The following is a 57,671-nucleotide window of genomic DNA, read 5'->3' as shown; positions in this document are numbered from 1 at the left end:
ATCGAGGGAATGATGCAGAAGCTGCAACGGTGGTTGCAGCCTTCGGAAATCTTCAGGTACGCGTAATGGCGCGGGGTCAGCTTGATGCCGTAGTCGGGCACCAGATCCACGAACGGGTCGTGGCGCGGCGGCAACGCGGCGTGCACCGCCTCCATCACGCTCTGGTAGTCCTGCGGGCCGGACACCGCCAGCACCTGCGGATACGCTTCGCGGATCTGCTCCGGGCGCTTGCCCAGGCAGCCTGTGACGATCACCTTGCCGTTGGCGTTCATCGCCTCGCCGATCGCGTCCAGCGACTCGGTCACCGCCGAATCGATGAAGCCGCAGGTATTGACCACCACCACATCGGCCGCGTCGTAGCTGGGCACGATGTCGTAGCCCTCCACGCGTAGCTGGGTGAGGATGCGTTCGGAATCGACGAGCGCCTTCGGGCAGCCAAGGCTGACGAAGCCGACTTTGGGGTTCAGCTGGGACATGGAAGCAGGAGCCTGGGGAACGGAGCGGCCTGGGGCCTGAGTGCGCCGATTATAGCGGCGCCCGGGCGATGCCCTGAACCGCACCGCCGGCCAGGCCGTTCGGCAGCGGCCGACCCCATCTTGCCGATAGCGGGCAGAGACCGCGAAGGCACGTTGTCGCGGTCGCGCGTGCACCGCCCGCGCCTGCCTGGCAGCGAACGCAGCCTCCGCGAGCGCGGCGCTTAGCGAGATCCTCACTACCGCGTCGCCGATCCAGTCGATAATGCGCGCCTCCCCCGCACAGCATCTGGAGTTCCCATGGGTCACTGGACCACGCTCGACACCCCCGACGGCCAGGTCGCCGCCTGGCACGCCACACCCGCCACCAGCCCGCGCGGCGGCCTGGTGGTGATCCAGGAGATCTTTGGCGCCAACGAACATATCCGCGCAGTCGCCGACGACTACGCCGCACGCGGCTACGAAGTGCTGGCACCGGCCTTCTTCGACCTGGAAGAAAAGGATGTGCAACTGCCTTACGACCAGCAAAGCCTGCAGCGCGGCCTGGCGCTGGCCAATGCGGTCGGCCTGGATCGCGCGGTGGAGGTGGTGAAAGCCGCCGCCACCCTGCTCTCGCGCGCCGGCAAGGTCGGCACCGTGGGCTATTGCTGGGGCGGCTCGGTGGCGCTGCTGTCAGCCATCCGCCTGGGCCTGCCCTCGGTGAGCTATTACGGCGGCCGCAACACCCAGCTGCTGGACGAAACGCCCAAGGCGCCGGTGATGTTCCACTTCGGCGAGCAGGACGCCAGCATTCCGCCCGAGGCCATCCAGGCCCACCGCGAGAAACTGCCGCAGATGGAGACCTTCGTGTATCCGACCGGCCACGCCTTCAACCGCAGCATCGACCCCACCCATTACGACGCCGACAGCGCCGAGCGTGCGCTGGAGCGCACCCTGGGCTTCTTCGACGCGCATCTGGGATGAGCGGGACTGCAGCGCACATGTCCGGCACGAGCGACTTCCAGCTCGATCCGCGCCTGGCCGCAGACAGCGTGTTCGTCGCCGACGGCCCGCTGTCGCAGGTGCGGCTGGTGGACGACAGCCGCTTCCCGTGGCTGGTGCTGGTGCCGCGGGTGGCCGAGGTCAGCGAGTGGATCGATCTGGATGGCGGCCAGCAACGCCTGTTGCTGGCCGAGATCAATCAGCTCTCGCAGCTGCTGCGGGTGGAGCCGGGGGTCGCCAAGCTCAACATCGGCGCGCTGGGCAATATCGTGCGCCAGCTGCATGTGCATCTGGTCGGCCGTCATCCCGGCGATGCGGCCTGGCCAGGGCCGGTCTGGGGCAGCGGCAGCGCGCAGCGCTTCGACGCCGATGCGCTGCAACAGCATGTCACTGCGTGGGCGCAGCGGCTACGATAGGCACCCGTCTTTCAACCACTCTTTCGCATGAAATCCAATGTCGTCGCCGCGCTGATCCTGATCCTGGTCGGGCTATTGTTTCTGGCCAACAACCTGGGCTGGACCAATCTCAGTCTTGGCCGGCTGATCGCTACGTGGTGGCCGGCGGCGTTGGTCGCCTGTGGTGTGGGGATGTTGTTTGGGCGGGGCAAATAGCCGGGAATGGGGAATCGGGATTGGGGAATCGTAAGAGCGGACTTTGGGCGCTGTTGATTCCCCCGCTTGCCTGGTTGTCTTCCGAGAGACGTTGCCCTGCTTGCGCGCTAGCCCGTCCAGCCCACTGATTCGCCAGCCCGTGCCCCGGCTGCCTGTCGGCTTTGCCGACATGACGTCTGTCATCCTCAATCGTTGACGTCCGGCACCTGATCGACAGGCGCATCGCGCGCAGCATGGCCTCACACCTACCGAGCACACCGCCATGCGCTATCGCCTGATCCCCGCCCTGTTCCTGATCACGCTGGGCACGCTCTTCCTGCTGGACAACCTGGGGCTGGCCAGTATCGATCTGGGCCACCTGGTTTCGACCTGGTGGCCGGCGTTCCTGATCGCCGCCGGCGTACGCCACCTGCTGCGCTACCGCGAGCGGGCGACCGCGACCTGCTGAAGGTCATGGCCGCACCACGGCATCAGGTACGCGGCAAGGTCACGCCGGTCTGGCCCTGGTACTTGCCGCCGCGGTCCTTGTACGAGGTCTCGCAGACTTCGTCGGACTGGAAAAACAGCATCTGCGCCACGCCTTCGTTGGCGTAGATGCGCGCCGGCAGCGGCGTGGTGTTGCTGAATTCCAGCGTGACGTGGCCTTCCCACTCAGGCTCCAGCGGGGTCACGTTGACGATGATCCCGCAGCGCGCATAGGTGCTCTTGCCCAGGCACACCACCAGGGTGTCGCGCGGAATACGGAAATACTCGACGGTGCGGGCCAACGCAAAGCTGTTCGGCGGGATGATGCAGACATCCGATTCGACATCGACAAAGCTGCCAGGATCAAAGTGCTTCGGATCGACGATCGTCGAGTTGATGTTGGTGAAGATCTTGAACTCGCGTGAGCAGCGCACGTCGTAGCCGTAGCTGGAGGTGCCGAAGCTGACGATGCGCTGGCCAGCGGCGTCGTGCTTGATCTGGCCGGGCTCGAACGGCTCGATCATCGCGTGCTGCTCGGCCATGCGCTTGATCCAGCGGTCGCTCTTGATGCTCATGCGGTGTTCCTTGAAGACGGAAGGCGACGGGCCGAGCGGCCCGCGCGAAGACGGCGAATTCTAGCAAGCGACCGGCACCGACGGCCGGCCGGTGCGCTACAGCAACGAAGCCGAGATCGGAATGCTGGCGCGCGGACGCTTGCCCAGCTCCTCGGACAGGCGCGCGGCGGCGGCCAGATAAGCCTGCGCTGCCGCCGACTCCGGTGCCGCCACCACGATCGGCTGGCCGGCATCGCCCTGTTCGCGGATCGCGATCGCCAGCGGCAACGAGCCCAGCAAGGGCACCCCGTACTGCGCGGCCATGCGCTCGCCGCCACCTTCGCCGAACAGATGCTCGCGGTGACCGCACTTGGAACAGGTATGCACCGCCATGTTCTCGACGATGCCCAATACCGGCACCTCGACCTTTTCGAACATCTTCAAGGCCTTGCGCGCATCCAGCGTGGCGATGTCCTGCGGCGTGGTGACGATCACCGCGCCAGCCACCGGGATCTTCTGCGACAGCGTCAACTGGATATCGCCGGTACCTGGCGGCAGGTCGATCAGCAGGTAATCCAGGTCGTCCCACAGCGTGTCGTTGAACAGCTGGGTCAACGCCGAGGTCGCCATTGGCCCGCGCCAGATCATCGGCGTGTCCTGATCGACCAGCAAGCCGATCGACATCGCCTCGATGCCGAACGCACGCAGCGGCTCGATCGACTTGTTGTCCGGGCTGTCCGGCCGCCCGCTCAGGCCGAGCATCGCCGGCACGCTCGGCCCGTAGATATCCGCGTCCAATACACCCACGCGCGCGCCCTGCTGGTGCAAGGCCAACGCCAGATTCACCGCCGTGGTGGACTTCCCCACTCCCCCCTTGCCGGAGCCGACCGCGATCACATTGCGGATCCGCGCATGCGGCGCCAGTGCGCCCTGCACCGCATGCGCGGGGATCCTGCGCTCGCCGGTCATGCGCGTGCGCCCTGAAAGGGCTTGATCGCCTTGCTTGAAGCGCGTTGCACCATCGTCGTCATTGCCTATCTGATTCGTCGTGTGCTGCCACGGCTGCGATGGGTACATCGCCGACCGCAGCGCTGGAAAGATCGTCAGTTTACCGACTCGGCCACGGGCAGATGCGTTTCCAGCCGTCACCAGATAGGTGTGCTGCTCGCTCATGCATGTGCCAGCCGACACACTATTTCATAAATGTATTAAATTATTAAGCAATTGTTGCGCTCGGAACCTAGCTCAGCCAGGGCTCGGCAGCAGCACTGTTTCGCCAAATCCTAGAAGAGGAATCCGCAAGTTCCTCTGGAGGCGTCTTCCACAACACACACAGCGTCATCGCTTGAGCACCGCGTTATTGGCCGTGCTGGCCGCTTCTGCCGGCCACGCTGCCGCGCAGTCAGAAAAAACGGGGCGCACCCGGCACCACCGATCTGGACAAGGTCACCGTCACCGGCTCGCGCATTGCGCGTACCGGCTTTGTCACACCCTCGCCGGTCACCGCGATCAGCGCCGAGGAAATCCGCGCCACCGGCGCGACCACCATCAGCGATCTGATGGCGCGCATGCCTGCGCTGACGCCAGCCCGATCAGGAACGGCTCGTACACTTGCCAAAAGTTCCAGTTTGGCTATCAGTTCCCCGGCTTAAAGAGCGACGTCGACAACGCCACCCGCCATGCGACTACTTCCGCTCGGACTGCAACTCTGCGCTGTACGACAACCGCGGGCGGTTCTCTATCTGGGCGCCACTGTCCGATTCTGAGTCAGCTCGATGGCTGCGGTATCAAAAGGGCCCGATGAGCGAGGTCTTTTTGCACAGAAATATTTTCAAATGAAACCTATAGCCATGGACGTGACGATTTCCGCCGCTTCCATGCCGGCAGTGTTCGGTGGCAGATCGACGTCCTGCATCACCCGTACTAACAAAAATGAATACTTGCAGCAATTTGGTGCACACACATGCCGAGCGCCGGCAATTTGTGCGCAAATCCACGCATTAGATGCGGATTTCAACATTTTCATTAACGAAGCATTCAAACTGCTTGCGACCGGACGCACAGATTCATTACGTTCGCATTAAGGCCATCTGACTCCCCGATGACCGCCCTTAATCGAACTCAAGCTGAAGGTCAGGAATGAGCAACCAATTTCGTCGCCAAGTCCTTAAACGCACCGCCCTCGCCGTCGTGCTCGGCGCCTGTCTCGCCAATGGCGCGGTCTACGCGCAAAGCACCACCGGCAGCATTTACGGCAGCGCCCCCTCCGAAGCCGGCAGCACCATCGTCGTGCAGAGCGACACCGGCCTGAGCCGCACGATCACCATCGACGCGAACGGCCGCTACAACCTGGGCTCGCTGCCGGTCGGCGCCTACACGGTCACTCTGAAACGCGGCGATCAGGTGATCGATACCCGCAAGAATGTGCAGTTGCGCGTGGGCTCGGGTACCGAAGTGTCGTTTGCAGGCGCCAGCGCCGCAGGCAGCAATGCGGATGCGACCACGCTTGGTGCAATCACGGTCACTGCGGCCAACGCACCGAAGATCGATGTCAGCTCCACCAGCTCTCGCTCGGTGATCACCTCCGAGCAGTTGGCCACACTGCCGCTGGGACGTAGCGCCGAAGCGATTGCGTTGCTTGCGCCGGGTGCGGTATCCGGCGCCGGTGCATTCAACAACGGCTCGCGCTCTGTGGTGTCCTTCGGCGGTTCTGGCGTCACTGAAAATGCGTACTACATCAACGGCTTCAACGTCAGTAATCCGCTCAGCAACTTGGGCGGCGTAAGCCTTCCGTATGGCGCCATCGACCAGCAGGAAACCTATACGGGTGGCTACAGCGCCAAGTACGGTCGCTCGACCGGCGGCGTGATCAATCAACTGGGCAAGCGCGGCACGAATGAATGGCACTTCGGCGTGCAAACGGTTTGGGAGCCGGATTCGCTGGCGAGTTCGCGTGGCGATGTGTGGTATCCAAACAGAACACTCCCTGATGGATACGAATACGACACCCCTGACCAACCCGGCACCCTGTATCGCGCAGGCAAAGACAATAAGCAGACTCGCACTGTCTATAGCGCATATGCAGGCGGCCCCCTGATCGAAGATCGGCTATTCATCTTCGTGGCCGGTGAGACGGAAAAGGTCGATGGTGTAGGAACAAATGCGAGCAATGCGAGCATTCAAGCTCGTAATAATTACGAATATAGCACTCCAAAGTTTTACGGAAAGCTGGACTGGAACATCAACGACAGCAACATTCTGGAATACACGCGCGTTCAAAACACTGATCGCCGCAGCGGCTACTACACTTCATTCGATTATGACGGCGAAGTGAGTGGTGAGCGCACTGGAACTTTTCCGGATACATTCAAGATTAAAGATAGCTATGACATCTTCAAGTACACGAGCTACTTGACGGATGATCTGACCTTAAATGCTACCTGGGGACGCAGCACTCAGCATAATCAGCAATTCAACCCCGCTGTTTCTGACCTACCATTCCTGGGCAGCGTCACTAGCCAGAACCCTGCGTTTAACGGCGGTACGCCGATCCGCAACGATCAAACGACCAACCGCGCGAAGGCCGACGATCCGATCAACAAGACGCGCAGCCTGCGTCTGGAGCTCAATTATCGATTGGGCGACCACGACATCACCGCTGGCGTGGACAACATGTACTTCAATGCCTATGACGAAGGCGTACGTACCACTGGCCCCGGTTACCAATGGATCTATGGACGTGCTCTCACAGAGCAGACACCAGTACGTCCCGGGCTAGGAGTCGGTCCGGCCGGACCGGGCTCGAACGGCTTCTACGCCCAACAGCGCATCTTCACCACCACCACAAGCATGGCCGTGGAGCAAAAAGCGTATTACCTGGAAGATCGCTGGCAAGTCAACGATAACTGGCTTGTGACGCTCGGTATCCGCAATGATCAGTTCACCAACTTCAACAGCGATCACGTCGCTTACGTGGATAGCGGTGACCAGTGGGCTCCGCGTCTGGGAGCAAGCTGGGATGTCTTTGGTGACTCATCTTTGAAGGTATTTGCAAATCTTGGTCGCTACTACCTAGCGCTTCCCAACAGCGTTGCTATCCGTGGAGCATCGGCGTCCACCTATACGGATCAATATTTCACCTACACAGGTATCGATGCCAACGGAGAACCGACTGGCTTGACCCCATTCGGCCCGGGCGCGGTCTCGGCCAATGGCGAATTTGGCCAAGCACCCAACCCAGGTGCATTTGCACCGAGCGATTTGAAATCCCAGTATCAAGACGAATTGATTCTTGGCTTTGAAAAGACAATCGGTGAAAGTTGGAATTCGGGCGCCAAGGCAACGTATCGAAAGCTGGAAGCGGCAATCGACGACGTCTGCGACATGCACAACGATGACTACAATGCACGTGGCGACCTGAAGCTTGCATCGCAAGGAATCGATCCCAGGACCATCGATATCCCGTATTGCGTGATCTTCAATCCGGGCAAGACCAATACCTACAACCTCGCAAATCTCGACGGATCGGGTTTTACCCAGCTGCAGATGTCCCAATCGGACTGGGGTTTCACTGACAAGGCCAAGCGTAGTTACGTTGCCGTTGACCTTTTCTTGGAACACCCGTTTGATGAAAAGTGGTATGGCCGCATCGATTACACCTGGTCGCGTAGCTATGGCAATACCGAAGGTCAAGTCAAGTCCGACATCGGCCAATCTGACGTTTCCAAAACGCAGGACTGGGATGCTGCGGCGCTGATGTATTACGCGGGGGGTAGCTTGGCAAACGATCGTCGCCATCAACTGAAAGCGTTCGGGGCCTACCAGATCACGCCCGAATGGATGGCGTCAGCCACCCTGCGCGTAATGTCAGGCACCCCGGCTTCCTGCCTTGGCTACTTCAATGACCCAGAGAATCCGGATCCGATCAACTACGGATCGGCCTATCACTATTGCGGAGGTCAGCCATCGCGACCTGGCGATGCCGGCCGGACCCCCTGGATCAAGAACATGGACTTGGGTGTGACATATCGTCCCTCGTTCGCCGATCATAAACTGGCCGTTGGCTTGCAAGTGTTCAACGTCTTCAATGATCGTTCGGTCACGCGCATCGATGGTGTTTATGAGACCGATCCCGGACTGGTTTCAAACACATATGGAATCGGCCTAGAAAACTATAGCTACAACACTCCGCGCTACGTGCGCCTGTCTGCATCCTACGACTTCTGATCACAAGCACCGGAAGCGTCGTCCTGACGCTTCCGGTGAATTAGTGCATCCGAATTAGCCATGACCCTTAGCTGCAGCAACCCTGCATTTTTTCTTTTCTAAATCAACCTAATTCTAGGCGGCGATGACTCTGACTGAAGAATGTCGGGCCAGCAATTTCGAGGAAAAATGGCCCACTCTGTAGCCTGTAACGATAACTCGGCTGCAGACTTAGGACCAATAAGGAAAGAGTACGACCCACGCCTCAAGGGAGTTGGGGCACAACAAGGAGCCAGTTGAATGAAAAAAGTACTTTTGGCCTCAATCTTTGTGGCGATGAGCGGCCTTACTGTCACCCCGGAAGTAAAAGCAGCGACCCAGTACGGCCGTACCTGGATGTGGTTCGATGCCAACGAAAACTTAGTTGGTCAGAGCATCCTGTATTGCAGCAACCAGACGGAGCATCAGGGGGCGACATCGACCGCCAAGCGCGTCATCATCAGCTATGTATGCGATACGCGTGAAGTCAACTCGATCAGCTACACAGGGTTGTCACAGCAGTTGCGCTCTGACTTTTGCAATACATGGGGGCAAGGCATGTGCGAAGACGGCCCATGGCCAAACGGCTACTTGACCAGCCCGTGGCAGCGCGGGTTGTACAACTGATAACCGATGAGTTAGCTGCGGCCAGTCCACTTGCATCTGATTAGTCCTGACCGTCAGCTATAGCACTTCCGCGCTTTTCCCTAAACAGCCTAACTTAATACGGCGATAAGTTCTTGGCTGGAAAAAGTCGGGCCAGCACCCGCATAAGCATCGCAGACAGCAGGCACCGTGGAAAACCTCAGGACAAATAGCGCCGTCTGCAGGCCGATAGCGATAAGCCGCCTGATAGACATGGCTAATCAGGTAATGCATTGCTCAAAGGCCTTGGTTCTCGGGGCCTTTTTTTCTTAGGGAACCTCTGAACAACGCACCACAGATACGCGACACTACCCGCCTCATGTTGAGGAGTGATCCATGCAACTGACGTTCGGTGACGCTGAGGGCCTGGGCAAGCGCAAGCAGACCCGGCGCGAGATCTTTCTGGCCGAGATGGAGCAGGTGGTTCCGTGGCAGCAACTGCTCGGGCTGATCGCGCCGCACTATCCGGTGTCGGGCCGGCCAGGGCGGCAGCCGTACGCACTGGCGACGATGTTGCGGATTCATCTGCTGCAGCAGTGGTATGCGCTGAGCGATCCGGCGATGGAAGAAGCGCTGCACGAGATTCCGACCTTGCGGCGCTTTGCCCAGCTCGGTGGCTTGGACGACATTCCCGACGAGACCACGATTCTCAACTTTCGCCGCCTGCTGGAGACCCATGGCCTTGCCGCACGGATGCTGGAAGCCGTCAACGCGCATCTGGTGCGCAAGGGCCAGAGCCTGCGGTCGGGCACGATCGTCGATGCGACGCTGATCGCGGCGCCCAGTTCGACCAAGAATGCCGACCACGCGCGCGACCCTGAGATGCATCAGACCAAGAAGGGCAATCAGTGGTATTTCGGGATGAAGGCGCACATCGGCGTGGATGAATTTTCCGGGCTGGTGCACCACGTCCATTGCACAGCCGCCAATGTCGCCGATGTCACGGTGATGCACACGTTGCTGCATGGCAAAGAAGACAGCGTGTTCGGCGATAGCGGCTACACCGGTGCGGACAAACGCGAAGAACTGCAGGCCTGCAAGGCTGCATTCTTCATCGCCGCCAGGCCCTCGACGGTGCAAGCCCTCGGCAACAAACGCCAGCGTGCTCGGGAACAGCGTTGGGAACACTTCAAGGCCAGCGTGCGCGCGAAGGTGGAGCATCCATTCCGGGTGATCAAGCGCCAGTTCGGCTACACCAAGGTCCGCTATCGCGGCCTGGCCAAGAACACCGCGCAGGTGCTGACCTTGTTTGCGCTATCGAACCTGTGGATGAAGCGAAAGCAGTTACTGCCGACGATGGGGAGCGTGCGCCTGTAACCCGGGGAATTCCCAAGGAAAGCTTCAGAAATTGCGAAAAATCCGAAGATCCAAACGCGACTCTCCGGAACGATGCGACATCCCGCACTCTCAGGCCTCATTGTTCAGACCTTCCTTAGCTCGCGGGGGGCGCGTGTTTTAAGCAATAGGCATCACCCACCCAAAATCACCCGAGCCGCATTATGCCCAGGCGCTCCGGTCACACCGCCGCCGGGATGCGTCCCGGACCCGCACAGATACAACCCCGGCACCGCACCGCGATACGCGCCCTGCCCGAGCATCGGGCGTGCGCTGAAGAGTTGATTGAGGCTGAGCGCGCCGTGGAAAATGTCGCCGCCGATCAGGCCGAAGATGCGCTCCAGATCGAGGGGGCTGAGGATCTGCCGGCCCACTACCGATGCGGCGAATCCTGGCGCGTAGCGCTCGACCGTTGCAATCATCAGATCGGCGACTTCCTCGCGATGATCGTCCCAGTGCCGGCCTTCGGGAAGTTGCGGTGCAACGTGCTGACAGAACAGGCTGGCCACATGCTGGCCGGTCGGTGCCAGCGAGTCGTCCAGCGTGCTGGGTATCAGCAATTCGACCACCGGTTCGCGCGACCATCCCGATGCGCGTGCGTCCTGCCAGGCGCGATCCATGTAATCCAGACTCGGAGCCAGGATGATGCCGGCAGTGAGATGATCGCCAGCGCCTGGCAGCGCCGTGAAATCGGGAAGACGCGACAGCGCGACGTTCATGCGAAAGGTGCCCGAACCGCAGCGGTAATGGGCGATGCGTTCGCGCGTGGCCTCCGGGACGTCCTCGGCTCGCATCAAGCGCTGATAGAGCAACTTCGGGTTGACGTTCGCAACCACGGCACGCGCGCGGAGCGTTTCGCCATCGGCCGTCACCACGCCCACCGCATGTCCCTGTTCCACCAGCACCCGCCCCACCGCACAGCCGGTCCGAATCTGCGCGCCAGAGTCGCGCGCACTGGCCGCCATCGCCTGGGTGATGGCGCCCATGCCGCCGATGGCGTGACCCCATGCGCCCTTGACGCCATTGCTCTGCCCGAACACGTGATGCAGTAGTACATAGGCGGTGCCCGGCGTGTACGGACTGGCGTAGTTGCCGACGATGCCGTCGAAGCCGAATAGCGCCTTGATCGGCGCGCTTTCGAACCAGCGATCCAGATACTCGGCGGCCGAAATGGTGAATAGGTCCAGCAGGTCTTGCCGCAACGCGAGCGGTAATTCCTGCAGTTGCAGTCCCACCTTGCCCGCACGCCACAGCTGCGGCAACGCACGCAGCCATCCGGCATCGGTGACATCCGGTGGCGGCTGCAAAGCCAGCGCACGTAAGACATCGGCCAGTTGTTCCAGGCGCGCCTCATAGGCTGGCAGTGCAGCGGCATCGCGCGCGGAGAATTTGGCCACTTCCACAGCGGTGCGCGCTGCGCCCGCGAGCAGGTACTCGCCAGTGGGCAGCGGCAAGAAGTTGTTGATGCGGCGCGCCACCACGCGTAACCCGTGCCGCTCCAGCGCAAGATCGTCGATGACCTTGGGCTGCAGCAACGACACCGTGTAGGACGCCACCGAGTTACGAAATCCGGGATGAAATTCTTCGGTGACCGCTGCGCCGCCAACCACGTTGCGCGCCTCCAGTACCAGCACGCGTTTACCGGCCCGGGCCAGATACGCAGCGCATACCAAGCCATTATGGCCGGCGCCGATGATCAAAGCGTCCAACGGTTGGGAAGCGGTAGACATGCAACCGTATATAGCACCGCTTGCACAGCTGGACCATTCGGGCCTTAGCGGCCACCTCGATCGCTATCGGCAGATAAGCATCGATGGCCGGGCCAAGTAGTGACCACTAATATGGCACGAAGCCGCAGCGCCCGGGGCCAGAAGACACCGGAGTGCCCCTGCGTATCGCCGCCCGCGCAAGGCTGCCGTAACCACGAGCACCACCAAGCCAGCGCTTCTACACACCCCGCACCCATGACCTTCGACACCATGCCTGTCGGCTGGCGAGGCGTAGAGTGCCGGCCACGGCCCCGTGACGGGGCTCCCCAATCGACTGTTGCTCCTGGAGCCTTTGTGATTCGAACACCTCATCTATTGACGCTGACCCTGGCCGTGGCGGCCGCGCTGAGCGGTTGCAAGAAGTCCGATGACGCCGCACCTGCGGCCCCGGCTGGCGATACCGCGGCGGCCGCGCCCGCCGCACCCAAGACCCTGACCCTGGACCAGAGCAAGCTGCCGGCGGTGAACCAGTTCACTGCGGCCGACCTGGATGCCAACGGTAATGCCTGCACCGACCTGAACGCCTACGCCAACGCCAAGTTCCTGGCCGCCAATCCGGTGCCGAGCGATCGCACCAGCTGGGGTGCGTTCGAGATGCTCGACGAGCGTTCCAATGCAATCCAGCAGCAGTTGGTCGAACAGGCCGCAGCCGACACCAGTGCCACCGGCGTGGAAAAGATCGTCGGCGACCTGTGGTCGACCGGCATGGACGAGGCCAAGATCAACGCACAGGGCATCGAGCCGCTGAAGCCGGAGCTTGCAGCGATCGACGCCATCAGCGACCAGGCCAAGCTGGTCGACTATCTGCGTAGCAGCGCCGCCAAGGGCAACAACGCGCTCTTCAGCTTCGGCGCGGAGGCGGATTTCAAAAAGTCCAGCCAGAACATCGCTTTCGCCATGCAGGGTGGTCTGGGCTTGCCGGATCCGGAGTACTACACCAGCGCCGCCAACAAGGTCAAGCTGGAGGCCTATCAGGCACACGTGGCCAAGGTGCTGGAACTGTCGGGTGTGGCTGCAGCCGATGCCGTCGCGCAGGCCAAGCAGATCGTCGCCTTCGAAACCCGCCTGGCCAAGGTCTCCAAGACCAGCACCCAGCTGTCGCGCGATGCCTTGCTGGCCTACAACCCGATCTCCCCGGCCGACGCCGACAAGCTGACCCCGAACTGGTCGTGGACCGAGTTCTTCAAGTCGCAGGGCGTGGCCACGCCGGAGATGTTCTCGCTGGCGATTCCGGCCTTCCACCAGGAAGTGAGCAAGATGATCGCCGATACCGATCCGGCGATCTGGCGCGCGTACCTGCGCTTCCACACTGTCGATGGCGCCTCGCCGTACCTGAGCCAGCCGTTCGTCGATGAGAGCTTTGCGTTCTACAACAAGACCATGCGCGGCCAGAAGGAAATCAAGCCGCGCTGGAAGCGCGTGCTGGCCACCATCAACGCTCAGGCCGGCGAGGCGCTGGGCCAGCTGTATGTCAAGGTCGCCTTCCCCGCCGATTCCAAGGCCAAGATGGAAACGCTGGTGACCAACCTGCGTACCGCGCTGAAGGCCCGCATCGAAAAGCTCGACTGGATGAGCCCGGAGACCAAGACCAAGGCGATCGCCAAGTGGGAAAGCTTCACCCCCAAGATCGGCTACCCGGAAAAGTGGCGCGAGTGGAACGGCCTGACCACCGGCCGCGATAGCTACCTGGGCAACGTGATGGCGGCGACCGAGTACAACTACAAGTGGAACCTGTCCAAGATCGGCAAGCCGGTGGACAAGACCGAATGGGGCATGAGCCCGCAGACGGTCAACGCCTACTACAACCCGCTGCAGAACGAGATCGTGTTCCCGGCGGCGATCCTGCAGCCGCCGTTCTTCGACCCGAATGCACCGGAGGAAATGAACTACGGCGGCATTGGCGCGGTGATCGGCCATGAGATGACCCACGGCTACGACGACCAGGGCAGCCGCTTCGGCCCCGATGGCAACTTCATCGCCGATCCAGGTTGGTGGACGCAGAAGGATCTGCAAGCGTTCAAGGCACGCACCGGCAAGCTGGTCGCGCAGTTCGACGGCTATCGCACCCCGGCCGGCGACAAGGTCAAGGGCGACCTGACCCTGGGCGAGAACATCGCCGACCTGGGCGGCCTCAACACCGCCTACGACGCGATGAAAACCGCCACCGCCGGCAAGGACGATCCCAAGACCGACGGCATCACCCGCGACCAGCGCTTCTTCCTGAACTGGGCCACGGTGTGGCGCCGCAACTTCACCCCGGAAGAACTGGTGGTGCGCCTGAAGACCGATCCGCACGCACCAGCCAACTTCCGCGCCATCGGTGCACCGTCGAACATGCCGGCATTCGCCGCCGCGTTCTCGTGCAAGGCGGGCGATGCCATGGTGCGCCAGGGCGATCAGCAGGTTGTGATCTGGTAATGGCGCGATAGCGCACTGGTTTCAAAGACGCGGGCGTCGATCAGTGGATCGTCGCCCGTTTTTTTTGCGGCAGCCTGCAGTTTTTTCAGTGTGCGATGCCTGCCAATCCAGCTGCGTGGCGCAGCTTGCCTGCCGCATCGCGGCACCGTCCTCAGGCATGCAAGAACACGTAGTCGCTTCGGTCATGTCACGATGCCGCAGGTACTTCGCCAACGACGCCGTCTGCGCGCCCGGATCGCCGGTTTTTGTCCTTCGTGACGTCCACCAGATATCCGGCGCCACGCAGGACTCCTACCAGCCACACCCAGCTTGAATTCAAGCCTCAACAAAGCTCAACACGTACGTCCGCAAGGCAGCGTCCGCTTATGCTCGACGTTCTTCTCTGCGGCCGACGTCCATGTCATCCCTCAAGACTTCTACGCTCGCCCTGGCATTGATCGTCTCGCTGGCAAGCTGCAAACGCGCGCCCGACGACAGCAGCGCACAGACAGATGCTGCCAAGCCTGCACCGACAGCTGCGCTGCCATCTGCAACACCGGAAACGCCGGCGTTCGACATCAGCGAGCTGGATCAGACCACGAACGCGTGCAAGAACCTGGACGACTTCGTCAACGGTCCGTGGAAGAAAGCCAACCCCATTCCCGCAGACCGCACCAGCTGGGGCGTGTTCGATGTGTTGGCCGAGAAGAGCCTGCTTACTCAGCGACAGATTGTCGAAGATGCAGCAAAACAGGCGCAAACACAGGCCGATCCGCTCGCGCGCAAGCTGGGGCTGCTATACGCCTCCGGCATGGATGAAGCCGCCATCGAGGCGGCGGGCGATCACCCCATCCGTGCGCAACTGGATGCGATTGCCGCGTTGAGATCCGGCAAGGATGTGGCCGACTACATCACACAGCGGTATGCACAAGGCGATGGCAACGTCTTCGAGTTCGGTGCAGGTGCCGACTTCCACAATGCGCAGCAGCAGATCGCCTTTGCCAACGAAGGCGGGCTGGGCCTGCCGACCAAGGACTACTACACCGCCCCCGAGCATGCCTCCATCCGCGAGGCGTATCTGGCCTACATCATCAAATCGTTCGAGCTCACCGGCAGCAGTGCCGATGCGGCCAAGGTGCAGGCAAAGGACGTGATGGCACTGGAATCGCGACTGGCCGCCGCATCGCTTGCTCCCACCGACGCACGCCAACCCGACAACCAGTATCACTTCGTCAGCCTTGCACAGGCCGACAAGCTCACGCCGCACTTTTCCTGGCAGACATTCTTCGCTGCCCAAGGCGTGGACATCGGCACCGGGTTCTCGCTGTCGCAGCCGCGCTTCTTTGCAGCGTTCGACCGGCAGTTGGCCAGTGCACCGATTGCCCAGTGGCAGGCCTATCTGCGCTTCCACGCCATCGATGCGGCGTCCAGGCACCTCAGCAAGGCCTTCGTCGACAACAACTTCGCGTTCTACGGCAAGGCGCTGTCCGGGCAGCCGGAACAACGGCCGCGCTGGAAGCGCGTCCTGGGCGCAGTCGACAGTGTCATGGGAGAAGGCCTGGGTCAGCTCTACGTGGCCAAGGTGTTCACGCCCGAAGCAAAACAGCGCGCCACCGAACTGGTCGACAACGTGCGCAACGCGCTCAAGCAACGCATCGAGAATGTCGACTGGATGAGCGCCGAAACCAAGGCCAAGGCGATCGCCAAGTGGAATACGTTCCTGCCCAACATCGGCTACCCCGACACCTGGCGCGACTGGTCGGGGCTGGAGATCGTTCCGGGCGCCTACTACCAGAATCTGCAAGCCGCAGCCAAGTTCAACTACCACTACGACATCGCGCAGATCGGCAAGCCAACCGACCGCAAGCGCTGGGCGATGTCGCCGCAGACCGTCAATGCGTATTACAGCCCCAGCACCAATACCATCAATTTTCCGGCCGCGATCTTGCAACCCCCGTTCTTCGATGCCGATGCCGACGACGCAGTGAACTATGGCGCCATCGGCGCGGTGATCGGGCACGAGGCCACCCATGGGTTCGACGACCAGGGCAGGCAATTCGACGGCGGCGGCAACAACGTCAACTGGTGGACGCCCGCTGATCGCAAGGCGTTCGAGCAACGCGCCGACACCTTGGTCAAACAGTTCGATGCCTACGTGCCACTGCCCAGCCACCCCGAGCTGCACGTCAACGGCAGGTTGACCCTGGGCGAAAATATCGCCGACCTTGGCGGAATCAATGTCGCCTACGATGCGCTGCAAACGGCGTTGCATCAGCATCCCGAGCGTGCGCTCACGATCGATGGATACCGTCCGGAGCAACGGTTCTTCCTGGGTTTTGCGCGCAACTGGCGTGAGCAGGTGCGCGAGCAGCAACAGCGGGTCTATCTGGCATCTGACCCGCATTCGCCCAGCAATCTGCGCGCCATTGCCGCGCCATCGAACATGCCGGCCTTTGCACACGCGTTTTCGTGTAAATCCGGCGATGCGATGGTGCGCGCAGACAAGGACCGCGTGGTGATCTGGTAGCCGGGCACAAGCGCTTTCGGTTCCCTTGCGCTCCTGACAGGCCCGCACCCGCGGGCCTGTCGCGTTCATGCAAGCGGTGCCCACCGAGGGCAACCGGCGGTCAACGCCCGCCTGCACGACGCGCAGCCTTGCTAAACTCCGCCGACTTAACTCTGGCCACCCTTCTTCTCGATGCCCACCATTCGTCCGCTTGCCCTCGCTCTTGGCTTCAGCCTGATCACGCTGCTGTCCGCCCCCGACGCCGACGCCGCTCGCAAGAAGAAGGCCGCCCCCAAGGCACCGGCCGTGCCTGCCGCCTGCTCCGATTTCTACGACTACGCCAACGCCGGCTGGCTCAAGAGCAACCCGGTGCCGCAGGCCGGTGCGGTCACCGCGCTGGGCCAGTTGTCCGAACGCGCGCTGGCGCAGCAGCGCGAGCTGCTGGACGCGGCGATGAAGACCCCGCAAGGCAACGTGCAGAAGCTGCTCGGCGACTTCTGGGCCAGCGGCCTGGACGAGGCGGCAGTGGAAAAAGACGGCTCCAACCCCATCGCGCCGTTGCTGTCGCGCATCGACGCAATCAAGAAGGCCAAGGATGTGCCCGCTTCCATCGCCGCGCTGCATCAGGTCGGCATCCCGGTCGGCTTCAACTTCGGCCCGGACGTGGATCTGAAGGCGCTCGACCGTCACATCGGTTACTTCATGCAGGGCGGCATGGGCCTGCCAGATCCGGCGTTCTACACCCGCACCGATGCCGACACCCAGGCGCTGATGGGCCGCTACCGCGCCTACGTCAAGCAGGTGCTGGCGTTGACCGGCACCCCGGCCGACAAGCTCGATGCCGATGCCGCCTCCGTGCTGCAGATCGAAACCGCGCTGGCACGTAGCGCGCAGTCGGTGCAGGGCATCAACAACCCGTTCAACAACTACGCCCCGATCGCCACCAAGGAGCTGACCAAGCAGTACAAGAACCTGCGCCTGGCCGACTTCCTGGAAGCGCAAGGCGTCAAGGACGACCTGGTGTCGATGGCCGACCCGGCCATGTTCAAGCAGCTCGACAGCATGATCGTCAGCATCAAGCCGGACCAGTGGAAGGCCTACCTGCGCTGGCGCGTGGGCGATGCGATGGCGCCGTACCTGTCCAAGAGCTTCAGCGATGCCGAGTACCAGTTCCGCGGCCGCCTGCTGCGTGGTGACGCGTTGCCGCCGCAGCGTTGGCAGCAGGTGCTGGACGCGATCAACATCGCTGCCGGGCCGATGCTGGGTCGCGAATACGTGGCGCGCTATCTGAGCAGCGACAACCGCCGCCAGGCCGAAGCCATCGCCGATCAGGTGCGCGACGCGCAGCTGGCCGCGCTGGAGCGTACCGGTTGGGGCAACGGCGAGGTGATCGCCGAAGCCAAGGCCAAGCTGGCTGCGATGAAGATCGAAGTCGGCGCACCGCGCCGCGATCTGGACTACACCGTGCAGCCGATGGGCCGTGGCAGCTTCGGCGGCAATATGCTGATCGCCTCGACCTGGCGTCACCGCGAGGAAATGAAGCGCATCGGCAAGGGCAACGCGGACCGTCGCTGGGACGTGCTGCCGCAGCAGCCGGCGGTGGCCTACGACATCGCCCAGAACCGCCTGATCGTCACCGCTGCGGTGCTGCAGCCGCCGGTGCTGACCAGCGGCGGCACGCCGGCCGCGCAGTACGGCGCATACGGCGCGCTGGTCGCGCACGAAATCACCCGTGCCATCGACGCCAAGGGTTCGCTGGTGGATGCCAAGGGCGAGTTGCGCAGCTGGTGGACGCCGGCCGAGAAGAACAGCTGGACGCTGCTGACCGGCAAGGTGGCCAGTCAGTTCGCGGCGTATCCGTATCCGGGCGTGCCCAACGTCAAGGTCAACGGCGCACAGACCGCCGAGGAAAACCTGGCCGACCTGGCGGGTGTCGAACTGGCCTGGCAGGCCTTCAGCAAGGCCCAGCCGGCGGCAACCGAAGCCGACAAGCAGGCGTTTTTCACTGCCTGGGCCGGCTTGTGGGCACAGCAGTTGTCGCCGAACGAAGCGGTGCAGCGTGCAAGCGCCGACATCCGTGCGCCGGGCCAGTGGCGTACCAACGGCCCGCTGTCCAACCTGCCGGAGTTCGGTGCCGCTTTCAGCTGCAAGCCGGGCCAGCCGATGCAGCGTGTGGATGCCGAGCAGATCAAGGTCTGGCGCTGATTTCTGACACCGGATCAGTATCGGCAATAAAAAAAGAGCGCGGCGTCCGCGCTCTCTTTTTGTCTGTCTCTCGCGTTGGCTCTACCTCGCAGCGCCGCGGCTGATCCGCACACGGCCCAGTGCGCGATGAGGCGTTACCCGACGCCACGGATCCGCTTCACCGCGCAAGCGCAGGCCAGCCCTCGTGCCGCTAGCGCTTAACGCACCACGCGCAAGGGCGGCTTGCGTCCACCCTTGCCACCACCGGACCGCGACTGCCCCCGCCAATGACGGATCAGCAGCCAGCCGAACAACATGCCGCCCAGATGCGCGAAGTGCGCCACACCCGGCTGCCAACCGGTCGCCCCCAGCACCAGCTCGATCGCGCCGAACACAAGCACGAAGGTACGCGCCTTCATCGGGATGGGTGGAAACAGCAGCATCACGCGCTGATTGGGGAACAGCATGCCGTAGGCCAGCAACAGCCCGAAAACGCCACCGGACGCACCCACCACCGGCATGCCGTTTTGCAGGAACCAGGCCACCAGCAGCTGACACACGCCGGCACCGGCCACACAGACCAGGTAATACGTCAAAAAGCGCTTCTGGCCCCAGGTCTGCTCCAGCGGCGCACCGAACATGAAAAGCGCCAGCATATTGAAGAACAGATGATTGAAACTGCCGTGCAAGAACGCGTACGTCAGCAGCTGCCACGGCATGAAACTGGCGCCAGGCGAGAACGCATCGAACCCGTTGGAGATCGGCCACAGCATCAGTGACGACAGCGCCGCATCGGAGGGCAGCAGGCCGGCACCCAGGTCGCCCAACGCCCACTGCAACAGGAACACGCCGATATTGGCGATCAACAGCGCTTTGGTGACGGGCGGCAGTTTGGGCAGCATGGCAGCATCCTTTGGAATGCCAACCATCATAACGGCAAGCTTATGAAGGCCCCCACACGGCCGCGTCCAGCCGCTGCGCGGCGCTGGCACGACGAACACGCCCACGCTCCACCTGCACCCCTTCTGCGCGCAGGCGCCGGCATTGCTCGCGATAGCCCGACGAGCCTTCCGGCAACGCGATCCGGCCATCGCTCCGCAGTACACGGTGCCACGGCAGCTGCGGGTCGTCGTTACCGCTGAGTACGCGTGCCACCAGCCGCGCGCGGCCCGGAAGGCCCGCGCGCGTCGCGACGTCGCCGTAGCCAGCCACCTCGCCGGAAGGAATCGCACGAATCACCGCGAGGATGCGCAGCCGGGCCTGCTCGCCGGAAGGCACCGCAGCGTTGGACACACCACGCGCCGTTGGCTTGGCTGCCGTATCGGTCGTCGGTTGGCGAGGCTTCGACATCAGGCAAGGCGCCAGTCAAGGGATCAAAAACCCCTCTCCTGCCGGGAGAGGGCTCAACGCGCTGCTCGGCTCCAGCAGCACATCACTCAATGCATCAACACGATCTCTTCGGACGAGGTGGGATGAATCGCCACGGTCTCGTCGAAGTCGCGCTTGGTCGCGCCCATCTTCACCGCCACCGCAAACCCCTGCAGCATTTCGTCGGCGCTTTCACCCAGCAGGTGCACGCCGACCACACGCTCTTGGTCACCCACGCAGACCAGCTTGAACAGGCTGCGTTGCGGCGCATCGGCCAGCGCGTGCAGCATCGGACGGAAGTTACTGCGATAAATGCGCACCTGGCTGCCGTGCCGCGCGCGCGCCTGCTCTTCGGTCAACCCGACCTGCCCGAGCGGCGGATGCGAGAACACCACGCTGGGCACGCCGTCGTAGTCCATGCGCGCATCCGGCTGATTGCCAAACAGGCGATCCATCAGCTTGCGTCCGGCTGCGATCGCCACCGGCGTCAGCCCTACCTTGCCGGCGACATCGCCAATGGCATGGATGTTGGGCACCGTCGTGGTCTGGCCCTCGTCCACCACCACCTCGCCCTTGTCGCCCAGCGTCACACCGACGGTGTCCAGGCCAAGCCCGGCCGTGTTGGCGCGCCGCCCCACGGCGAAGAACACCTTGTCGAACACCTCGTTGCCCTGCTCGCTGGTGTGCGCCGGATGCCCTTGCACACGCAACCGCCCTTCCTGATCGCGCTGCAGACCGGTGGTGGTAAAGCCGAAATGCAAACGCACCCCCAGATGGCGCAGGTTGTCGGCCAGTTGCAACGTCAGTTCGGCATCGAAGCGCTCCAGCAAGCGATCGCCCTGGACGAACAGGTGCACGCGGCTACCGAGCGCCTGCAACAACCCGGCGATTTCCACCGCGATATAACCGCCACCGACAATGGCCACCTGCGCAGGCGCATGACAGAGATTGAAGAAGTCATCGGAGACCTCTCCGTATTCGGCACCGGGTACGCCGGGGCGCGCTGGATGCGCACCGGTGGCAATCACGATGTGCTCGGCTGTCACCGTCACGCCATCGCCGCCCATGAGGGTGTGGCGGTCGTGCAGGACGCCGCGCTGTGGGATCAGCACCACCCCGTCCTCGTCGAGACGGCGGCGGTAACTTGCATGAATGTTGGCGATGTAGCCCTGCCGGTGCGTCACCAACTCCTGCCACGCCAAGGTCGGGCGTGGCACATCGAAGCCGAGTGCGCTCGCCAGTTCGATCTTGCCGGCCAGATCGGCCGCCAGCCACATCGCCTTCTTCGGCACACAGCCGAGATTGACGCAGGTGCCACCCAGCTCGTTCGGCTCCATGATCGCAACACGCGCGCCGTATTTCGCTGCACGAAACGCGGCGGCCAGTCCGCCGGAACCGCCACCGAGAATCACCACATCGTAGTCGTAACGCGTGCTCATGCAGGACGCCCCGCGCGGTAAGGGTGCAGGCTCCGCGCAGGCGCGCGGCGCGTCATCGGATCGGCCATTCTTTGTCTGCTTGCAGTGCTGATACTGCCGCCGAGCATGCCACGCCCGGCTGCGAGCCAGACGTGAGGACGTCCCGGCACCAACACATCGACGCGCGCGCTGCCTTGCGCGCTAGCGCACGCCGCGCCGCATCGGCGGCGCATGCAGATAGGTCACGCTGCGCCACAGCCATTCCATCGGCCCGAAGCGGAACCAGCGCAGCCACAGGCGACTCAACACGACCTGCACTACAACCACCGCCAGCGCAAACGGCAGTTGCCACACGCGCGGCAACTGTTCGAAATACCCCAGCCCGTAACCGTAGAAGATCCACGTACAAACCACCGATTGCATCAGGTAGTTGGTCAGCGCCATGCGTCCGGCAGGCGCAAGCCATGCCAGGCGCGGCGCCAGGCGCACCACCCACGCCGCATACCCCAGGCTCATCAGCGGGCCGGCAATCAGCGACAAGGCGGCGGCGCCCGACAGGCGCAGGTCCAGACGCGCAGGATCCATCCACGGCTCCAGCATGTAACTCGCCAGCATCACCCCCAGCCCCAAGGGCAACACGCCATAACGCAAGGTCTGGAACAGACGCGGGAAGCGCTCCGGTGCGGCGATGGCGCCGCTGCGCACAAACCAGCTACCGAACAGAAACATCCCCAGCATCGCCGGGCCATTGATGCTCAGCCCGGTCATCGCCTGCTGCGTGTCATGCCAGCGTTGCAGCGTGGCCTGCAGATAGGTGCCGCTGCCGAAGGCCGCACGTTGCGCCTGCACGTTTGCCAGCGCCTGTCGCGCTGCATCGACCGTGGCGGCATTCCAATCCGCTGCAGCTGCCGGATCGAGCTGCGTCAACATGCCCACCAGCCCGTACAACAGCATCAATCCAGGGGCACACAGATAGACCAGCCCGGCAAGCCACGGCAGCGTCGCCGTCGGCACCGAGCGTGCCGTCAGTAACAGCAGCGCCAGCAATGCGTAGGTCACCAGAATGTCGCCGGACCACAGCAGCACTGCATGGGCCAGCCCGATCGCCAGCAACCCGAGCGTGCGCCGCAAATACATGCCCATGAACGGGCGCCCGGCCTGCTCGGCGCGTTGCGCCATCACCGCAAAGCCCATGCCGAACAACAGCGAGAACAGCGTGTAGAACTTGCCCTGCACGAAGATGTAGACCAACGCATCGGCCACCCGGTCGGCGCCGTGCCAGTGCGGCTCCACGCCGGTGACCGCCAGATCGAGCGGGCCGACAAAGGCTTCGATGTTCATCAGCAGGATGCCCAACAGCGCAAAGCCGCGCAGCACGTCCAGCACGACGATGCGCTCGGTCGCAGCAATGGGCAGCAGAAGATCGCGTGTGGTCATGTTGGCTCGGATAGCGGGGCGCGGCGCTCGCAAGGGACAGAATGCAAACAGCCCGCCGAGGGGCGGGCCGTCTACACGACACAGCAACGATGCAACGCCGCCGACGAAACATCCAGCGAGCGGGCCGTCAGACGAACACGAAAGGCGCTTGGGAATCGGCACACACACCGCACATGCCGATGCCCCGCACTGCTCGCACCCGTCTGCCGGCGACAAGGACATGTTCACGCCTGCGCAGATGGGTGACTAAAAACAGAGCGAGTGGTCGTCACCCTGTTGCGGACGGCGCGCTTACAACCGGAGTGTCCGCATGATGCATGCCGATTCCGGGCATCGGCGCGCCCGTCTGACGGCTGCGTCGTGGTCTTGTCGGCCGCGCTTAGTGGTGATGGCCGCCTTCGCCATGCACATGCCCGTGGTCGCGCTCTTCCTGGGTGGCTTCACGCACCTCGATGATCTCCACGTCGAAGTGCAGATCCTTGCCGGCCATCGGATGGTTGAGATCGACGTCGACCACACTCATGCCGACCTTCTGCACCGTCACTGCGCGCGGGCCGAAATTGGTCTGCAACACCACCTGCGTGCCCGGGACCAGCTTGGTGGCGCCGAAGTGCTTCTTGGGCACGCGCTGGCTCAGGCCTTCGCGGTATTCGCCATAGGCTTCGTCGGCCTTGACGTCCACGCCGAAGCTCTCGCCGGCCTCCTTGTCCATCATGGCCGCTTCCAGACCGGGAATGATGTTGCCGTGGCCAACCATGATCGCCAACGGGTCACGCTCCTTGGAGCTCTCGATCGGCTCCTGGCCAATCTCCGAAACGGTGTAGTGGAAGCGGACGACGCTGTCTTTTTCGATCTTCATGCCTGACTCTGAATAGGCTGCCCGGTGGCAGACGGTGGAGGACGGCTTGTCGGCCGCCGGGTGCGCCGCCATCATGGCGACCTTTCGAACCGCCCATTATCCCGGCTCCATGCATATCACGCCAGTTTCCGCCGCTCCCGCCCGTCGTGCAGCGACCAGCCTGTTGCTGGGGCTGCTCCTGCTGCTGGGCGGTTGCGCGCAAGCGCCGGTCCGTCGCCCCGCCGCCCCGCCGCCAGCGGCGCGGGTATGGCCGCAGGTGCCTGCGTCGAACCCGGCCGCCGCCAACAACATCCTGATGCGTGCGTTGGGTCTGGTCGGCACTCCGTACCGCTTCGGTGGCAACACGCCCGAAACCGGCTTCGACTGCAGTGGGTTGGTCACGTATGTCTATAAAGACGTGCTGGCATTGTCGCTGCCACGTACCTCGCGCGAATTGGCTGCGGTGCAGGGCCCGAAAATTCCTCCGGAAAAATTGGCGACCGGCGATCTGGTGTTCTTCGGTTCAAGCGGCAACGTGACCCATGTCGGCATTTATGTCGGTGAAGGCCGCTTCGTACATGCCCCCAACACCGGCGGTACCGTCCGCCTGGATTTCCTGGATGGCGCCTACTGGCGTGACCATTATTCAGGTTCAAAACGCGTATTACTTTAAAATGTGACGTACATCACAAGTAATAAAACGGAAATTTAACCTTTTTTGAACTTCATGATTCTTTCACCAAGGCATCATCCCGCATCGACAGCAGAATTGTGATTCCCGCGTGACGAACGACGAACAGATCAAAACTGGCGCCGCACCGCTTCCGCATCGGAAACCGCTCCGCCTGCTATGCGCCACCGCTCTCTGGTTAGCCGCCCTTCCCGCCCTGGCGCAGACCGCTAACGGCGTGCCACCCGCTCCGCAGACGACCACGCCAGACAGCGCCGTCGCCGCCGAGAAAGCCGCAACCCGCAGCCGCGCCGACGCCGCTGCCACCGCAACACTGGCCGCCCTGCTTCCGCATCTGGCCGCCAACGACGCCATTCCGCTGATGGACCGCTCGGCGATGTTCGCCGGTGACCTCAGCCGCCTGCTGGCCAATTACGACGTTTCGCAGAGCGCAGTCAATGCCGCTCAGAACGCCGTCGCCGACAGCCGTGTGCAAGTGATCCTGCAACGCGCCATGGCTTTGCTCGGCACCCCGTACGTGTGGGGCGGCGAATCCACCGAAGGGTTCGATTGCAGCGGCTTGGTTGGCTACGTGTTCAAGACCGCTCTCGGCATCGACCTGCCGCGCGTCTCGCGCGACATCGCCCGCGACGAGTCTGCCGAACTGATCAAGGACCCGAGCGCGCTCAAGGCCGGCGACCTGGTGTTCTTCGGCAAGCGCGGTCGCATCGACCACGTGGGCCTGGTAGTCGGCGACGGCAAGTTCCTGCATGCGCCCAGCCGCGGCAAGGACGTGCGTGTGGATTCGCTGGCCAGCGGTTACTGGAGCGAAAAGTTCATCCAGGCGCGCCGGGTGCTCTGATCTGGTGACCGATTCAACTGCATGACAGACGAAGGCCGCGGCGATCCCGCGGCCTTTTTCGTGGTCCATGGGCTTGCGCGATCAACGCGCAACATCGGCCTTGTAATGCGCCATGGTGTCCTCGATGCCCTTGCTCAGTTCCATCACCTTGAGCGCGTACTCGGCCAGGCGCTGATCTTCCGGGGTGTCGGGCTGCCATGAAGGAACCTCCACCGCTGAGACACCATCGGGGTCCATCGCCACGAACACGATGATGCAATGCGTGCACAGGCGCGAGTCGCCGCCCATCGGGCTGCGCGCCCGCACATCGATGGCGAAATGCATGCTGGTGCGCCCGGTGTAGACCAGCTTGGCCGACACCGCGACCAGATCGCCGATCCGCACCGGCGCCACGAAGCGAATGCCGCCCACGGCCACGGTGACGCAGTAATGCCCGCTCCAGCCACTGGCTGCGGCAAATCCCACCTGGTCGATCCACTTCATCACCACCCCGCCATGCACCTTGCCGCCGAAGTTGACGTCGCTGGGCTCGGCCAGAAAACGAAATGTCAGATCACGTTGTTGGCCAATCACTGCACGCTCTCGCAAGGAAATGAGCTGAAAGTGTGCCATGCGCGTGCGTTGAAGGGATCTGCTTCGCGCACTCGGATGCGCTCACGGAAAGCACGTCCCTGCGCTGGCCTTGCAGGTCTCTCATGCCCGCCGCACCTTATTACCAGACTTACACGCACCGGAGGCGTGCGTCTCGGGCCTTGGTGCGCAATCGCTTGCTTCAGGCTGGCCAGATCGTCATCGATCACCGGTGCCCGGACAGGTGGCACATCTGCAGCAACGCGCGTACACGCGCTAGCGAAAGTCACTTACTCTCGGCATCCGGGCAAGGCCACCCGCAGCAGGAAGCAGCGCGTCATGTCGGACCGAAGACGATTCACCATCGAGCATGCGCGGCGGCATCTGGAACGCGACGGTTGGCCGCGCTTGCAGATGAGCGCCATCGTGTTGATCACGGCGACAGGCGGGCTGCTGGCCTCGTTCCTGCTGCGCAATGCCGGCGTCGATGCGATGGCGGTGCGCTACACGATGGCGACGCTGGTCGCCTATGGCCTGTTCCTGCTGCTGATGTGGGCATGGGTACGCTGGCGCAACGACGTAGACGGCGAACTGGCGGGCGACTGCGTCGACCTCGGCAGCAGCGCGGCGCAAGACACCTCGGGATGGGCCGGCCACGGCGGCAACTCCAGCGGCGCAGGTAGTTCCGGCACGTGGAGCGCGCCATCCGGATCCACCCCGGATGTTTCCGGCGACGGCGCACTCGCCGACTTCGTCGATGGCGAAGCCGGACTGCCGGTCTTGGCGATCTTGGCAGTGCTGGCCGCCGCCGCAGTCGCAATCGTTGCTGCCGCTTGGGTGGTGTGGTCGGCGCCCGTCTTGATGGCCGAGCTTCTGGTGGACGCGGCGCTGGCAGGTGGGCTGTATCGACGCATGCGCGGCGTGCAGGCGCAAGGCTGGTGGTGGTTGTGCGTTCGCCACACGCTATGGCCGCTGATCGGCGTGCTGACGTTCGTTATCGTGGTCGGCGCGGTCGCGCAGCACAAGGCGCCGCAAGCAACGACGTTGATGGAGGCCATCCAAGGGCGATGACCCCGCCGGGTTACCGTCCCTGGTTGTCCTGCTTGCGAAGACACAACCATGGAAAATGCGGCTGGCGCAGCTTGAGCATGCGGCGCACACGCGCACGCAGACGACGCGGATCGAACAGCCATTGCACTGCAAACGCATCGAAGGCGGCGTAGGTGTGCTGGTGATATTGCCCGGCCAATGCCGGCACGCCCAGACCGGTGAAGTAGCGCAGGCTGCGTGCAGCGCTTTGGTCGGCACGTTGCCGGTCTGGATACAGCGGGCTGTCGAGGATGTGCAACTCGCCGCCGTCGCGCAGTTGCGCAAGCAGGCAGCGCATCAGCGCGGCAGGATCCGCGAAATACTGGATGCACGCCGGCACCACGATGACGTCGAAGACAGCCTGCGGCAGCGCAAAGGTCTGGATATCGGCAGCGACAAAACTCAGCCGTTGGTCGTGACCGAAGACGCGCGCGGCCTGCGTGAGCTCGGTATGATTGACGTCGATGCCGCACACGTCGCGCTGCAGCGATTGCGCCAGCAGCTGCGATAACCAGCCGTTGCCGCACCCCAGTTCCAGAATGGCGCCCTCGCCGGCGCGTGCCTGCAGGTGCTGTACCAGCAACCTGCTGGACAGCGCGCGCACCTGCCATTCCAGGCTGGTACCGAGCTTGCCGCTGGGGCGCGGCAGGCTGCGGACCTGCGCATCGGTATACAACCGGCCTTCCTTGCGCCGCACGTCCAGATAGCGATCCTCGAACGGATCTTCGGCAAGCGTGCGTTGAACGAACACGCCATCGACGCTGTCCAGCGCAGGTAGTTGCGCCAGGCACTCACGCAACACGGGCAATCCAGCCGTCATGCGTTGCGCTCAGCGCAGCGGCTTGGCGTTGTCGGCGGGCGGATCTTCCAGCCCCACGTTGGTGGATGCCGATTCGTAGACCTCCTTGTCGAGCAGGCCGGTTTCCTTTGCCACCAGCACCGGCACCAGCATCTGCCCGGTCACGTTGGTCATGGTGCGCATCATGTCGAGGATGCGGTCGATGGCGTACAGGTACCCGATCACTTCCAGCGGCAGGTTGGCTGCGCTCAACACCACCGTGGCCATGATCACCGCAGTGCCTGGCACGCCGGCGGTGCCGAAGCTGCCGAGCACCGAGGCGATCAACACCACGAAGTATTGATTGGCGGTCAATGGCACGCCGGTGTATTGGGCAATGAACACCGCACACAAGGCCGGGAAGATCGCGCCGCAGCCATCCATCTTGATGCTGGCGCCCAGCGGCACCGCGAACGCGGCGTAGTCCTTGCTGACGCCCAGGTTATGCGTGATCGAGCGCATCGCCACCGGCATCGCCGCAAAGCTCGACGAACTGACGAACGCCACCTGCATGCCGGGCGCGGCGCCGCGGAAGAACTTCCACGGATTCAATCCGTGCAACAGCAACAGGCTGCTGTAGACCACCATGATATGGATCGCGCAAGCCACATACAGCGCCAGCACGAAATTGCCGAATGGCAGCAGCTTCTCGAAACCATAGCTGCCGACCAGGCCGGCAATCAGCCCGAAGGTGCCCAGCGGGGTCATCTCCAGCACGAAGCGCGTCACCTGGATCATGATGTCGCTCAGCTGCCCGGTGAGCTTGCGCGCCTCGGCCACCCGCTCGCCGAGCTTGACCATCGCAAAGCCCAGCAGCGCGGCGAAAAAGATCACCGGCAGGATCGACCCGCGCCCGGCCGCCAGCACCGTTTCGCCGGCCGCGTTGGTCTTGGTGCCGATACCGGTCAGTGCGTAGAACGGGTTGGAGGGCACCACGTCCAGCAGCACCTGGATCGGGCTGGGCACATCGCGTGGTTTCCAGGCCGAGTCCACGCTCAAGCTGAAATGACCGGCGCCCGGTTGCATCAAGGTGCCAACGGCCAGGCCCACGCCCACCGCCAATGCCGCGGTGATGACGAACCATAGAAACGTGCGCCCACCGAGCGCGGCGACCGATTTTTGCCCGTGCAGCGAGGAGATCGCATTGATCACCGCGAAGAACACCAACGGGATCGCGATCATCTTGATCAGGGTGACGTACAGATCGCCGAGTGGGCCGAACCACACATCGGCCGCCGGGCCCATGGCCCAGCCGGCCAGCGCGCCGAGCACGAAGCCGGCCACCACGCGTTGCCAGAACGGAATGCGCAACCAGGCCGAGACCAATGTCATGCGTCGAATCATCCGGGGGGGGGGGAAGTGCATGCACCATAGCCCAGGCCCGCGCTGCCCGCGAGGCCACGGCTGGAACAGCGGTGTGTCATCTGTGTGACGCCAGGCATCCCGGCATAATGCGCGTTGATTCAGTCACGAGTTAGATGCCGATGCGTTATCGCCTGCCTGCCCTCGCCGCCCTGACCACGCTGTGCGTGGCCGCCTGCGCCGCCACCACCGGCACCTCCGCATCGGCACCCGCCGGCGTGCGCGTGGAGGTGCCGCAAGTGACGCACCCTGCGGGCGAGACGCCGCAGTGGTGGTATCGCTCGGGCGCGGCGCGTGCAGCCGGCAATGGCGCCATGGCCGGCCGGGCGCGCAACGTGATCCTGTTCCTGGGCGACGGCATGAGCCTGACCACGGTGGCGGCAGCGCGCATTCTCGATGGTCAGCGCAAGGGCGGGCCGGGCGAAGAGAACCTGCTGTCGTGGGAGCAGTTCCCCGCGACTGCCTTCAGCAAGACCTACAACACCGATTCGCAGACACCGGATTCGGCCGGCACCATGACCGCGATCACCACCGGCGTGAAGTCGCACATGGGCGCGATCGGCGTCAGCAGCGGCAGCCGCAGCGACTGCGCCGAAAGCCTGGGCAAGGGGCTGCTGAGCTGGCTGCAACTGGCCGACAGCGCCGGCATGGCCACCGGTCTGGTCACCACCACCCGCCTCACCCACGCCACCCCGGCGGCGACGTATGCGCATTCGCCGGAGCGCAACTGGGAAAACGATACCGACCTGCCCGAGGCCGCACGCACTGCCGGCTGCCAGGACATCGCCCAGCAACTGCTGTCGACCGCGCGCTACGGCCGCGGCCCGCAGGTGGTACTGGGCGGTGGGCGCAGCCAGTTCCAGACCGTGCAGGAGCGCGACCCGGAATACGACGACAAGGTCGGCCTGCGCCTGGACGGTCGCGATCTGGTCGCCGAGTGGAAACAGGCGCACCCGCAGGGCGCCTATGTCTGGAACGCGCAGCAGTTGCACGCGGCCGCCGGCGCACCCGCGCTGCTGGGCCTGTTCGAGCCTGACCACATGCAGTTCGATCACGACCGCAACCGCACGCCCGAGGGCGAGCCGAGCCTGACCGAGATGACCCGCACCGCGATCCAGTCGCTGTCGCGCGACCCCAATGGCTTCGTGCTGATGGTCGAAGGCGGCCGCATCGATCACGCCAACCACGCCGGCAATGCCTACCGCGCGCTGGACGAAACCGTCTCGCTGTCCGATGCGGTGCGCACCGCCGTGCAGACCGCGCCGCCGGACACGCTGATCATCGTCACCGCCGACCATTCGCACACGCTCAACTTCGTCGGCTACCCGGTGCGCGGCAACCCGATCCTGGGCAAGGTGCGCGGCACCGGCGGCGAAGAGGGCGACCGCACCCAACTGGCCACCGACATCACCGGCCAGCCCTACACCACGCTGAGCTACGCCAATGGCCCCGGCTACACCGGCGCCAGCAATGCGCAACCGGCCGGCCCCAAGAAATACCCACACGAACCCAGCAGCAACGAGCCGGCCCACGGCCGCCCCGACCTGACCCATGTCGACACCGAAGCGCCCAGCTACATGCAGGAATCGCTGGTGCCGACCAAGTCCGAGAGCCACGGCGGCGAAGACGTCGGCATCTGGGCGACCGGTCCGGGCAGCGCGGCGTTTCGCGGCACGCTGGAAGAGAACGTGATCTACCACGTCATCGTCCAGGCCACCCCGCGCCTGCGTCAGCGCCTGTGCAAGGCCGGTACCTGCGACAGCGCCGGCGTGCCGGTCCAACTGCCGGCAGCGGACGCGTTCGTGGCCGAGACGACGGCCGCCGCTGCCAAATGATCCGATCGCCGAAGCGGCCCCGGATGCCGCGATGGGCAGGCTTGGCGTTGCTCACGTTGGCGGCGGTGGTCATTGCGCCCTCAGGATGGGCGCAGGACGAGGCAGTTTGCCGACTGGGCGATCCGAATGCCGATCATGCCATCGTGCCCGGCTGCAGCGTCGGCAGCGACGGGCGTCTGCGGCTGTCGTCGCACGTAGCGCAACAGCTGCGCTTCGATGCCGACGGCCTGTCCGTCCTTCTGGTCAAGGACCAGTATTACTACGTGCGCGCCGACGGCAGCAGCCTGCCGGTGATCCTGTCGGACAACGGCCCGGACGCTTTCACCGAAGGTCTCACCCGCGGCGTCTTCCACGGCCGTATCGGCTTCTACGATCTGCGGCTGCGCGAAGTGGTCCCGCCGGTCCATGGCTACGCCTGGCCGTTCGCCAACGGCGTGGCCCGGGTCTGCGACGGCTGCCGCCCGGGCACGCCCGACATCAACGGATACACACCGATGCAGGGCGGGCGCTGGTACTACATCGACCGCCGCAACCGCGAGGTAGCGCAGCCGCAGCATTGAGTCAGACCGCGGCAAGGGCGATCAGCCGCCCCGCTAACGCGGCGATCCCGATGTGGCGATGCGTGCGCGTGGCCGTCGCCGGGCGGGGCGGCAACGGCCGGCGATCGCAGTGTCCTGCGACAGTAGAACGGCGGCCGCCCTCTGGACGCGGCGGCGCAGCGCCGATGCGCTTCGCTGCCATCGTGCCAGCCTCTAAAGTAGTGCGATGACCACCCGCTCCCATCCCGCACCGCAGTGCGAGGTAACCGCCGCCCTGCCCGAGCCTGCGCCGGCCGCCGTGCTGGTCGGCTTCAGCGGCGGGCTGGATTCCAGCGTGCTGCTGCATGCGCTGGCGCAACAGCCGCATTACCGGCGTGCCGGGCTGCGCGCGGTCCACGTCCACCACGGTCTGCATGCCGACGCCGACGCCTGGGCCGCGCACTGCACCGCGTTTTGCGCTGCGCTGTCGCTCCCGTTGCAGGTCCTGCACGTACAGGTACCGCGCGACAGCGGCGACGGGCTGGAGGCAGCGGCGCGACAGGCGCGCCGCGCAGCCTTCGCCCAGGCGCTGGCCGCCGACGAATGGCTGGCGCTGGCGCAGCACCGCGACGACCAGGCCGAAACCCTGCTGTTGCGCGCGCTGCGTGCCTCCGGCCCGGACGGGCTGGCGGCGATGCGGCCATTGCGCGACTTCGGCCACGCCCAGCTGTGGCGTCCCCTGCTGGCGCTGCCGCGCAGCGCCTTGCAGGCGTACGCGCAGCGGCACGCACTGCGCTGGATCGAAGACCCAAGCAACGCCGACCCCGGCTTCGACCGCAACTTCCTGCGCCTGCAGGTGCTTCCGCTGCTGCGCCAGCGCTGGCCGCACGCCGCCGACGCGCTGGCGCGCAGCGCGCAGCTGTGCGCCGATGCGAGCGACCTGCTGCTGCACGAAGATCTGGCGCTGCTGCCCGGCCTGCTGACCAGCGACGGCGCGCTGGACCTGCGGCGGCTGCGCACCCAACCGGCCACACGCAGACCGCGCCTGCTGCGCGCCTGGGTCAGCGCAGCGGGCGCGCCGCCGCTGCCCGCGCACGGCGTCGCCGCGCTGGACACCGAGATCGCCAACGACGCTCCGGACCGGAATACCCGTTTCGCCTGGCAGCAGGTCGAAGTACGCCGTTGGCGGCAGTGCCTGTTCCTGCATCGCCCGTGCGCGGAATGGCCAGCGCAGTGGCAAGCGCAATGGGATGGGCAAACTCCGCTTGCGCTGCCCGATGGCGCGCAGTTGCGCCTGCATGGCAGCCCCGGCCTGCGGTTTGCGCAGCCGCTGCTGGTGCGCGCGCGCCAGGGCGGCGAACGCATCGTGCTGCCGCAACGTAGCCATTCGCACCAGCTCAAACACCTGTTGCAGGCATTGGACCTGCCGCCGTGGCAGCGGCAACGCCTGCCGATCCTATGCACGCACGACACGGTGCTCGCCGCTGGCGATCGCGTCGTCTCGGCCAGCTTGCACGCCTGGCTGCAGCACAACCACGCGCGCCTGGAATGGTGCAGCGGCACCTAGGCGAATTCATTGACCCACCTGCGTGCGCGCCGCACACTTTAGTCATGGTCAAGAAATCATCGAACGAAACATCCCCGGTTGCCCGCTTCGAACAGTCGCTGGAAGAACTCGAACAGCTGGTGCAGAAGATGGAAGTGGGCGAGCTGAGCCTGGAGCAATCGCTCACCGCCTACGAGCGCGGCATCGGCTTGTACCGCGATTGCCAGCAGGCGCTGGAACAGGCCGAGCTGCGCGTGCGGATGCTGACCGATCCTGCACGTCCCGAGCTTGCCGAAGCCTTCGAACCGCCGTCGCTGGACGGCGGCTGAGGTGAGTTCCGCGCTGCTGGACCACTGGATCGCCCGCACCGAACGCAGCCTGGACGCCTGCCTGCCGAGCCCGGTGCTGGCGCCACAGCGGCTGCACGCCGCGATGCGTCACGCGGTGCTCGGTGGTGGCAAGCGCATGCGGCCGCTGTTGGTGTACGCCACCGGCACGCTGTTCGGCGCCGAGGAAGAGCGCCTGGATACGCCGGCAGTGGCGGTGGAGCTGATCCACGCCTATTCGCTGGTGCACGACGACCTGCCGGCGATGGACGACGACGCGCTGCGTCGCGGCCAGCCCACCGTGCACATCGCCTTCGACGAAGCCACTGCAATCCTGGCCGGCGATGCCTTGCAGACGCGCGCGTTCGAGCTGTTGGCCAGCGCACCGGCAAGCGCCGAGCTGCGTGTCGGCTGGTTACAGAGCCTGGCCACGGCTGCAGGCGCCGCCGGCATGTGCGGCGGTCAGGCGCTGGATATCGATGCCACCGGTCAGCTGCAATCGCTCGCCGATCTGCAACGCATGCATGCGCTCAAGACCGGTGCGCTGATCCGCGCTGCGGTGCGCATGGGCGCGCTGACCGGCGGCGCCGCACCCGCCGATCAGCAGCGCCTGGACGACTTTGCCGATGCCTTGGGCCTGGCCTTCCAGGTGCGCGACGACATCCTGGACGTGGAATCGAGTTCGGCACAGCTGGGCAAGACCGTCGGCAAGGACGCGGCGCAATCCAAGTCCACCTACCCGGCCCTGCTCGGCATGCACGGTGCCAAGGCGAAATTGGCCGAGTTGGCGACGCGCATGCACGACGTGCTGCAGCCTTACGGCCCACCCGGCGACACCCTGGCGACGCTGGGCCGGTTTGCGGTGGACCGCGCGCACTAGAGCATTGCGTTCGTTCAGGCGACCGCGCCGCCGGTACCGCCGCGCGGCGCCTCTGGTGCTGGCGCCCTGCGCCAGACCCACGCCCAGTCACCAGCGCATGCGCAGTCATCGGCCGGCATGGGTAGAGCCGTGCGCGCCATGATCATGGCGCCCGTAGGCAGACAACAGGGCACCGACACCGATCCGCGCACGAACGACCGATCACGCCAGCGCAGCCCGCAGCCACGGCGGCCAATGTCGCAGGAACCGATGGACAGGACACGGCCGCTCCCGTGCTGCCAGCGGACTCGCATCGCACGCTCTCGTACGCCTGGGCAACGGCGTCGTTCAAACGATCGCAGCCGCCGGTTGCGCACAGCGTGCGCCAGTGCACGGCGCAAGCGTTGAGCGCCCTCACGCAAGCGACGTACCGCGTCACAAAATGAAACTTCTCTTTACGTAACTTTTCACACAGGAATTTATGCGGATGGCTTGCAAAGCGTGAACGGATACGCAAATTTCAGCTGAATTGTCATCATCCGTGTCCGCATTTGTCATTCAGTGACCATGAACAGGTCAAATGCGGCATCAATTGGCTCTCTTGTTGCGTCTGTTCACTCTGCCTAGGTTGACGTGTCCGCGTTCGCGGACATCCCCCGACCTCATGGAGAGTCACTGGTGAAGAACGTTTTTTTCGCATCGTTTGCAGCAGGCACGCTGGCCGTTGTTGGCGTGCTCGGATCGGCGCAGGCGCAGTCCGCGCGCGGCCCGGTTCCGTTGACCATCGAACTGGCACCGGTTGCCGATCAGGCCGGGCGACACCAGGGCAAGATCGCGGTGACTGTCACCAATAACGGCAGCCAGATCGCCCGCGTGCCAACCTATCAGCTGCCGCTGCAGTCGCTGGACAACGGCATCCTGGAAGTGAGCCGTGACGGCGCGCCGGTGGCCTACACCGGACGTCTGGTCAAGCGCGGCCTGCCCAAAGCGGCCGACTTCACCATCCTCAAGCCCGGCCAGAGCGTGCAGGGCGAGGTCGATCTGGCGGGCGCTTACGACCTGTCCACGAGCGGCAACTACACCATCCAGGTACGTTCGTCGCTGCAATACGCCTCACTGGCCGACGGCAGCCTGATGAAAGCGGCCAACGGACAGCCGGCCGTGGCCACCAGCACCCCGCTCACCGTCTGGCTGGACGGCGCACGTCGTGGCGTACAGCGCCAGCTCGCAGTCGGCCCGACCGCCGTGGTCAACGGCATCAACTACCTCAACTGCAGCACCACGCGCACCAACCAGGCCGCCAGTGCCGTCACTGCCGCACGCAACTACTCGCAGAACGCGCGTACCTACCTCAACGGCGGCAGCACCGGCGCGCGCTACACCACCTGGTTCGGCGCCTACAACGCCTCGCGCTACAGCCGGGTCAGCTCCAACTTCGTCAACATCGACAACGCGCTGGACCAGAACAACGGCCAGCTGACGATCAACTGCAGCTGCGAAGCGGATCTGGCGGACGCCTTCGCCTACGTCTATCCGAACCAGCCGTACGAGATCCATGTCTGCAACGCGTTCTGGAGTGCGTCGACAACCGGCACCGACTCCAAGGCCGGCACGCTGGTGCACGAGACCAGCCACTTCACCGTGGTGGCCGGCACGCAGGACCGCGTCTATGGTCAGTCCGGCGCGCGCAGCCTGGCGATCAGCAACCCGGCCCAGGCGATCACCAACGCCGACAGCCACGAGTACTTCGCCGAGAACACCCCGGCGCAGAACTGATCGCGTCATCGCTTGAAACGACAAAGGCCCGGCAGCGATGCCGGGCCTTTGCGTTACGCGGCCGGATTACTTGATCAGGCGCAGCGTGAACGGATAGCGGTAATGCTCGCCGTTATTGGCCTTGACCGCGGCCATGATGCACAGCACCAGGTTGGCGACCCACACCAGGGTCGGCACAAAGAACAGAATGCCGAACGACACCATGGCCAGGATCACCGCAGCCACGTACGCGATGATCACCGTGATCTGGAAATTCAGCGCTTCCTTGGCCTGATCGGTGGCGAACGGCTTGGACGGGCTGGCGTCCTTGCTGATCAGCCAGATCACCAGGGCGCCGATGACCGAGGTCAGAATGCCGAGCAGATGCGCGGCCAGCGCCAGGGTGCGCTCCTCCGACGGCGTGCTGGTGCCGGTCGGCGGCGGCGGCGGTGCGGTGTGTGTCTCGAAGTCGCTCATCCTGTCTTCCATGCATGGGTGTGGTGCGGCCGACTATAACAACGATTCAGGCTACGACCAGTGCAGGAAGACATGGTCTGGTTTGAGTGACCTACCACGGGCGATAGCACGCATCCTCCGTTTAGGCGATGACGCCAGCGAGAGTGTTGCGGCATGGCGCAGCGGTGTCGGGTTCGACCCGTTGTCGCTGCGACCTGGACAGGCACCCGCCGTGCGGCTGGGGCGGGGAGTCCAGACTGCGCACGCGCTCGGCTGGCCGAACGCCCAGGCGGCGTTGCTGCACCGCCCCGCCCCGCCCCGCCCAGCCCGCAGCCCGCCGACCATGCCCGTCAGGCATGGCAGACCTCAGCCGGGATCGCCGGTTCAGCTATCGCCGGCCACGGTCATGCGGTTGATCAGCACCGAGCCGATCTTGACGTGCGAGCGCGGGTCCACGTCGTTACCGACCGCCTCGATGCCGGCGAACATCTCGCGCAGGTTGCCGGCGATGGTCAGGCCATCGACCGGATAGGCGATCGCACCGTTTTCGATCCAGAACCCACCCGCACCGCGCGAATAATCGCCGGTCACCGGATTGACGCCGTTGCCCATCAGCTCGGTGACCAGCAGACCGCGCGACATGCCGCCGATCAGCGCGGCCAGATCGCCCGCGTTGGCGGTGACCTGCAGGTTGTGCACGCCACCGGCGTTGGCGGTGGTCTGCAGGCCCAGCTTGCGCGCCGAGTAGCTGCCCAGCACATACCGCTGCAGCACGCCGTCGCTGATCAGTGCCGAACGCCGCGTGGCCACGCCTTCACCATCGAACGCGGCCGAGCGCAGGCCGCGCCGCAGATGCGGCAGCTCTTCGATGTTGAACCAGTCCGGGAACAACGTGGTACCGACACTGTCGAGCAGGAAACTGGCGCGGCGATACAACGCGCCACCGGAGACGGCGCCGAGCAGGTGGCCGACCAGCGAACGCGCCACTTCCGGCGCGAACAGCACCGGCAATTGGCCGGTCGGCAACGACCGCGGTTGCAGACGTGCCAGGGTGCGTTCGGCGGCATGGCGGCCGATCGCGTCTGGCGCTTCCAGGTCTTCACGTGCCAGCGCGCTGCTATACCAGCCGTCGCGCTGCATGCCGTCGCCCTGGCCGGCGATCAGCGCGCAGCTGATCGAATGATGGGTACCGCGCTCGCGGCCGATGAAGCCATGCGAGTTGGCGTACACCGACAGACTGAGCCCGGTGCTGGCGGAGGCGCCGTCGGAATTGCTGATCCGGGCATCGGCGTCGCGGCCGGCGGTCTCGCAGGCCAGCGCCAGGTCCACCGCCGTGTCGGCGTCCAGCGCCCAGGGGTGCCAGCTGTCCAGCTCGGGGAAGTCGCGCGCCATCAGCTCCGGGTCGGCCAGGCCGGCGGCCACGTCGTCTTCGGTGTAGCGCGCGATCGCGCAGGCCTGCGCGACGGTGGACTCCAGGCTGGAATCCTGCAGATCGGCGGTGCTCGCGCTGCCCTTGCGCTTGCCGAAGTACACCGTCACCGCAATGCCGCGGTCGCGGGTGGATTCGACCGTTTCCACATCGCCCAGGCGCACATTGACGTCCAGGCCGCGCTCTTCGCTGCAGCTCACTTCGGCCTGGGTGGCGCCGGCCGCACGGGCGCGCTCGAGCAGGCGTTGCGAGATATCGGTCAGTGCATCCAGGCGCTGCAGGCTGTCGTCGGTGACACGGGTTTCGGAGGAGAGTGCGTTCAATGCTTTATCCTTTGGATGCGGATCCGTCCGCGAAAGCCCGGCCATCATGGCCGGACTGTCTGAATTTGGATGCGGATCCTTCCGCAGAAAGCTCGGCCATCCATGGCCGCAGTGTCTGAATTTGGTGCGGAGTCTTCCGCCGGAGTCCGGCCGTTCGTGGCCGGAAATTTAACTAACCAAGTTTCGGGATGTAGTGGCAATGCGCGGACGCGATGAAGATACCGGTGAATTTCGTGGCGCCAGCCGCAGCCAGCAACGGCGCGAGGCGCTGGAAATTTTCGACCTGGGCGAAAAGCTGGTGGCGCTCACCCCGGCGCAGCTGGCCAAGTTGCCGGTGCCCGAGTCGTTGATCCCGCATATCGAAGAGAGCAAGCGCATCACCTCGCATATCGCGCACAAGCGGCAGCTGGCGTTTCTGGCCAAGCACATGCGCCGCGAGGACGACGACACGCTGGCAGCGATCCGCGATGCGCTGGATGCCAACAGCGACACCGCGCGCCGCGAAGTGGCCGCGATCCACCGCGTCGAGCGCTGGCGCGAGCGCCTGCTCGCCGAAGGCGACGTCGCGCTGGCCGAACTGCTGGAAGCCTACCCGGCCGCCGATCGCCAGCAACTGCGTCAGCTGGTGCGCAACGCGATCCACGAACGCGCCAAGAACAAGCCCCCGCGCGCCTACCGCGAGCTGTTCCAGGTACTGAGAGAGCTGTCTCAGGAGCCGGGATTGGAGAGTGGGGATTCGGGATTGGAAGACGAAGAATCGGCGTCGGAAGACGACGAATAAGGCTCCGCCCGATCCATCCAGCCCCGAAACGGCGATCCCTGCCGTTGCCAATCCCAGATCCCTGCTCCCGGATCCACCCAAGTGGAATCCACCACACCCCGCAGCCCCCGCTGTTGCGATTCCCGAATCCCGAATCCCGATTCCCGAATCCCCGCATCTCAGGCCTGCGTTCCGCCAACCGTAATACCGTCGATCAACAGCGACGGCTGGCCGACGCCGACCGGCACGCTCTGCCCGTCCTTGCCGCACACGCCCACGCCTTCGTCCAGCGCCAGGTCATTGCCGATCATGCGCACCTTCTGCATGGTCTCCGGGCCGTTGCCGATCAGCGTGGCGCCCTTCACCGGCGCGGTGACCTTGCCGTCTTCGATCAGGTAGGCCTCGGTGGCCGAGAACACGTACTTGCCGCTGGTGATGTCGACCTGGCCGCCGCCGAAGTTGACCGCGTAGATGCCCTTTTTCACCGAGCGGATCATCTCCTGCGGGTCGTGCTGGCCGGCGCGCATGTAGGTGTTGGTCATGCGCGGCATGGTCAGGTGCGCGAACGATTCGCGGCGGCCGTTGCCGGTCGGCGCCACGCCCATCAGGCGCGCGTTGTGGGTGTCCTGCATGTAGCCGACCAGCACGCCGTCTTCGATCAACGTGGTGCACTGCGTCTGCGTGCCCTCGTCGTCGATGTTGAGCGAGCCGCGGCGGCCGTCCAGGGTGCCGTCGTCGACGATGGTCACGCCCGGTGAGGCCACGCGCTCGCCGATACGGCCGGCGTAGACGCTGGTGCCCTTGCGATTGAAGTCACCCTCCAGGCCGTGGCCGACCGCCTCGTGCAGCAGCACGCCGGGCCAGCCCGGGCCGAGCACCACCGGCATCACGCCTGCCGGCGCGGGGATGGCATCCAGATTGACCAGCGCCTGGCGCAGCGCTTCGCGCGCAAAACCTTCCGGGCGGCCGTCGGCGAACAATTCGGCGTAGCCATAACGACCACCGCCGCCGGAATAACCGGATTCGCGCCGCCCGCCGTGTTCGACAATCACCTGCACGTTCAAGCGCACCAGCGGGCGCACGTCGGCCGCCAGCACGCCATCGCTGCGGGCGATCAGCACCGTGTCCACGCCACCGGACAGGCTCACCATCACCTGCTTGACGCGCGGGTCGGCGGCGCGCACGTACTGGTCGATGCGGCGCAGCAGCTCGACCTTGGTCGCGCTGTCCATGTCGTCGATCGGATCGGTGGCCGGATACAAGGCGCGGCCGCCGCCGCGCACCAGCGTGCGGGTGGATTGCGCGCCGCCGTCGCGCGAGATCGCGCGCGCGGACTGCGCCGCTTCCAACAGCGCTTCGCGCTGGATGTCGTCGGAGTAGGCGAAGCCGGTCTTTTCGCCGGAGATCGCGCGCACGCCGACGCCTTGTTCGATGGAATGCGCACCGTCCTTGACGATGCCGTCTTCCACGCTCCAGCTCTCGCGCCGCGAATGCTGGAAATACAGGTCGCCGAAGTCGATGCCCGGGCCCAGCAGGGCGCCGAAGGTGCGGTCGAGATGGCCGGTATCCAGGCCGGAGGGAAGCAGCAGCCGGGTTTCGGCCAGAGTGAGAGCGTTATCGGTCATGCAGTCAGGATGGGGCCCGCGCGCCGGGGAGACAAGTCGTTCGGCTGAACATGCCGCACGGCTATCATCGCGGGCCCATCGCCACGCCGACGCCCGCGCATGAAGCTCACTGCCCACGTCCTGGATGGCCACACGCTGGACATCCGCCCCGCCCCGCACGAGCGCGACTGGATGGACGCCACCGACCAACGTTATGCCTACCGCTGCCTGCCGCTGGCGATCGCCAACACGCATGGCTGGGAGCTGCTGTGCCAGGCCGGTTTCGAGGCCAGCTGGAACGGCAGCGATGGTCTGGATGCCATCCAGATCGCCGCCGATGTCGGCAGCGCGTCACCGGCGATCAGCCATTTCGGCTACGGCGTGCTGACCTTCCACGTGCCGTGCCTGTTTCGTACCGATGCAGGCATGGATCTGTTCGTCACCGGGCCCTTGAACCGGCCCAAGGATGGTATCGGCGCGCTGAGCGGCATGGTCGAAACCGACTGGAGCCCTTACACCTTCACCATGAACTGGAAGTTCACCCGGCCCGGGCGGGTGCGCTTCGACGCAGGCGAGCCGTTCTGCCATCTGTTCCCGTTGCCGCGACAGCTGATCGAACAGGTGCAGCCGCAGTGGAAGCCCTTGTCCGAGGCGCCGGAACTGGCGCAGCAACATGCCGACTGGACGCGCAGCCGCACCCGTTTTCTCGACGAGCTGCCGGATGCGCAATCGGCGGCGGCCCGCGAAAAATGGCAGCGCGGCTATTTTCGCGGTGTGGCTGGCGCGGATCGGCCACCCGTGCAGGGCCACCGCGCGCGCCTACGGCTGCCGATGTTCACGCGCGCCGACAGCGACGGCGACGGTCCGGTCGGTTGAGTCCATCAGCGCATCAGCGCACCCGGCACTCGATGCAGCGGGCCGACTGCCCGCACGAGGTGGAGAAGAGACGAAGTGGAGAACGCAGAGACCCGCCATCTGCGCGCAGCGTAGACGGCGTCCCCGCCACACACACGATTGAACGCGTCAGCGTGGCGATGCGCCCGATCTGGCTGGCCTGGCCGTCGGCGCCCCCGGTGCGGACGGCTTGCTCGGCGCACGTTCGCGCGCTTCGCGTTCCACCACATCCACCTGCGGATCCTTCCACGGCCCGGTGACGTGGTAGGTCTTGGCGCCAATCGCGCCCAGCGGTTTGCCGAGCACCGCATTGGCGGCCGCGCCCACCGCCGCGCCGACCGGCCCACCGGCCACCGCACCGACCACGGTCAGCAGATTGCCGGCCTTGGGGTTCACGTCCACGGTCTGGTCGAAGGTCTGGGCACGCAGGTCGGTCTGTCCGCGAATGCTGATGTCGGCGGCCGGGCCTTCGATGCGGATGGCATCGGTACGCGCGAAGCCGCCGCCAAAGCGGACCTCGCCGTCCAGCTTGTTGAAGGCCAGGCCCTTGGAGAAGAAGTCGCGGAAGTCGAACATCAGCCGACGCGGCAACTGCGCCACGCTGAGCAGGCCGAGCACCCGGCCGGCGCCGGGGTCCACTTCCAGCAACTGGCCGTTGCGCACGTCGACCGTGAGATTGCCGTCCAGCGAGCCAAGCGCAAAGCCGGTCGGCGGACCCTGCCAGCCGGCATTGAGTTCCAGTTGGCCTTCGCCGCCGCGCAGCTGGCCGCCCAGGGTGAGGTTCTGCAACAGGTTGCCGAGGTTGCGGCTGTCCACCCGCGCCGACAGCCGGGTGCTGGCGGCATCGCCCTTGCCGCGCCAGGCGCCGGTCAGGCCGATGTTCTGGTCGTTGGAGCGCAATTGCAGCTGATCCACCTGCATGCCGTCGGTGAGCCGGCTGCTGCGTAACGTGGCCGTGCCCAGGGTCATCTTGCCGACCTGCAGGTCGTCGATATCCAGCGCCAGCGGTGGAATCGACACCGGATCGAATTCGGCCACTGCACGCCGTGCCGGCTCCGGCAAGGCACCGGCCAACGGGTCGCCGGGTTCGGGCGCGGCCGGTTCGGCCGGTGCGGCCACCGGTTGCCAATGCACGGTGGCGAGCTTGCCCTGCACCACCGCGCCATCGGCATTGGGCACGCTGAGCTGGCCGGCCAGCGATGGGCCGTCCAAGGTCACCGCCACCGCATCGCGGGTGGGGCGCAGGCGCAGGCGCGTCTGCGGGAAGACGCCGCCGATCATCAGCAGCTTGTCCACCTGCACGTCCACCTGCTGCAGCGGTACCGCGTCCTTTTTCGGGATTGCCGGCTGGCCCGGCAGCGGCGGCATGTCCGGGACGTTGCCGCCACGCGCCAGGCCGATCCACTCGATCGCATCCAGCGAGCTCGTGCGGCCGACGACCACCAGTCCATTGGCCGGCGGACGCTCGGTCACGGTGTCGGTGCCCATCACCACGCGCACGCCGGTCTGATTGCCCTGGCTGCTGGCCTTGAGCGCGACCAGCTTGCCGAACGCCACGTCGATATCGCCATCGCCGACCGGCAACGCGACCTTGACCCGCGTGTCCAAGGGCTGGGCGGCGGCCTTGTCCAGCGGCGCCGGCAGATCCAGGGTGGTGCCGATCAGTTCCGAGCGCAGACTCAGCAGCGCCTGCGCATCGGCTTGCCCCGGACGCGGCAGCGGTACATCCACCCCCACCTGCCAGGGCGCACTGCCATGCACGTACGGGCGCAGCCACTCCATCTGCGGGGCGCGGTCGAACAACTCACTGGCATCCAGGGTGGCGCCGAAGCGCGCTTCGAAGGCTTGCAGCGGGTCCTGCACGAAGTCGCCCGCGCGCAACGACAGATCGCCGATGCGGCCCTGGTGCTGCACGCTCAGGTGCTCGGCAGCGAAACCGGTATCGCGGTACTCGGCATGGCCGCTGACCTGGTCGAAGGCCAGATTCCAGCGCGCATCGGCCAGCTTGGCGCCCTGCAACGCCACCGTGCCCTGCAGATGGCCGCCCACGCCGTGCGTGCGCAACGGCCGCAGTAAATCGAAGCTCACCGTCGCCGGGCCGGACACCGCGATATTGCGCAGCGTGTCGCCATAGCGGCGCTCCAACGGACTCTTGCGCAGCATGCCCAGCAGTTGCGCGGCGTCGGCCTGGGTGGAAGCACGCACGTACAGCTCGGAGGTGGCGAAGCTGGGAATGCCGGCGTCCAGGGTGGCGATCGGCGCACCTGCCAGCTCGCCCTTGCCCTGCAACGAGAATCCGTTGCCGATGAAGCGCAGGTCGGCCTGTACCTGCTCCATCGCCGGCCACTCCGGATTGAAGCGGATCACGCCGTCGCGGATCTGCCCGAACGCTTCGAAGCGGCCGTCGTTGTGATCGAACGGCCAGTCGTCCAGGTCGCCGCTGACCAGGCCGGTACCGCCGGTGACGACACCGCCGGCCACCGCCATGTCCAGCCAGTCGATCGCCGCCTTGCTCATCTTGGAGCGGATCCAGAACGTGCGCGCCACCGGCAAGGCGACGTCGTCCAGTTGCGCGGCCAGCTGGATGCGCGGGCGGCTGCCATCGTTCTGGAACCACAACCCGCCGCGGACATTGGCGCCGTAGTCCTTGGCCTGTACACGCAGCGCTGGCGTGGCCACCTGCCAGCCGGCCCCCTCGCGCCAGCCGACGATCCGGCCGGCCAGTTGCACCTCGTGCACCACGCCAAAGCCGGTCGGCCAGTCGAACCGCAACGTGGCGTCCGGCGCGGTCTCCAGCTCGACCGCCTGCGCATCGCCATCGATCCGGCCGCGCAGGCCGCTGATGCCCGGCGAGTTGCCCACCGGCAGAAAGCCCAGCTCTTCGATCCGGCCCTGCGCCCGCACCGCGCCGCCCTGCTCGCCTGCAACCTGCAGATCGCTCACCCGCACGTGCGGCCTGGACAGGCTCAGCCAGCGCCGCAGGCCAGGCGACAACCGCTCGCTCAGGGCCGCCGCGGCGATCAAGCCGGAAACGTCCATCTTCTGCGCCACCACCGCATAGCGGCGCCCACCGGCAATGCTCAGCCCGTCCAGCTGCTGCAGCTTGGCCGCCTGGCCCAGCCGCAGCAGAGGCGCATCCAGCCGCCAACCGCCGTCGATGGTCTGCCAGCGCGCGCGCGCCTGCAGCCGTTCCCAGACCAGTGTGCGGCGCGCGGTCTCCTCTGGCAGCGCCGTACCGGACAAGCGCACTTGCTGCAGGTCGGCATCCACGGTGACCGCCGCGATGCGGCGCGCACGCAGCTGCGCCCACGCCTGCAGGCGTCCGCCACCGCCGTCCACGCGCATGCCGCCGAATTGCAGCAACGATGCCCATGCCGACAGATCGGCCGGGTCGGCCTGCGCGTAGGCATGGCCGTCGCCGCTGTCGCGATCGAACTCCAGCACGGTGGTCAACGGCGCACGCTGCAGATCGATCCAGCTGCGGCTGCCCACCTTCACCGTCGAGCCGCTGACGCGCAGGCGCAGGTCGATGCGCGGCAGCGTGGTGTCCAGCCCGATCGACGGGGCGATCACGTGCAAGCGCGCCTCGGCGACCTGGATCTCGCCAAGCCGGCGCAGCGCCTCCAACGGGTCGGACCGCTGCCCGGCCGGCAGGCCCTGCACCGACCACACGCCGTCATCGCTACGTTGCAGCGTCAGCGCCAATCCGCGCAGGCGCACTTCGGTCAGCGAATGGCCGGGCAACAAGCCGGCATACATCGCCAGCAGGATTTCGGCCTGGCCCACGCGCACCTCGCCATGCGGACCGATGCGCAAGCCATCCAACCGCAACAGCGGACCGCGCCGGGTCCACTCGGTCTGCAGGCGATCGAAGGCGATCGGTTGGCCGGCGCGCGCGCTCAGCCACGCGGCGACCTGCTGCGGCCGCTGCTCGGCCAACGGCAGCGCCTGGCTGGCCGCACCCACCAGCAACGCGATCGCCACCAGCGCAAGCGCGGCGGCGGTGATCGCATAGCGGCGAAACAGACGGAGACGACGGCGCAGCGGGGTGGGCATTAACGGCCGGGAATGGGGAATGGGGAATAGGGAATCGTAAGAGCACAAACCGCGCCGCGCGCACGATCATCCATCCGCGCACGCCGCCATTCTAAAGATGTCGCCAGCACCCCGCAGCGCGCCTTTCGCTCCACCCCCATTCCCGATTCCCGACTCTCTATTCTCCGCTTCACAGCAGCACCACATCGAACTGCTCCTGCAGATACTGGTCGTCGGACTGGAAGCGGATGCTCTTGCCCAGGAATTCTTCCAGTTCGGCCACCGCTGCGGATTCTTCGTCGGTGATGCGCGCAACTACCTTGGACGAGGCGATCACCAGCAGCCGCGCGGCATCGAACTGGCGCACCGCACGGGTGATCTCGCGGAAGATTTCGTAGGTCACCGTTTCGGCGGTCTTGATGGTGCCGCGCCCGCCGCACTGGCCGCAGGTTTCCGACAACTGCCGTTCCAGGCTTTCGACGGTGCGCTTGCGGGTCATCTCCACCAGGCCCAGCGGCGAGAACTCGTAGACCGTGGTCTTGGCGTGGTCGCGCGCCAGCGCCTTCTCCAGCGTGCGCAGCACCTGGCGGCGGTGCTCGGCATCGTCCATGTCGATGAAGTCGATGATGATGATCCCGCCCAGGTTGCGCAGCCGCAGCTGCCGCGCCACCGCCTGCGCGGCTTCCAGGTTGGTGCGGAACACGGTTTCTTCGAGATTGCGCTGACCGACGAACGAGCCGGTGTTGACGTCGATGGTGGTCATCGCCTCGGTCTGGTCGATCACCAGGTAGCCACCGGACTTGAGCGGCACCTGCTTGTTCAACGCGCGGCCGATCTCGTCCTCGACCCCGTACAGGTCGAAGATCGGCCGGTCGCCGGTGTACAGCTCCAGCCGCTCGGCCAGCACCGGCATGTACTTGGCCACGAACGCCTGCAGCTGCACGAAGGTCTCGTTGGAATCGACCTTGACCTTCTCCACGTCCTTGCGGATCAGGTCGCGCACCGCCCGCAACGGCAGGCTGAGGTCTTCGTAGATGATGCTGCACGGTGGCGCTTCGCGCCCACGCCGCTCCACCACGGTCCAGACCCGCGACAGATAGGCGATGTCCTCGGCCAGCGCCTCGGCCGGCTGGCCTTCGGCGTTGGTGCGGATGATGTAGCCGAAGCCACCGTGCTGGGCGGAGACCTCGCTGACGATGGTCTTCAGGCGCAGCCGCTCGGCCTCGTCCTCGATCCGCGCCGACACCCCGACGATCTTGGACTGCGGCAGCAGCACCAGATAACGCGAGGGAATGCTGATCTGGGTGGTGAGCCGCGCGCCCTTGGTGCCGATCGGGTCCTTGACCACCTGCACCACGATGTCCTGACCGTCGCGCAGCAGCTCCACGATCGGCACGGCCGCGGCCGGCGGCGGCGGAATCGGGGTCTCTTCGGTATCCACCACGCTGGCCGGCGCCGGCGCCGGACGCACCACGTCGTTGGCGTGCAGGAACGCGGCGCGCTCCAGGCCCAGCTCGACGAACGCCGCCTGCATGCCGGGCATCACCCGCTGCACCTTGCCCTTGTAGATATTGCCGACCACGCCGCGGCGCCAGCCGCGCTCGATATGCAGCTCCTGCAACATGCCGTTCTCGATCACCGCCACGCGGGTTTCGCGCGGGGTGACGTTGACCAAGATCTCTTCCGACATCAATGCGCTCCGAAGGCTGTGAGCAACTGCGAGGTGTGATGCAGCGGCAATCCCATCACGCCGGAATAGCTGCCGGACAAATGGCTGATAAAACGTTCTGCGCGCCCCTGAATCGCATAGGCACCGGCCTTGCCCATGGGCTCGCCACAGGCCGCGTACGCAGCGATCTGCGCGTCATCGAGCGTATCGAAGGTCACCTCCGACACCACCAATGCCTGCGCCGGGGCGCGCTGTGCGCAGACTAGAACCACCGCCGTGAGTACCTGGTGGGTGCGCCCGGACAACACGCGCAGCATCGCGATCGCATCGTCGACATCGACCGGCTTGCCGAACACCCGCTCGCCCAGCACGACCTCGGTATCGGAGCCCAGCACGATCGCGCCGGGGTCGCGGGCCTGCACCTGCGCCAAGCCGGCGCGCGCCTTGTGCAGCGCGACGCGTTGTACGTAGTGCGCGGGCGATTCGTCGGCTGCGCGCAACTCGGGCACGTCCAGTTGCAAGGTCTGGAAAGGCACATCCAGGCGTTGCAGGAGTTCTTGTCGGCGCGGCGACCGGGAGGCGAGATAGAGCATCCGACCAGCATACCCGTTGCCTGTGCTCGCCCGCTTGCTTGCGCGGGCGACAGTGGTCGCGCTTGACTCACAAGCTGTTCATCGCGCTCACAACACGCTCGCCGCACAGACCAGGAGATCTTATGCGACCCACCCTCATGCCATTGTTGCTGGCCCTGTCCATCGCTGCCGGAACCGCCATGACCGCCCACGCCCAGACCGCTCCGAGTTACACCATTCCCAACGACGGCACCCTGCTCAACGTGTCGGCCGAGGCGGAAGCCAAGCGCGTGCCCGACATCGCCACACTGTCTGCCGGGGTGGTCACGCAGGCGGCCGACGGCAATGCCGCCATGCGCCAGAACGCCGAGCGGATGAGCAAGGTCATGGCCGCCGTGAAGGCCGCCGGCATCGCCGACAAGGACGTGCAGACCAGCGGCATCAACCTCAGCCCGCAGTACACCTACAAGGAAAACGAAGCGCCCAAGATCAACGGCTACCAGGCCAGCAACACGATCAGCCTGAAGGTGCGCGACATCACCCGCCTGGGCAAGGTGCTCGACGCCCTGGTCGCCCAGGGCGCCAACGACATCAACGGCCCGAGCTTTTCGATCGACCAGCCCGAACCGGTCTACGACGAAGCCCGCGTGGCCGCACTGAAGAAGGCCCAGGCCCGCGCTGAAACCTACGCCAAGTCGCTGGGTCTGAAGGTGCGCCGCATCGTCAGCATCTCCGAAGGCCACAGCGGCGGTGGCGTGCGCCCGATGATGATGGCCGCCTCGCTGCGCTCGGCCAAGGCCGAAATGGATACGCCGGTTGCGCCGGGCGAAACCACGCTGTCGATCAACCTGGAGGTAACCTTCGAACTGGGGCGTTGATCGCCTCGCTCGCTGCGGCGACGTTTCAGACTGCCCTCTTCGGGGGCAGTTTTTTTTTGCGCGCACGCAACGGACGTGGCGTCCGCCTTACCGCTCGGCACGAGCTCATCGACAAGCGCCGGGCGCTCGCACTCTGCGGATCGGCCCGAGCCGATGCATGCGCCGGCGCCATGCCCGGCACTGCGAAATCGCTTGTGCCCCCGCCTGGGTCGCGGTAAACCTACGCTACCGGATGGAGTACTGCGTCCGGGTCGCGTTGGTCCTTTCCGCAGTTCCGTTCAGGAGGTGGATGATGGTTCGCACGCAGTCTCAGGTTTCTTTCCGCCCCACCGGCATTGACGCCTCGCGCGTTCTGGCGATGAGCACAGCAGTGGCCTTGCACTTGCTGGCCGGCGGTCTGTTGTTGATTCCTCTCTCGTACCGGTCGATTCCGCAGCCTCCCACGCCGAAAGAACGCTGGGTCATGCCCATCACCGTGCCGACGCCCCCTGTGCCGACACCGGTCTTTCCGATCGAGGTGAAGTTCACCCCGCCGCCCACGCGTACGCCGCCGACCACCGTGCCGGTGCAGCTGCAAGCGCCGGTGGTCAGTCAGCCGGCGGTGGTCGATAGCGCATCGCTTGCCCTGCCTGCGGTTGCCGACGCCGCGCCGGACAGCGCACCGGCCATTTCCGCACCCAGCGCGCCGGTCGAGGCAGGCCAGCTGCACTACCTGAGCTCACCGGCACCGAGTTATCCGGTGGCCGCGTTGCGTGCCGAACAGCAAGGCACGGTGCTGCTGCGCGTGCTGGTCGCCACCGACGGCCGCCCGACCGAGGTCAACGTGCAGACCAGCAGCGGTCATCGCGCCCTCGATCTGGCGGCACGTAACCAGGTCCTGCGCCACTGGCGTTTCCAACCAGCGATGCAGAACGGTCAGGCCGTGCAGGCGTATGGCCTGGTGCCGGTGAGCTTTTCGTTGAACTGAGCGCGATACGCGAATGCGGCGATTCGGCATGCGGGTCGCCGCATTCGAGCGTGACGCAGAGAGCGCCGACGATCTGCGTTTACACCAGACGACTCTTGGCTTGGGGGAAAAGCCGACGACGGCGTGACGCCACAGGAGCGCGACCCCGGCTGCAGCGCGGCGCGTGTTCAACATGGGGATTGCACTGTCGGGGCAACGCCGCAATCGCCACGACCGGTAGAGCAGTCAGCATCTTGCAACCCTCGGAGGCGCGTGGCCGGCGAGCAGGGCGCGCAGACGTCTGTCATCGCGGCTTCGAGGATTCCGCCGCCGCATGATGACGGCCAGCGCCGCAGTGGATGCAACTGCGTACGCCGTGCGCACCACTGACGCGCGGTGAAACTTACGCGCGGTGATACGGATGATTGGCCAGCATCGCCGCAGCGCGGTACAGCTGCTCGGCCACGATCAGACGCACCAGCATGTGCGGCAAGGTGAGTGGTCCGATCGACCAGCTTTCGCTGGCGGTTTTCAGCACATCGGACGCGTGACCTTCGGGGCCGCCGATCAGAAACGCCAGATCGCGGCCCTGCCCGCGCCAATATTCCATGCGCTGGGCCAGCTGTTCGGAACTGAGCGGGCGCCCTGGCACGTCGAGCGCGACCACATGCGCATTCTTGGGTAGCGCGGCGAGCACGCGGCGGCCTTCGTCGTCGATGGCGCGTTGCGCATCGCGGCCCTTGCCGCGCAGGCCCGGTTCGATCTCGACCAGCTCCAGCGGCATCCAGTGCGAGAGACGTTTCTGATATTCGGCAAAGCCCTGCGCCACCCAGGCCGGTGCGCGCTCGCCGGTAGCGATGAGTCGGCATTTCATCGTCACATGATATCCGCGTCACAGCCTGGGCAGTCCGTGGCGATTTGCCGTTGTGTGTCATCGCGTGGTTACAGCCGGCAATTAGTGTCACCCAACCACCCAGCCACGCAGGAGTCGTTCGATGCCGATTTTCGATCCCGCCCGCCGCCAGGTCCTCAAGGGCAGCGCCGCCGTCATGGCCGCCGGCGCCCTTGGCAGCTTGAGTGCGCTGCAATCACGCCAGGCACAGGCTGCAACCACCTCCTCGCCGCTGCAGCTTGCGCCGGTGCCCAGCCGCTACGGCCCGCTCGCGCCGGTGGCCGATCAGAGCACCGGGCTGCCGTTGCTGCAGCTGCCGCGCGGTTTCAGCTACCGCTCGTTCGGCTGGAGCGGCGATCGCATGGACGATGGCCAGCCCTGCCCCGACCGGCACGACGGCATGGCCGTGGTCGGCCTGCGGCGTCCGGATTGGCGCCCGGGCAGCGACCCGCTGCGCGGCCTGGAATACGTGCTGATCCGCAACCACGAACGCGGCGCCACCACGCCGCTGCGCGCGCCGGCCATGTACGACACCGGCATCGTCAGCGGCAGCCAGCAGGCCGGCGGCGGCACCACCACCTTGAGTTATGGCAGGCGCGGCTGGGGCAGCCTGGAGCCGAGCCTGGGCGGTACGTTGGTCAACTGCGCCGGCGGCCCCACCCCGTGGGGCACCTGGCTGAGCTGCGAAGAGATCAAGTCCGATACGGTCTCCAGCACCGGTCACAAACATGGCTACGTGTTCGAAGTGGACCCGGACAGCCATCGCACCACCGGGCGTCCGCTGGTCGGCCTGGGCCGCTTCAGCCACGAGGCAGTGGCGATCGATCCGCGCACCGGCATCGTCTATCTCACCGAAGACGACCGCAACAAGGCCGGGCTGTATCGCTTCATTCCCAACGATCGTCGCGGCCGCAACGGCTCGCTGGAGAACGGCGGCCGGCTGCAGGCCGCGCGCGTGCGCGGGCAGCGCAACGCCGATCTCACTGTCGCCAGCATCGGCCAGCAGTTCCAGCTGGAGTGGGTGGATATCACCGAGCCCGATCTGGACAGCATCGTCGCACCGACCGGCTTCCCGGATATCGGCGCCAACGACACCTTGAGCGGGCCGTTTGCGCAGGCCTGGGCCGACGGTGCGCTGCGCATGAGCCGTGGCGAAGGTATCTGGTACAGCTACGGCAAGCTCTTCATCGTCGACACCAGCACCGGCGTGGATGCGCAGGGCCGCCGCGGTTACGGCAATGGCGCGGTGTGGGTGCTGGACCTGTTCACCCAGCGCCTGAGCGCGCTGTTCGTCAGCGGCAATCAGCTTGCGGCGCATAACCCGGACAACGTCACCGTCAGCGCGCGCGGCGGCGTGGTGTTGTGCGAAGACGGCGGCGAGAGTCCGGACGAATACGGTCCCGGTGCGCGACTGCTCGGACTCACCCGCAGCGGCGAATCGTTCTATCTGGCCAAGAACAACGTGCAACTCACCTCGCAGCAGATCGCCGATGCCGGCAAGACCATTGCCGAAGGCGATTACCGCGATACCGAGTTCTGCGGCGCGTGCTGGGATCCGCTGGCGCGCACCTTGTTCGTCAACATCCAGACACCGGGCATCACCCTGGCGATCACCGGGCCTTGGGAACGCGGGCCGTTGTAGGCGAGGTGCAGGAAAGCAGGCTTCAGGAAGACGCCAGCGGCGTAAGCCCGCCGCAATGATCGCCAGAGCCATGCGCGGCCGGACGGAGCAGGTGTCCGTCCGGCCGCCTCTTAAGGCGGCTGACGACATGCCGCACGCCAATGACACTGTATGAACACCTCGCACGCAGCTGCGGCGACGGCCCCCTAAGGCGTCTTGCGCGCGGCGCGCATGAACGCTGCGCACAGACTGCAGCCAGACGGATTCGTGGCGCGCGGTAGACGGCGATTGCGCTACCCCGGGGCTGCCCGCCGATTCCGCGCAGCGCGCCGAGGACGCGGCGCGTCAACGCGCCCCGGATGGACGTGGCGCGCGTGGCGATTGCGGCATCCAGGTGCGTCCGTTCCAGGCAACGCGCCTGCGCATGTCGTGATCGCGCGACCGGCATGTCCATTGCTTGCGGAACGTGGAACAGCTCACGCCGCGAGGCTCGTTTGCCGGCTGGCCTGCCAACTCACTGGAGAACTCGACACTCCGCGCGGGCAGCAACGCAAAACACAGCAAGCACCGCGGCCTGCCAACTGGACGCGCGTGTCAGAACCAGGGCGCGTCGGGCATACTGGCCATGGCGCGTTGCAGCTTCAACCAGCGCTTGAGCGATTGCGGATCTTGCAGCTCGCGCAGGTCGTGACGCGCGTGGATCACCTCGTCCTCGATCTCGCGCTTGAGTTGCGCCATCAATCTGCTGAGCCGTTCGGGCTTGGGGCGCGACTGTAGATCCAGTCCGTATTCGGCACAGAAGTTCTCCGACTGTTGCAGTACCTGTTGCTGAAGATCCTTGCACTGCCGATCCAGCTCGCGGTTATAGTCCTGCAGCCGCGCCGCGCTCATCGCATTCACGCCTTGCGCGTCCAACAAACCGATTTCGGCCTGCAATTCGAGCAAGCCCAGCAGATCGCCAGCCTTGTAGGCGGCATTGAGCCGCTGCATGAGGAGGGTGCGCGAGGCGTGGTCGTCGGCGTCCTTGGCACGGTCCGGGTGCAGGTTGCCGGCCAGCTTGCGATACAACTCGCGCAGTGGTGGCGGTTCGGTACTTTCGACACCCGCTTTTTTCTCGGCACGCTTGCGACGTTGCGTGTGGCGTTGCTGCTGCTGCGCATGTTCCTGCTCCAACCGCTCGCTGACGCGCGCGTAGAGCTCTTCGGGCGAGTCGACGCCATCCAGTTCGTCGGCATCCAGCCCGTAGGCCTGGCCGAGAATCTGCTTTATCAGCGCATCGGATTCGGAAACGTCCTGATCGTAGCCGACTGCGCTATGGCGGTCGTATATCGGCCGCAGCGCGTCATGTCCGGCCTCGATCAGCGGGCCGGCGATATCGCATAGCAACTCGGACAGAAATTCGCGATCGGCCTTGCCCAGTTTGACCGTGGCGTGCGCGCGATCGAGCTCTTCGACCAGCGCGATATCGGCGGCGCGGCGATGGTCGAGCAAGGGCTGCAGTTCGCTGTGGTAACGCTCGCGCCACTGCGTAAGCGCCACCTGCCAGGCCTGCAATTCGCCGCGATGACGTTCCAGATCGCGCAGCAAGCGGTCGAAGCGCTTGCGTGCCGGCGACAGCGGCGCCCCGGAGGCCAGCGCAGGTTGGCTGCGCAGTTGCTGCAGCGCCTGCGAGGCAGGCGCATCGGTCGCGGGTCGGGCCTTGCGCGGCATACCCGGCTCACTCACTCTTCAGGATCGGCATCTGCATCGTCCGGACGCTGGTCGCCAACGGTCCACAGCCGCTCCAGCGCATAGAACTCGCGCACGCGCGGCAGCATCACATGCACCACCACGTCGCCCAGGTCCACCAGCACCCACTCGGCCTCGCGCTCGCCTTCCACGCCCAGCGGCATCACGTCCAGGCGCTTGGCGAACTTGACCACCTCTTCGGCGATCGACTTCACATGGCGGGTCGAGGTGCCCGAGGCGACCACCATGTAATCGCAGACGCTGGACTTGCCGCGCACATCGATCTCGACCACGTCCTTGGCTTTCAGTTCCTCGACGGCTTCGCGCACGGTGGCCAACAGGTCCGGCACGGACGGCGGCGGATTCGGAATGGAGGTCTTGATGACTTGAGCTTGGGTGGTCAAAGCGGGCAACTCGATGGAATTGGCGTGAATTATAGGCCGGTCCGGCCGGATGCGTGTTCAGTTAACCGGGCACGTGGCCATACAGGTGTGCGTGCGCGATGAAAGCCGCCACCGGCGGCGGTACCAGCGCTTGCCAGGCACCCCTGTCGGCAATGCGCGCGCGCACCGCGCTGGCCGATTCGCTGCGCAGCGGTTGATGCAGTCGCCACAGGCGGCCGGCCGGCGTGGTGCCCAGTTCGCCCGCGCTGGCCGCCCACCGGCCCTGCACCGCCTCGGCCAGCTGCGGCGCGTCGGCCAGGTCCAGCGCGATGCCCGGACGCGCGGCGATGACGAAGTGCGCCAGGGCGAACAGCGCTTCCCACTCATGCCAGTGGCTCAACCCGACGAAGGCATCGGCGCCGAGCAGCCAGGCGATCGGTGTGGTTGGGCCGAGTTCGGCACGCAGTTCGCGCAAGGTCTCGACGGTGTAGGACGGCGCGCTGTCATGGCTGGCGCGTTGCAGTTCGCGGGTGTCCAGCAGCAGCCCGGCGGTATCGGCCAGCGCCAGTTCCAGCATGCGCGCGCGTTGCGCGGCGGTGGCGCCGGGCGCGGGGCGATGCGGCGGATCGGCGGCCGGCACCAGATGCACCAGCGCGCCGAGTTCGTCGCGCGCGGCGCAGGCGATGGCGAGGTGGCCCAGGTGGATCGGGTCGAAGGTGCCGCCGTAGTAGACGTGGAGCCGGGAGTCGGGAATCGGGATTGGGGATTCGGAAGAGCGAGGCTTCAGCGCTGCGGAGCGGGAACCGATGAGCGGCGAGGTGGGAGCCGCGCTGCTGAAGGTGGCCGCAGGTGCGGCCTGGCCGGGTGTTGCGCTGTGTCGGGAGGCGGAGCGCGCGTGGCGGTTGGCGGAGGCGTGGTCTCCGGGGGCGGCATCGCCGGCTTTCACGCCAGCAATCTCACCGCGCGGGCTTCGGCCACGGCCACCAGCAGGCGTTCCAGGCCGACCCAGGGGTCGCCGTCGGCGCGGCCCTTGGCCATGCGATCGACCCGCGAGGCTTCGGCGACAAAGCGTTCCCAGCGACGCGGCTCGGGGTGGCGTTGCAACGCGCGCTTGAACGGCGCCTGGCGCGATTCCCAGATGCCTTGCGATTTCATTTCGGCAGCGAGGTTGCCCCCGTTGGCCTGCACCTTCGCCAGCGATGCGGTGCGTAGCAGTTCCTTGATGAGGATCGGCATCAGCGCGGCCACCGCCTCGCCCTCGGCACGCAGGCCGGCGAGCATGCGGATCACGGCGGCCGGCTGCCCGGAGAACGTCGTCTCTGCCAGACGGAACACGTCGTAGCGTGCGGCATCGGCGACCAGCGATTCCATCGCCTCCAGGTCGAGCACCTTGCCGTCGGCCAGCAGCACCAGCTTGTCGATTTCCTGCGCGGCGGCCAGCAGGTTGCCTTCCACCCGCTCGCTCAGGCGCTGCACGGCGGCAGCATCCGCACGCAGGCCCTGGCTGCGCAGGCGGCGCTCGATCCAGTCCGACAGCTCATGCGGTTTGATCGCCCAGGCCACCGAAATGGTGCCGATGCGGCCGATCGCCTCGGCCCACTTGCCCTGATGCGCCTTGCTCCAGTCGTTGGCGGTGATCAGCAGCACCACATCCGGCGGCGGGTTGGCGCAGAACCGGGTGATGACCTCGGCGCCGTCCTTGCCCGGCTTGCCGCTGGGCAGGCGCACCTCGACCAGCCGGCGCGGGCTGAACAGGCTGGGCGCGTTGAAGGTGGCGTCCAGTTGGTTCCAGTCGAACTCGCGGCCATCGGCGTCGAACACTTCACGCTCGCTGATGCCTTCGGCACGCGCGCGTGCACGCACGGCATCGGCTGCTTCCAGTACGCGTAGCGTCTCTGGACCGGCAATCAGATAAGCCGGCTGTAACGGCTGGCTGGACTGACCGGCAAGCTGCTCGGGGCGAAGTTCCATGACTGCGAAAGCGCGCGACGCTTAGTTGTTCGACGACGACTGCGATGCAGGCGGCAACGCGGCGGGCACGCTCGATTCGGGCGGTGTCGTTGGCTGCGCAGGCGGCGTCTCGGCTGGCGGCAGCGGCGCACTCGGCGTGCTTTCCAGGGTTTCGCCGCGTTCCAGACGGGCGCGCACCACGCTGTCGATACGACGCAGGATCGAGGCCGACATGTCCTTGCGCAATTCGTCGGCAAGGATTTCGCGCTCGGTCGCGGTACCGGTGGCATCGACCGGCGGGGAGACGTAATCGCGCGACAGCTCGATCACCTGCTGCGGCACCAGCACCGAGCCATTGGCGGTGGTGACCGAGAAGATCGCCGCGTAACGCAGGCTGTATTCCTGCGCACGGCCCTGGCTGTCGATGGCGATCGGCAGATCGCCCCAACGCTCGGACAACACCTGCACCTGCGCAAAGCCGGTCTTGGCATCCTCGTCGGCCAGGGTGGCGCCAGAGGCCTTGAGGCCGCGCCGCAGCAGCTTGGCCAGTTCGCTGTACTGCACCGCAGACTGCACTTTCACCGCCGGGGTATCGGGCGGCAACGCCAGCGAATTACGCAGATGGAATCCGCAGGCGGTGAGGCTCGACACAAGCACGAGGGAGGTAGCGAAGGCAGTAGGGAATCGAATCATGGGCACAGTCTGGATGAGCGCCCCGGCGGCGGCAACAGGCGGCTAGCCTGCCCGACACCGCGTGAACGGGGCTTGAGAGCGCCGCAGTAAAACTGCGGCGGCCGGTGATGACAAACGCGTCGCCACGCGCCAGTGAAATGAATCGGCAAGAACGACCGCAGTCCCCTTGCCTGCGCGCCAGTGCAGGAATTACCTGAAACTGCCGCATCAACCTAACCTACGCACCGCCACGCCGATCCGGCGAACTACCCGAAACGGCGGCTGCGACCCGACCAATCAGAACCAATCACCCCGCCACGATATTCACGATCTTGCCGGGCACGATGATGATCTTGCGCACGCTCAGTCCTTCCAGGAACTTGGCGGCGTTCGGCTCGGCCTGG

The 57,671-nt window shown here is 65.4% G+C and carries 50 protein-coding genes and 2 pseudogenes (2 of these 52 running past the window's edge); 26 read left to right on the top strand and 26 right to left on the bottom strand.

The features are described 5' to 3' along the window. Positions 1–476, bottom strand: partial view of a 30S ribosomal protein S12 methylthiotransferase RimO gene (gene rimO / locus GGR62_RS04400; RefSeq protein WP_184406755.1) — the 5' portion only. The gene continues 898 nt to the left of window position 1, outside the view; the window shows 476 of its 1,374 coding nt (coding positions 1–476); the start codon lies at positions 474–476; the stop codon falls past the left edge of the window. A gap of 297 nt (positions 477–773) precedes the next feature. Here rimO and GGR62_RS04395 point away from each other — a divergent pair, with 297 nt between their 5' ends. The 4 genes from GGR62_RS04395 to GGR62_RS04380 all read left to right on the top strand — a co-directional run bounded on the left by GGR62_RS04395 (position 774) and on the right by GGR62_RS04380 (position 2,513). Next, a complete protein-coding gene (locus tag GGR62_RS04395) occupies positions 774–1,436 on the top strand; it encodes a dienelactone hydrolase family protein (protein ID WP_184406754.1) in 663 nt (220 codons plus the stop codon). A 17-nt stretch (positions 1,437–1,453) separates the two neighbouring features. Continuing rightward, positions 1,454–1,870: an HIT family protein gene (locus tag GGR62_RS04390; RefSeq protein WP_184406753.1), complete on the top strand. Its 417-nt coding sequence runs from the start codon at positions 1,454–1,456 to the stop codon at positions 1,868–1,870. A gap of 27 nt (positions 1,871–1,897) precedes the next feature. Next, on the top strand, positions 1,898–2,065 hold the full coding sequence (locus tag GGR62_RS04385; protein WP_042598366.1) for a DUF5668 domain-containing protein: 168 nt from the start codon (positions 1,898–1,900) through the stop codon (positions 2,063–2,065). Positions 2,066–2,327: 262 nt separating this feature from the next. Next, complete coding sequence (locus GGR62_RS04380; protein WP_184406752.1) at positions 2,328–2,513, top strand: DUF5668 domain-containing protein; 186 nt, start codon at positions 2,328–2,330, stop codon at positions 2,511–2,513. Positions 2,514–2,535: 22 nt separating this feature from the next. On the opposite strand, the gene dcd is transcribed toward GGR62_RS04380, so the two are convergent. Next, positions 2,536–3,105 (bottom strand): dCTP deaminase, encoded by a 570-nt coding sequence (dcd, locus tag GGR62_RS04375; protein WP_055850006.1) that lies wholly within the window; start codon positions 3,103–3,105, stop codon positions 2,536–2,538. A 96-nt stretch (positions 3,106–3,201) separates the two neighbouring features. After that, positions 3,202–4,053, bottom strand: a complete 852-nt coding sequence (gene apbC, locus GGR62_RS04370; RefSeq protein ID WP_184406751.1) for an iron-sulfur cluster carrier protein ApbC — start codon at positions 4,051–4,053, stop codon at positions 3,202–3,204. Positions 4,054–4,378: 325 nt separating this feature from the next. Between apbC and GGR62_RS04365 the strand changes: the two are divergent. The 5 genes and pseudogenes from GGR62_RS04365 to GGR62_RS04345 all read left to right on the top strand — a co-directional run. Continuing rightward, positions 4,379–4,673 (top strand): annotated as a pseudogene (locus GGR62_RS04365) (Plug domain-containing protein); the annotation flags it as partial. 186 nt (positions 4,674–4,859) lie between these two features. Continuing rightward, positions 4,860–5,168 (top strand): hypothetical protein, encoded by a 309-nt coding sequence (locus GGR62_RS04360; RefSeq protein ID WP_184406750.1) that lies wholly within the window; start codon positions 4,860–4,862, stop codon positions 5,166–5,168. 55 nt (positions 5,169–5,223) lie between these two features. Continuing rightward, on the top strand, positions 5,224–8,310 hold the full coding sequence (locus GGR62_RS04355; RefSeq protein WP_184406749.1) for a TonB-dependent receptor: 3,087 nt from the start codon (positions 5,224–5,226) through the stop codon (positions 8,308–8,310). Between the two features lie 279 nt (positions 8,311–8,589). Further along, a complete protein-coding gene (locus GGR62_RS04350) occupies positions 8,590–8,955 on the top strand; it encodes a hypothetical protein (RefSeq protein WP_184406748.1) in 366 nt (121 codons plus the stop codon). 354 nt (positions 8,956–9,309) lie between these two features. Next, on the top strand, positions 9,310–10,290 hold the full coding sequence (locus tag GGR62_RS04345; protein WP_184406747.1) for an IS5 family transposase: 981 nt from the start codon (positions 9,310–9,312) through the stop codon (positions 10,288–10,290). A gap of 152 nt (positions 10,291–10,442) precedes the next feature. On the opposite strand, the gene GGR62_RS04340 is transcribed toward GGR62_RS04345, so the two are convergent. Further along, complete coding sequence (locus tag GGR62_RS04340; RefSeq protein ID WP_184406746.1) at positions 10,443–12,038, bottom strand: NAD(P)/FAD-dependent oxidoreductase; 1,596 nt, start codon at positions 12,036–12,038, stop codon at positions 10,443–10,445. Positions 12,039–12,392: 354 nt separating this feature from the next. Here GGR62_RS04340 and GGR62_RS04335 point away from each other — a divergent pair, with 354 nt between their 5' ends. From GGR62_RS04335 to GGR62_RS04325, 3 genes are all read left to right on the top strand, one after another. Beyond that, a complete protein-coding gene (locus tag GGR62_RS04335) occupies positions 12,393–14,495 on the top strand; it encodes a M13-type metalloendopeptidase (protein ID WP_184406847.1) in 2,103 nt (700 codons plus the stop codon). A gap of 397 nt (positions 14,496–14,892) precedes the next feature. Beyond that, the gene (locus tag GGR62_RS04330) at positions 14,893–17,001 is read left to right on the top strand and encodes a M13 family metallopeptidase (protein WP_184406745.1); all 2,109 of its coding nucleotides are present in this window, start codon (positions 14,893–14,895) and stop codon (positions 16,999–17,001) included. 171 nt (positions 17,002–17,172) lie between these two features. Next, entirely contained in the window at positions 17,173–19,185 is a 2,013-nt protein-coding gene (locus GGR62_RS04325; protein WP_184406744.1) for a M13 family metallopeptidase, read from the top strand. 197 nt (positions 19,186–19,382) lie between these two features. Here the strand turns inward: GGR62_RS04325 and GGR62_RS04320 are convergent, their stop codons facing one another. The 6 genes and pseudogenes from GGR62_RS04320 to GGR62_RS04300 all read right to left on the bottom strand — a co-directional run bounded on the left by GGR62_RS04320 (position 19,383) and on the right by GGR62_RS04300 (position 24,246). Next, positions 19,383–20,063, bottom strand: a complete 681-nt coding sequence (locus tag GGR62_RS04320; RefSeq protein WP_184406845.1) for a rhomboid family intramembrane serine protease — start codon at positions 20,061–20,063, stop codon at positions 19,383–19,385. A 43-nt stretch (positions 20,064–20,106) separates the two neighbouring features. Then, positions 20,107–20,514, bottom strand: coding sequence for an MGMT family protein (locus tag GGR62_RS04315; protein ID WP_326520233.1), 408 nt, complete (start codon positions 20,512–20,514; stop codon positions 20,107–20,109). An 86-nt stretch (positions 20,515–20,600) separates the two neighbouring features. Continuing rightward, positions 20,601–21,971, bottom strand: coding sequence for a glutathione-disulfide reductase (gorA, locus tag GGR62_RS04310; protein ID WP_184406743.1), 1,371 nt, complete (start codon positions 21,969–21,971; stop codon positions 20,601–20,603). Beyond that, a pseudogene (locus tag GGR62_RS21100) lies at positions 21,968–22,120 on the bottom strand (amino acid dehydrogenase); the annotation flags it as partial. The pseudogene GGR62_RS21100 and the gene gorA, both read right to left, overlap by 4 nt. Positions 22,121–22,151: 31 nt before the next feature. Then, positions 22,152–23,387 carry a DUF418 domain-containing protein gene (locus GGR62_RS04305; protein ID WP_184406742.1) on the bottom strand — a complete coding sequence of 412 codons (1,236 nt, stop codon included), beginning with the start codon at positions 23,385–23,387 and terminating at the stop codon, positions 22,152–22,154. Positions 23,388–23,766: 379 nt separating this feature from the next. Further along, complete coding sequence (locus GGR62_RS04300) at positions 23,767–24,246, bottom strand: peptidylprolyl isomerase (RefSeq protein WP_184406741.1); 480 nt, start codon at positions 24,244–24,246, stop codon at positions 23,767–23,769. Positions 24,247–24,292: 46 nt separating this feature from the next. Here GGR62_RS04300 and GGR62_RS04295 point away from each other — a divergent pair, with 46 nt between their 5' ends. Both GGR62_RS04295 and GGR62_RS04290 read left to right on the top strand, forming a co-directional pair. Further along, positions 24,293–24,898, top strand: a complete 606-nt coding sequence (locus GGR62_RS04295; RefSeq protein ID WP_184406740.1) for a C40 family peptidase — start codon at positions 24,293–24,295, stop codon at positions 24,896–24,898. Positions 24,899–25,007: 109 nt separating this feature from the next. After that, complete coding sequence (locus GGR62_RS04290; RefSeq protein ID WP_184406739.1) at positions 25,008–25,757, top strand: C40 family peptidase; 750 nt, start codon at positions 25,008–25,010, stop codon at positions 25,755–25,757. Between the two features lie 81 nt (positions 25,758–25,838). On the opposite strand, the gene GGR62_RS04285 is transcribed toward GGR62_RS04290, so the two are convergent. After that, on the bottom strand, positions 25,839–26,330 hold the full coding sequence (locus GGR62_RS04285) for an acyl-CoA thioesterase (protein WP_184406738.1): 492 nt from the start codon (positions 26,328–26,330) through the stop codon (positions 25,839–25,841). A gap of 336 nt (positions 26,331–26,666) precedes the next feature. Here GGR62_RS04285 and GGR62_RS04280 point away from each other — a divergent pair, with 336 nt between their 5' ends. Next, complete coding sequence (locus tag GGR62_RS04280) at positions 26,667–27,398, top strand: hypothetical protein (protein WP_184406737.1); 732 nt, start codon at positions 26,667–26,669, stop codon at positions 27,396–27,398. A gap of 10 nt (positions 27,399–27,408) precedes the next feature. Here GGR62_RS04280 and GGR62_RS04275 read toward each other — a convergent pair whose 3' ends face one another. Continuing rightward, on the bottom strand, positions 27,409–28,236 hold the full coding sequence (locus tag GGR62_RS04275; RefSeq protein WP_184406736.1) for a class I SAM-dependent methyltransferase: 828 nt from the start codon (positions 28,234–28,236) through the stop codon (positions 27,409–27,411). Positions 28,237–28,245: 9 nt separating this feature from the next. Then, on the bottom strand, positions 28,246–29,586 hold the full coding sequence (locus tag GGR62_RS04270; protein ID WP_184406735.1) for a dicarboxylate/amino acid:cation symporter: 1,341 nt from the start codon (positions 29,584–29,586) through the stop codon (positions 28,246–28,248). A gap of 146 nt (positions 29,587–29,732) precedes the next feature. Here GGR62_RS04270 and GGR62_RS04265 point away from each other — a divergent pair, with 146 nt between their 5' ends. The 6 genes from GGR62_RS04265 to GGR62_RS04240 all read left to right on the top strand — a co-directional run bounded on the left by GGR62_RS04265 (position 29,733) and on the right by GGR62_RS04240 (position 36,476). Beyond that, a complete protein-coding gene (locus GGR62_RS04265; RefSeq protein ID WP_184406734.1) occupies positions 29,733–31,451 on the top strand; it encodes an alkaline phosphatase in 1,719 nt (572 codons plus the stop codon). Between the two features lie 23 nt (positions 31,452–31,474). Next, positions 31,475–32,011, top strand: coding sequence for a WG repeat-containing protein (locus GGR62_RS04260; RefSeq protein WP_260305462.1), 537 nt, complete (start codon positions 31,475–31,477; stop codon positions 32,009–32,011). A gap of 205 nt (positions 32,012–32,216) precedes the next feature. After that, positions 32,217–33,536 (top strand): tRNA lysidine(34) synthetase TilS, encoded by a 1,320-nt coding sequence (gene tilS / locus GGR62_RS04255; protein ID WP_184406733.1) that lies wholly within the window; start codon positions 32,217–32,219, stop codon positions 33,534–33,536. Between the two features lie 44 nt (positions 33,537–33,580). After that, the gene (locus tag GGR62_RS04250; RefSeq protein ID WP_184406732.1) at positions 33,581–33,844 is read left to right on the top strand and encodes an exodeoxyribonuclease VII small subunit; all 264 of its coding nucleotides are present in this window, start codon (positions 33,581–33,583) and stop codon (positions 33,842–33,844) included. Between the two features lies 1 nt (position 33,845). After that, complete coding sequence (locus GGR62_RS04245; protein ID WP_184406731.1) at positions 33,846–34,721, top strand: polyprenyl synthetase family protein; 876 nt, start codon at positions 33,846–33,848, stop codon at positions 34,719–34,721. 657 nt (positions 34,722–35,378) lie between these two features. Next, positions 35,379–36,476 (top strand): M35 family metallo-endopeptidase, encoded by a 1,098-nt coding sequence (locus GGR62_RS04240; protein WP_184406730.1) that lies wholly within the window; start codon positions 35,379–35,381, stop codon positions 36,474–36,476. Positions 36,477–36,542: 66 nt separating this feature from the next. Here the strand turns inward: GGR62_RS04240 and GGR62_RS04235 are convergent, their stop codons facing one another. Next, positions 36,543–36,932, bottom strand: a complete 390-nt coding sequence (locus GGR62_RS04235) for a DUF4870 domain-containing protein (RefSeq protein ID WP_184406729.1) — start codon at positions 36,930–36,932, stop codon at positions 36,543–36,545. Positions 36,933–37,295: 363 nt separating this feature from the next. Beyond that, the gene (pmbA, locus tag GGR62_RS04230; protein WP_184406728.1) at positions 37,296–38,663 is read right to left on the bottom strand and encodes a metalloprotease PmbA; all 1,368 of its coding nucleotides are present in this window, start codon (positions 38,661–38,663) and stop codon (positions 37,296–37,298) included. Positions 38,664–38,862: 199 nt separating this feature from the next. Between pmbA and yjgA the strand changes: the two genes are divergently transcribed. Next, positions 38,863–39,444 (top strand): ribosome biogenesis factor YjgA, encoded by a 582-nt coding sequence (gene yjgA, locus GGR62_RS04225; RefSeq protein WP_184406727.1) that lies wholly within the window; start codon positions 38,863–38,865, stop codon positions 39,442–39,444. Positions 39,445–39,602: 158 nt separating this feature from the next. Here yjgA and tldD read toward each other — a convergent pair whose 3' ends face one another. Beyond that, positions 39,603–41,048: a metalloprotease TldD gene (gene tldD / locus GGR62_RS04220; RefSeq protein WP_184406726.1), complete on the bottom strand. Its 1,446-nt coding sequence runs from the start codon at positions 41,046–41,048 to the stop codon at positions 39,603–39,605. A gap of 99 nt (positions 41,049–41,147) precedes the next feature. On the opposite strand from tldD, the gene GGR62_RS04215 reads away from it, so the two are divergent. Then, positions 41,148–41,903, top strand: a complete 756-nt coding sequence (locus GGR62_RS04215; RefSeq protein WP_184406725.1) for a DUF6065 family protein — start codon at positions 41,148–41,150, stop codon at positions 41,901–41,903. A 147-nt stretch (positions 41,904–42,050) separates the two neighbouring features. Here GGR62_RS04215 and GGR62_RS04210 read toward each other — a convergent pair whose 3' ends face one another. The 3 genes from GGR62_RS04210 to GGR62_RS04200 form a co-directional block, all read right to left on the bottom strand. After that, a complete protein-coding gene (locus tag GGR62_RS04210) occupies positions 42,051–45,977 on the bottom strand; it encodes a YhdP family protein (RefSeq protein WP_184406724.1) in 3,927 nt (1,308 codons plus the stop codon). A 169-nt stretch (positions 45,978–46,146) separates the two neighbouring features. Beyond that, positions 46,147–47,646 (bottom strand): ribonuclease G, encoded by a 1,500-nt coding sequence (gene rng / locus GGR62_RS04205; protein ID WP_184406723.1) that lies wholly within the window; start codon positions 47,644–47,646, stop codon positions 46,147–46,149. Beyond that, positions 47,646–48,218: a Maf-like protein gene (locus tag GGR62_RS04200; protein WP_184406722.1), complete on the bottom strand. Its 573-nt coding sequence runs from the start codon at positions 48,216–48,218 to the stop codon at positions 47,646–47,648. The genes rng and GGR62_RS04200 overlap by 1 nt, the downstream gene beginning before the upstream one ends. 122 nt (positions 48,219–48,340) lie before the next feature. Between GGR62_RS04200 and GGR62_RS04195 the strand changes: the two genes are divergently transcribed. Both GGR62_RS04195 and GGR62_RS04190 read left to right on the top strand, forming a co-directional pair. Next, positions 48,341–49,075 carry an SIMPL domain-containing protein gene (locus GGR62_RS04195; RefSeq protein WP_184406721.1) on the top strand — a complete coding sequence of 245 codons (735 nt, stop codon included), beginning with the start codon at positions 48,341–48,343 and terminating at the stop codon, positions 49,073–49,075. A gap of 289 nt (positions 49,076–49,364) precedes the next feature. Next, the gene (locus GGR62_RS04190) at positions 49,365–50,042 is read left to right on the top strand and encodes an energy transducer TonB (protein ID WP_184406720.1); all 678 of its coding nucleotides are present in this window, start codon (positions 49,365–49,367) and stop codon (positions 50,040–50,042) included. A 382-nt stretch (positions 50,043–50,424) separates the two neighbouring features. On the opposite strand, the gene rlmH is transcribed toward GGR62_RS04190, so the two are convergent. Continuing rightward, positions 50,425–50,895: a 23S rRNA (pseudouridine(1915)-N(3))-methyltransferase RlmH gene (gene rlmH / locus GGR62_RS04185; RefSeq protein WP_184406719.1), complete on the bottom strand. Its 471-nt coding sequence runs from the start codon at positions 50,893–50,895 to the stop codon at positions 50,425–50,427. A gap of 121 nt (positions 50,896–51,016) precedes the next feature. On the opposite strand from rlmH, the gene GGR62_RS04180 reads away from it, so the two are divergent. Continuing rightward, positions 51,017–52,555, top strand: a complete 1,539-nt coding sequence (locus tag GGR62_RS04180; protein ID WP_184406718.1) for an alkaline phosphatase PhoX — start codon at positions 51,017–51,019, stop codon at positions 52,553–52,555. Positions 52,556–53,128: 573 nt separating this feature from the next. Here the strand turns inward: GGR62_RS04180 and GGR62_RS04175 are convergent. The 6 genes from GGR62_RS04175 to leuS form a co-directional block, all read right to left on the bottom strand. Then, positions 53,129–54,244: a J domain-containing protein gene (locus GGR62_RS04175; RefSeq protein ID WP_184406717.1), complete on the bottom strand. Its 1,116-nt coding sequence runs from the start codon at positions 54,242–54,244 to the stop codon at positions 53,129–53,131. Between the two features lie 11 nt (positions 54,245–54,255). Then, complete coding sequence (gene rsfS / locus GGR62_RS04170; protein WP_184406716.1) at positions 54,256–54,666, bottom strand: ribosome silencing factor; 411 nt, start codon at positions 54,664–54,666, stop codon at positions 54,256–54,258. 61 nt (positions 54,667–54,727) lie between these two features. Then, complete coding sequence (nadD, locus tag GGR62_RS04165) at positions 54,728–55,453, bottom strand: nicotinate-nucleotide adenylyltransferase (protein WP_326520235.1); 726 nt, start codon at positions 55,451–55,453, stop codon at positions 54,728–54,730. Positions 55,454–55,587: 134 nt separating this feature from the next. Continuing rightward, positions 55,588–56,616 (bottom strand): DNA polymerase III subunit delta, encoded by a 1,029-nt coding sequence (holA, locus tag GGR62_RS04160; protein WP_184406714.1) that lies wholly within the window; start codon positions 56,614–56,616, stop codon positions 55,588–55,590. Between the two features lie 21 nt (positions 56,617–56,637). After that, complete coding sequence (gene lptE / locus GGR62_RS04155; protein WP_184406713.1) at positions 56,638–57,288, bottom strand: LPS assembly lipoprotein LptE; 651 nt, start codon at positions 57,286–57,288, stop codon at positions 56,638–56,640. Positions 57,289–57,574: 286 nt separating this feature from the next. After that, positions 57,575–57,671: the 3' portion of a leucine--tRNA ligase gene (gene leuS / locus GGR62_RS04150; protein WP_184406712.1), read on the bottom strand. 2,672 nt of this gene lie beyond the right edge of the window; the window shows 97 of its 2,769 coding nt (coding positions 2,673–2,769); its start codon lies off the right edge, out of view; it ends in the stop codon at positions 57,575–57,577.

Origin of the sequence: Xanthomonas sp. 3075 (genome assembly GCF_014197275.1) — a bacterium.
Taxonomy (GTDB): domain Bacteria; phylum Pseudomonadota; class Gammaproteobacteria; order Xanthomonadales; family Xanthomonadaceae; genus Xanthomonas; species Xanthomonas campestris_B.
The sequence above is the reverse complement of the archived record's forward strand: the minus strand, read 5'-3'. Positions and strand labels throughout refer to the sequence as shown.

Bases quoted from the DNA above. Each gene is read 5' to 3' on its own strand.
- GGR62_RS04395 (WP_184406754.1), top strand. From the start codon at position 774: ATGGGTCACTGGACCACGCTCGACACCCCCGACGGCCAGGTCGCCGCC.
- GGR62_RS04390 (WP_184406753.1), top strand. From the start codon at position 1,454: ATGTCCGGCACGAGCGACTTCCAGCTCGATCCGCGCCTGGCCGCAGAC.
- GGR62_RS04385 (WP_042598366.1), top strand. From the start codon at position 1,898: ATGAAATCCAATGTCGTCGCCGCGCTGATCCTGATCCTGGTCGGGCTA.
- GGR62_RS04380 (WP_184406752.1), top strand. From the start codon at position 2,328: ATGCGCTATCGCCTGATCCCCGCCCTGTTCCTGATCACGCTGGGCACG.
- dcd (WP_055850006.1), bottom strand. From the start codon at position 3,105: ATGAGCATCAAGAGCGACCGCTGGATCAAGCGCATGGCCGAGCAGCAC.
- apbC (WP_184406751.1), bottom strand. From the start codon at position 4,053: ATGACCGGCGAGCGCAGGATCCCCGCGCATGCGGTGCAGGGCGCACTG.
- GGR62_RS04360 (WP_184406750.1), top strand. From the start codon at position 4,860: ATGGCTGCGGTATCAAAAGGGCCCGATGAGCGAGGTCTTTTTGCACAG.
- GGR62_RS04355 (WP_184406749.1), top strand. From the start codon at position 5,224: ATGAGCAACCAATTTCGTCGCCAAGTCCTTAAACGCACCGCCCTCGCC.
- GGR62_RS04350 (WP_184406748.1), top strand. From the start codon at position 8,590: ATGAAAAAAGTACTTTTGGCCTCAATCTTTGTGGCGATGAGCGGCCTT.
- GGR62_RS04345 (WP_184406747.1), top strand. From the start codon at position 9,310: ATGCAACTGACGTTCGGTGACGCTGAGGGCCTGGGCAAGCGCAAGCAG.
- GGR62_RS04340 (WP_184406746.1), bottom strand. From the start codon at position 12,038: ATGTCTACCGCTTCCCAACCGTTGGACGCTTTGATCATCGGCGCCGGC.
- GGR62_RS04330 (WP_184406745.1), top strand. From the start codon at position 14,893: ATGTCATCCCTCAAGACTTCTACGCTCGCCCTGGCATTGATCGTCTCG.
- GGR62_RS04325 (WP_184406744.1), top strand. From the start codon at position 17,173: ATGCCCACCATTCGTCCGCTTGCCCTCGCTCTTGGCTTCAGCCTGATC.
- GGR62_RS04315 (WP_326520233.1), bottom strand. From the start codon at position 20,514: ATGTCGAAGCCTCGCCAACCGACGACCGATACGGCAGCCAAGCCAACG.
- gorA (WP_184406743.1), bottom strand. From the start codon at position 21,971: ATGAGCACGCGTTACGACTACGATGTGGTGATTCTCGGTGGCGGTTCC.
- GGR62_RS04305 (WP_184406742.1), bottom strand. From the start codon at position 23,387: ATGACCACACGCGATCTTCTGCTGCCCATTGCTGCGACCGAGCGCATC.
- GGR62_RS04300 (WP_184406741.1), bottom strand. From the start codon at position 24,246: ATGAAGATCGAAAAAGACAGCGTCGTCCGCTTCCACTACACCGTTTCG.
- GGR62_RS04280 (WP_184406737.1), top strand. From the start codon at position 26,667: ATGTCGGACCGAAGACGATTCACCATCGAGCATGCGCGGCGGCATCTG.
- GGR62_RS04275 (WP_184406736.1), bottom strand. From the start codon at position 28,236: ATGACGGCTGGATTGCCCGTGTTGCGTGAGTGCCTGGCGCAACTACCT.
- GGR62_RS04270 (WP_184406735.1), bottom strand. From the start codon at position 29,586: ATGACATTGGTCTCGGCCTGGTTGCGCATTCCGTTCTGGCAACGCGTG.
- GGR62_RS04265 (WP_184406734.1), top strand. From the start codon at position 29,733: ATGCCGATGCGTTATCGCCTGCCTGCCCTCGCCGCCCTGACCACGCTG.
- GGR62_RS04260 (WP_260305462.1), top strand. From the start codon at position 31,475: ATGCCGCGATGGGCAGGCTTGGCGTTGCTCACGTTGGCGGCGGTGGTC.
- tilS (WP_184406733.1), top strand. From the start codon at position 32,217: ATGACCACCCGCTCCCATCCCGCACCGCAGTGCGAGGTAACCGCCGCC.
- GGR62_RS04250 (WP_184406732.1), top strand. From the start codon at position 33,581: ATGGTCAAGAAATCATCGAACGAAACATCCCCGGTTGCCCGCTTCGAA.
- GGR62_RS04235 (WP_184406729.1), bottom strand. From the start codon at position 36,932: ATGAGCGACTTCGAGACACACACCGCACCGCCGCCGCCGCCGACCGGC.
- yjgA (WP_184406727.1), top strand. From the start codon at position 38,863: ATGCGCGGACGCGATGAAGATACCGGTGAATTTCGTGGCGCCAGCCGC.
- tldD (WP_184406726.1), bottom strand. From the start codon at position 41,048: ATGACCGATAACGCTCTCACTCTGGCCGAAACCCGGCTGCTGCTTCCC.
- GGR62_RS04215 (WP_184406725.1), top strand. From the start codon at position 41,148: ATGAAGCTCACTGCCCACGTCCTGGATGGCCACACGCTGGACATCCGC.
- GGR62_RS04210 (WP_184406724.1), bottom strand. From the start codon at position 45,977: ATGCCCACCCCGCTGCGCCGTCGTCTCCGTCTGTTTCGCCGCTATGCG.
- rng (WP_184406723.1), bottom strand. From the start codon at position 47,646: ATGTCGGAAGAGATCTTGGTCAACGTCACCCCGCGCGAAACCCGCGTG.
- GGR62_RS04200 (WP_184406722.1), bottom strand. From the start codon at position 48,218: ATGCTCTATCTCGCCTCCCGGTCGCCGCGCCGACAAGAACTCCTGCAA.
- GGR62_RS04195 (WP_184406721.1), top strand. From the start codon at position 48,341: ATGCGACCCACCCTCATGCCATTGTTGCTGGCCCTGTCCATCGCTGCC.
- GGR62_RS04190 (WP_184406720.1), top strand. From the start codon at position 49,365: ATGATGGTTCGCACGCAGTCTCAGGTTTCTTTCCGCCCCACCGGCATT.
- rlmH (WP_184406719.1), bottom strand. From the start codon at position 50,895: ATGAAATGCCGACTCATCGCTACCGGCGAGCGCGCACCGGCCTGGGTG.
- GGR62_RS04180 (WP_184406718.1), top strand. From the start codon at position 51,017: ATGCCGATTTTCGATCCCGCCCGCCGCCAGGTCCTCAAGGGCAGCGCC.
- GGR62_RS04175 (WP_184406717.1), bottom strand. From the start codon at position 54,244: ATGCCGCGCAAGGCCCGACCCGCGACCGATGCGCCTGCCTCGCAGGCG.
- holA (WP_184406714.1), bottom strand. From the start codon at position 56,616: ATGGAACTTCGCCCCGAGCAGCTTGCCGGTCAGTCCAGCCAGCCGTTA.
- lptE (WP_184406713.1), bottom strand. From the start codon at position 57,288: ATGATTCGATTCCCTACTGCCTTCGCTACCTCCCTCGTGCTTGTGTCG.